30 protein-coding genes (1 of these 30 running past the window's edge) are annotated in these 57,671 nt (G+C 70.1%); 22 read left to right on the forward strand and 8 right to left on the reverse strand.

The annotated features are described in order from the left end of the window. Positions 1-29: 29 nt before the first annotated feature. The 5 genes from R5W23_RS16695 to R5W23_RS16715 all read right to left on the reverse strand — a co-directional run bounded on the left by R5W23_RS16695 (position 30) and on the right by R5W23_RS16715 (position 15,608). Positions 30-1,892 carry an ABC transporter ATP-binding protein gene (locus tag R5W23_RS16695; RefSeq protein ID WP_320687276.1) on the reverse strand — a complete coding sequence of 621 codons (1,863 nt, stop codon included), beginning with the start codon at positions 1,890-1,892 and terminating at the stop codon, positions 30-32. Between the two features lie 127 nt (positions 1,893-2,019). Then, positions 2,020-2,217 carry a hypothetical protein gene (locus R5W23_RS16700; protein ID WP_320687277.1) on the reverse strand — a complete coding sequence of 66 codons (198 nt, stop codon included), beginning with the start codon at positions 2,215-2,217 and terminating at the stop codon, positions 2,020-2,022. A 106-nt stretch (positions 2,218-2,323) separates the two neighbouring features. Further along, positions 2,324-10,828 (reverse strand): GH36-type glycosyl hydrolase domain-containing protein, encoded by an 8,505-nt coding sequence (locus R5W23_RS16705; RefSeq protein ID WP_320687278.1) that lies wholly within the window; start codon positions 10,826-10,828, stop codon positions 2,324-2,326. 132 nt (positions 10,829-10,960) lie between these two features. Then, on the reverse strand, positions 10,961-11,374 hold the full coding sequence (locus R5W23_RS16710) for a cytidine deaminase (protein WP_320687279.1): 414 nt from the start codon (positions 11,372-11,374) through the stop codon (positions 10,961-10,963). A gap of 91 nt (positions 11,375-11,465) precedes the next feature. Beyond that, positions 11,466-15,608, reverse strand: coding sequence for a leucine-rich repeat domain-containing protein (locus R5W23_RS16715; protein ID WP_320687280.1), 4,143 nt, complete (start codon positions 15,606-15,608; stop codon positions 11,466-11,468). Between the two features lie 485 nt (positions 15,609-16,093). Here R5W23_RS16715 and R5W23_RS16720 point away from each other — a divergent pair, with 485 nt between their 5' ends. Together R5W23_RS16720 and R5W23_RS16725 are read left to right on the forward strand one after the other, a co-directional pair. Next, entirely contained in the window at positions 16,094-17,803 is a 1,710-nt protein-coding gene (locus R5W23_RS16720) for a chemotaxis protein CheX (protein ID WP_320687281.1), read from the forward strand. A gap of 277 nt (positions 17,804-18,080) precedes the next feature. After that, positions 18,081-22,142, forward strand: a complete 4,062-nt coding sequence (locus R5W23_RS16725; protein ID WP_320687282.1) for a hybrid sensor histidine kinase/response regulator — start codon at positions 18,081-18,083, stop codon at positions 22,140-22,142. On the opposite strand, the gene R5W23_RS16730 is transcribed toward R5W23_RS16725, so the two are convergent. Then, positions 22,109-23,929, reverse strand: coding sequence for a methyl-accepting chemotaxis protein (locus tag R5W23_RS16730; RefSeq protein ID WP_320687283.1), 1,821 nt, complete (start codon positions 23,927-23,929; stop codon positions 22,109-22,111). The genes R5W23_RS16725 and R5W23_RS16730 overlap by 34 nt on opposite strands. A 301-nt stretch (positions 23,930-24,230) precedes the next feature. Continuing rightward, complete coding sequence (locus tag R5W23_RS16735) at positions 24,231-24,746, reverse strand: hypothetical protein (protein ID WP_320687284.1); 516 nt, start codon at positions 24,744-24,746, stop codon at positions 24,231-24,233. A 505-nt stretch (positions 24,747-25,251) separates the two neighbouring features. Between R5W23_RS16735 and R5W23_RS16740 the strand changes: the two genes are divergently transcribed. The 16 genes from R5W23_RS16740 (at position 25,252) to R5W23_RS16815 (ending at position 52,498) form a co-directional block, all read left to right on the forward strand. Further along, positions 25,252-27,843 (forward strand): tetratricopeptide repeat protein, encoded by a 2,592-nt coding sequence (locus R5W23_RS16740; protein ID WP_320687285.1) that lies wholly within the window; start codon positions 25,252-25,254, stop codon positions 27,841-27,843. Further along, positions 27,840-28,694, forward strand: a complete 855-nt coding sequence (locus tag R5W23_RS16745) for a DUF4159 domain-containing protein (protein ID WP_320687286.1) — start codon at positions 27,840-27,842, stop codon at positions 28,692-28,694. The genes R5W23_RS16740 and R5W23_RS16745 overlap by 4 nt, the downstream gene beginning before the upstream one ends. Before the next feature lie 167 nt (positions 28,695-28,861). Further along, positions 28,862-29,875 carry an AAA family ATPase gene (locus R5W23_RS16750; protein WP_320687287.1) on the forward strand — a complete coding sequence of 338 codons (1,014 nt, stop codon included), beginning with the start codon at positions 28,862-28,864 and terminating at the stop codon, positions 29,873-29,875. Then, positions 29,875-30,852, forward strand: a complete 978-nt coding sequence (locus R5W23_RS16755; RefSeq protein WP_320687288.1) for a DUF58 domain-containing protein — start codon at positions 29,875-29,877, stop codon at positions 30,850-30,852. Before R5W23_RS16750 ends, R5W23_RS16755 begins: the two co-directional genes overlap by 1 nt. Then, entirely contained in the window at positions 30,849-32,918 is a 2,070-nt protein-coding gene (locus R5W23_RS16760; protein WP_320687289.1) for a BatA domain-containing protein, read from the forward strand. Before R5W23_RS16755 ends, R5W23_RS16760 begins: the two co-directional genes overlap by 4 nt. Positions 32,919-32,941: 23 nt before the next feature. Beyond that, complete coding sequence (locus tag R5W23_RS16765; protein ID WP_320687290.1) at positions 32,942-36,778, forward strand: DUF4175 family protein; 3,837 nt, start codon at positions 32,942-32,944, stop codon at positions 36,776-36,778. Further along, a complete protein-coding gene (locus R5W23_RS16770) occupies positions 36,775-39,114 on the forward strand; it encodes a glutamine amidotransferase (protein ID WP_320687291.1) in 2,340 nt (779 codons plus the stop codon). Before R5W23_RS16765 ends, R5W23_RS16770 begins: the two co-directional genes overlap by 4 nt. A 366-nt stretch (positions 39,115-39,480) precedes the next feature. Further along, on the forward strand, positions 39,481-40,446 hold the full coding sequence (locus R5W23_RS16775; RefSeq protein ID WP_320687292.1) for a hypothetical protein: 966 nt from the start codon (positions 39,481-39,483) through the stop codon (positions 40,444-40,446). A gap of 104 nt (positions 40,447-40,550) precedes the next feature. After that, a complete protein-coding gene (locus tag R5W23_RS16780; protein ID WP_320687293.1) occupies positions 40,551-41,390 on the forward strand; it encodes a vWA domain-containing protein in 840 nt (279 codons plus the stop codon). A gap of 2 nt (positions 41,391-41,392) precedes the next feature. Beyond that, the gene (locus R5W23_RS16785) at positions 41,393-42,136 is read left to right on the forward strand and encodes a PP2C family serine/threonine-protein phosphatase (RefSeq protein ID WP_320687294.1); all 744 of its coding nucleotides are present in this window, start codon (positions 41,393-41,395) and stop codon (positions 42,134-42,136) included. Further along, positions 42,133-46,566: a hypothetical protein gene (locus R5W23_RS16790; RefSeq protein WP_320687295.1), complete on the forward strand. Its 4,434-nt coding sequence runs from the start codon at positions 42,133-42,135 to the stop codon at positions 46,564-46,566. The genes R5W23_RS16785 and R5W23_RS16790 overlap by 4 nt, the downstream gene beginning before the upstream one ends. 204 nt (positions 46,567-46,770) lie before the next feature. Beyond that, positions 46,771-47,505 carry an RNA polymerase sigma factor gene (locus tag R5W23_RS16795; protein WP_320687296.1) on the forward strand — a complete coding sequence of 245 codons (735 nt, stop codon included), beginning with the start codon at positions 46,771-46,773 and terminating at the stop codon, positions 47,503-47,505. Between the two features lie 921 nt (positions 47,506-48,426). Beyond that, positions 48,427-49,008, forward strand: coding sequence for an RNA polymerase sigma factor (locus tag R5W23_RS16800; protein WP_320687297.1), 582 nt, complete (start codon positions 48,427-48,429; stop codon positions 49,006-49,008). Beyond that, positions 49,005-51,056 (forward strand): protein kinase domain-containing protein, encoded by a 2,052-nt coding sequence (locus R5W23_RS16805; protein ID WP_320687298.1) that lies wholly within the window; start codon positions 49,005-49,007, stop codon positions 51,054-51,056. The genes R5W23_RS16800 and R5W23_RS16805 overlap by 4 nt, the downstream gene beginning before the upstream one ends. A 139-nt stretch (positions 51,057-51,195) precedes the next feature. Then, positions 51,196-52,089, forward strand: a complete 894-nt coding sequence (locus tag R5W23_RS16810; protein WP_261188919.1) for a DUF1559 domain-containing protein — start codon at positions 51,196-51,198, stop codon at positions 52,087-52,089. 13 nt (positions 52,090-52,102) lie between these two features. Next, positions 52,103-52,498, forward strand: a complete 396-nt coding sequence (locus tag R5W23_RS16815; protein ID WP_320687299.1) for a peptidase associated/transthyretin-like domain-containing protein — start codon at positions 52,103-52,105, stop codon at positions 52,496-52,498. Positions 52,499-52,602: 104 nt separating this feature from the next. On the opposite strand, the gene R5W23_RS16820 is transcribed toward R5W23_RS16815, so the two are convergent. Beyond that, entirely contained in the window at positions 52,603-53,457 is an 855-nt protein-coding gene (locus tag R5W23_RS16820; protein WP_320687300.1) for a leucine-rich repeat domain-containing protein, read from the reverse strand. Between the two features lie 242 nt (positions 53,458-53,699). On the opposite strand from R5W23_RS16820, the gene R5W23_RS16825 reads away from it, so the two are divergent. The 4 genes in view from R5W23_RS16825 to R5W23_RS16840 are tightly spaced (each overlapping or abutting the next) and all read left to right on the forward strand, a layout consistent with a single transcriptional unit that may run on beyond the window. Further along, positions 53,700-54,779, forward strand: coding sequence for a GHMP family kinase ATP-binding protein (locus R5W23_RS16825; RefSeq protein WP_320687301.1), 1,080 nt, complete (start codon positions 53,700-53,702; stop codon positions 54,777-54,779). Beyond that, entirely contained in the window at positions 54,776-55,738 is a 963-nt protein-coding gene (locus tag R5W23_RS16830; RefSeq protein WP_320687302.1) for a GDP-L-fucose synthase family protein, read from the forward strand. Before R5W23_RS16825 ends, R5W23_RS16830 begins: the two co-directional genes overlap by 4 nt. Further along, positions 55,719-56,684, forward strand: coding sequence for a thiamine pyrophosphate-dependent dehydrogenase E1 component subunit alpha (locus tag R5W23_RS16835; protein ID WP_261188911.1), 966 nt, complete (start codon positions 55,719-55,721; stop codon positions 56,682-56,684). The genes R5W23_RS16830 and R5W23_RS16835 overlap by 20 nt, the downstream gene beginning before the upstream one ends. Beyond that, positions 56,659-57,671: the 5' portion of an alpha-ketoacid dehydrogenase subunit beta gene (locus tag R5W23_RS16840; protein ID WP_320687303.1), read on the forward strand. Its footprint extends 91 nt past the window's final position; the window shows 1,013 of its 1,104 coding nt (coding positions 1-1,013); its start codon is at positions 56,659-56,661; its stop codon lies off the right edge, out of view. The genes R5W23_RS16835 and R5W23_RS16840 overlap by 26 nt, the downstream gene beginning before the upstream one ends.

The raw sequence follows: 57,671 nt of genomic DNA on the forward strand, positions 1-57,671 counted from the left end.
CTGCATGAACCGTCGGTGGTGCGGCGGAATCACGCCCCGGCGGGCACCGGTGAGTGCATCTCCGTCTTCCCGGATTGCGCCGCGCGGACTAGTTCGGCGAACATGCCGTCCCGTGCGATCAGCTCGTTGTAGGCCCCGGTTTCGACGAGTTGACCGTCGTCGAACACGAAGATGCGGTCGGCGTCCGCGAACGTGCTGAGCCGGTGCGCGACCATAATCACCGTCCGGTCGCGGGTCGCGGTGCCGATCGCCTGCTGGACCCGGCGCTCGGAAATCGTGTCCAGGGCGCTGGTCGCCTCGTCGAGGACGAGGATCGGCGGGTTCTGGAGGAACACGCGGGCCAGCGCGATCCGCTGCCGCTGCCCGCCCGAGAGGTTCGCGCCCCGCTCCGCCACGGCCGACTTGTACCCGTCGGGCATCGCCGCGATCTCGTCGTGGATGCAGGCCATCTTCGCGGCCCGCACGATGTCCTCCGGCAGGCATCGCTGGCACCCGTAGGTGATGTTCTCCTCGATCGTGCCGCTGAAGATGAACGGGTTCTGGCCGACGTACCCGATCAGGTGGCTGATGGTCTCGCGCGACACCTCTTCGAGCGGGACGCCCATCAGTGACACGCGCCCCTCACGCGGGTGCAGGAGCCGCATCAGCACCTTCAGCCACGTCGATTTCCCGCACCCCGATTTGCCCGCAACCCCGATCGTCTCGCCCGGGCTGATGGTGAGGTCGATGCCGCGCAGCGCCGGTGCCGGGCGGCCGTCCGGGAGCGTGTAATCGACGCGCAGGTTCTCGACCCGCACCACCGCGACCGTGTCGTTCAGTCGCGGCTCGGTGTGCGTCGGCGTCCGGAACGAGGCGTCCACCGGCAGCGACAGCAGCTCCTGCAAGTCGAGCACGCGCAGGCTCGCCTCGTGCCCCTCGTCGAGCACGCGGTGGATCTCGTTGAGCGGGGCCATCGCGCTCAGGTAGAGCATCGAGAACGTGAGGATGTCGCCGAAGCTGATGTGCCTGTTGATCGCCAGGTAAGCGGCGAGCGCCAACACCCCGACGTGGAACAGCCCTTCCACCATCGCCTTGCCCGCGCCGAAGAACGACATCGCGACGTGGTGCCTCAGCTCCTTGGACCGCTTCTGCTCGGCGGCCTTCGCGACCCGCCGCAGCTCGTGCGCGTGCGCGTTCGCCACCCGCACGTAATCCAGGCCCCCGAGCAGTTCCACCACCGTGCCGTCCATCTCCTCGTTGACGCGCAGCAGCTTCAGGCGGACCCGCTTCTGCGACATCAGTTGCCACACGGTGAGGCTCATCGAAACCGGTATCACGCCGAGCATCGCCAGCCCGAGCCACGGCTGCTTCCAGATCGCCGTGCCGATCGCGAACACGCCCACCACCACCGCCGGAAAGAAATCCAGGAACGAGAGCCGCAAGAGGCGCATGAACCCGCCGACCGACCGGAAGATTTTACCGTGCAGGGCACCAACCTTTTCGTGCGTCAGGCCCGACAGGTCCGCCTGCATCAGGTGCGAAATCACCTTCACGCTCGTGTGCCGCTCGATCCGGGTGCAGGTGTTCTCCACCAGAAAGCGCCGCAGCACCTGGAGCAGTTCCCGCAGGAACACGAGGATGGCGATCCCGCCCAGCAGGAGCGCGACCGCTTCGAGCACCGCGGCCTTCGGCTCGTCGCCCGTGACGCCCTGTGCCACCCGGTCGACGAGCCGCCCCGAGAGGAGCGGCAGCGCCGTGGCGGCAATGCCCCCGATCGCCATCACCGCGACCGCCCCGAGCAGCGCCGCCCGGTGCGACTTCGATAACATCCGCCACGTCTTGCGGGCGGTCTCGAACAGCTCCCGGACCTCGGTACTGAACCGGGCGACGGCAGGGTTCGGTTTGCCAGCCATTGCGATCCTCGATGTGCGTGCCCCGAGCGGCAGGCCCCGGAGGCGCGAGAAAAATCACCGCCCCGTGCGGAAGCGGTGATCAGAGCAACGTTCGGAGAGGTGTCGAACTGGGAACGAAGCCCCGGCCCTAGCGCGGGCCGGGTTTGAGCCGGCGCTGGATCTGACTCACCATCAGCGGCGACGCCTTGAGCCGGCTCATCAACTTCTGCTCGACCATCTGCGACGGTGACAGCTCGGCCCGGTAGTCAAGGATCAGCGTTTCCTCTTCTGCGCGGGCGACCTCGGCTTGGGATTGACGGTCGAAAGTCGGTTTGGCGTTGTTCACAGCGTTCCTCACTAAGGTGACCGGAGAGGTCGCCCTGCGTAAAGCAGATGGCGCGCCAAACAAGTCAAGGAGCGCACGATCCTTCCAACTGTTCACAAGTGCCTAGTTAGTTGGCACTTTTTGCCCCCAGGACAACACGAACGGCGTGCTCTCGGCCGTCGTCGCGCAGCAGAATCGCGAGTTCGGGAAGTTGCGTGCCGTCCAGCCACACCTCGCGAACTCCGGATTCGGCCTTATCAGGATTCTCGATACGGCACCGGTACATCGAGCTGCCGTGTCGGTACTCGATCTCGAACGCACTCCACTCCGACGGAACACGGGGGTTGAATGAGAGCCGGTCGCCGCGTTTGGTGAACCCGAGGATGGTTTCTAGCGCGGCGCGGTAGAGCCACGCCGCAGAACCGGTGTACCACGTCCACCCGCCGCGCCCGACGTGTGGGGGAACGCCGTACACGTCCGCCGCGACCACATACGGCTCCACTTTGTACCGCTCCACGCTCTCGGGGGTCGTGGTGTGCGCGAGCGGGTTCAGCATGTTCCACAGCGCAACCGCTTCGGTCCCGCGCCCGAGACCGGCCAGCGCCTGAACGAGCCAGATGGCCGCGTGCGTGTACTGCCCGCCGTTCTCGCGGATGCCGGGGACGTAGCCCTTGATGTACCCGGGCTCGAGCGCACCGCGGTCGAACGGCGGCGCGAACAGCTTCACCAGCCGCGCGTCACGGTCTACAAGATGCTCCAGCGCGGCGTTCACCCCGCGCCGGGCGCGATCCGGGTCGCCGGCACCGGACAGCACGGCCCACGACTGCCCGAGCGAGTCGATGCGGCACTCGTCGTTCGCGCGTGCCCCGAGCGGGGTGCCGTCGTCGAACCACGCCCGCAAGTACCAGTCGCCGTCCCAGGCGTGCTTCTCCACCGCGCCCCGAAGCTGCTCGGCCTCCGCCGCGAGGCGGCGCGACGTGTCGGGGTCGCCGTGCCCTGCGGCCAGTTCAGCAAACTGCTTCCGCACGAGGATCTGGAACCACGCCACCCACACGCTCTCACCCGTGCCGCCGGCGCCGACAAGGTTCATGCCGTCGTTCCAGTCGCCGCATCCCATCAGTGGGAGCCCGTGCGGGCCGAGCTTCCAGCCGTGCGCCAGCGCCCGCAGGCAGTGCTCGAAAATCGGTGCGGCCTGCTCGGACACGGTCGGCTGGAAGTACTCTTCTTGCTCCTCGGCCTTCAGCGCGGGGCCGCGTAGGAACGGCACCTCTTCGGTCAGCACGGTCGTGTCGTTCGTTACCGCGACGTACTGTGCCACGGCATACGGAAGCCACAGGAAGTCGTCGGAGAAGCGGGTGCGGACGCCGCGCCCGGTCGGCGGGTGCCACCAGTGCAACACGTCGCCTTCCGGGAACTGGTGCGCGGCGGCCCGCAGGATCTGCTCCCGCGCCTGGACGGGTTCGGCGTACAGCAGTGCCATCGCGTCCTGAAGTTGGTCGCGGAACCCGTACGCGCCGCCGGACTGGTACAGCGCGGTTCGCCCCCAGAACCGGCACGCCAACACTTGATACGGCAGCCACCCGTTCACCAGAACGTCGAGCCCGGGTTCGGGCGTGCGCACCCGCACCGTTGAAAGCCGACGCTCCCACGCGGCAACCACCTCGCGCAGCGCCCGCTCCGCCCGCGCCGGATCGCGGTACTCGGTCGCGAGCTTCGCCGCGGTCGCCGCGTCGCCTGCTTGGCCCATAACGAACACGATTTCTGCCGTGCCGTCGGCGGCCAACTCGAACCGCCCCAGGAGGGCGGCGCACGGGTCGAGCGCCGGCCCGGTGAGGTCGCTCAGGCCGACGCGCCGCAGCGCCGCGGGGCTCCCCGGCGAGCGGTTCCGGCCCAGGAACTCGGTCCGGTCGCCGGTCAGCGTGCGGGGCCGCAAGCTCACGTCCGCGAACGCGACCGCTGAACCGAAATCCTCGTTAAAAGCGCACCGAGCCAGGAGGGTGCCGGAGTTCGGATCGACCTCGGTAACGACGTGCGTTGCGGTGTGTTCGCGGTTGGTCCCGAGCACCCAGTCCGCGAACAGTGCGGCCGACAGCCGGCGCGCGCGGCCGGCGCGGTTGGTGACTTTGAGGCGCAACACCTTCACCGGGTCCGCGACCGGCACGAACAGCGTCAGCTCGGTACCGAGCCCGTCGCGGTCGGCGGTGTAGGTCGTGTACCCGTGGCCGTGGCGCGTCTCGGTCGGGCCGCCGCACGGGCGCGCGGTGGCGCTCCAGGAGTGCCCGGTTTCCTCGTCGCGCAGGTAGACCACCTCGACCGGCGGATCGGTGACGGGGTCGTTCGCCCACGGCGTGAGGCGGTTCGACTGGCTGTTACCGGCCCACGTCGCTCCCGGGCCGGCGTCGGTCGCAAGGCACCCCACCACCGGATTCGCGATCACGTTGATCCACGGCGCCGGGGGCGTGCCGATGACGACGTACTCGCGCCCGTCGGGGCTGAACCCGCCCGTACCGTTGAAGAAGCGCAACCCCTCTTCGGCGCTGCACTCGGTCACGTTCGGTTCGCCGGCGCGAGTTGGCACGAGGTCGGCCGGGAGCTTGCTGCCGCGGGCGACGGCGTCGATCTGGTCCGCGAGCGTGCCGCGGTCGCCGTACAGCACCACCCGCGCGGCAGCCAGGATCAGCGTGCGGTCCTCGCTGCCGGGCTGGACCTTGCGAACGAACACCCCGCCCGGGCGGTCGATCACGTCGCGGCTGTCGCTGGCGCGGGCCAGCGCGGCGAGGTCCTGGTACAGCTCCTCGCGGTAGCTCGCAGGGCGGTCGGCGAGCAGCACCAGGTCCACCGCGAACCCGCGCCCGCGCCAGAACGCGTGCGCCTTGAGCGCCTGTCGCGCCAGGGGCATGCCGTCCCCATCGGACACGCACACGGCGACGATCGGCACGTCGCCCGAGATGCCCGACCGCCACAGGCCCGGCTGGCCGAACCGGTTCTCACGTAGCGCGGCGACCGAACGCAGCGCGGCGGGCGGGAACAGGACGTGCCCGGCGAGCCGCTGGAACACGTGCGAATCGGCGGCCGTGATGCCGAGGTGCCGCAGCTCGACCCGGCTGTGCGCCCAGGCGAGATCGAACGCGCGGTCGGCGGCGGGCAGCGCGTGGTAGTGGTCCGCCAGCGCCAGGGCCGCCTCGCGGGTGTCGGCCACCGCGGTGACGAACGCCAGCGTCGCCCGCCCGCCCGCGGGGATGCGAACGGTTTTGCGGAGCGCGAACACCGGGTCGAGTACCGACCCCACGGTGCCCGACAGCCGCTTCGTCAGCGCCTCGGGCTCGCCCGGCCCGCGGCGCCGGCCGAGGAACTTCGCGCGGTCCGTTTCGTGCTCGGTGGCGCGGCCCGCGTGCTCGTCGGCGGCCACCAGGTGAACCGCGAACACCGGCTTCTGGCTCGGCGCTCGCGGGCGCCGGCGGCACACAAGGGCGTCGTACTGCGGCACCCATTCCGTTTCAAGGAACAGCTTCCCGAACGCCGGGTGCGCGAGGTCCGCGCGCTGGTCGTTCAGCACCACCTCCACAAGGCTGGTGACATCGAGCGCGCGGGGCCGGGCGTCGTGGTTGACGAGCGTCACCCGGCGCACCTCGGCGTCGTGGTCGGGCGCCACGACCACTTCCGTCTGCGTTTCGATGAACCCGTCGCGGCGCCGCAGCTCGGCCTTATCCGCCGAGAAAATGACCTCGTAATAATCGGCCGGCGTACACAGCGGCTGGTGCCCCGCGGACCACTCCACGCCCGTCGCCGGGTCGCGCACGTACACGAACGAGCCGTGCGGGTCGCGGGTCGGGTCCGTGCGCCACTTGTTCACCGCCAGCCCGCGCCGGGAGCTGAACCCGCCTCCGGCGTTCGTCACGAGAACCGTGTACTGCCCGTTCGAGAGCAACTGGCACCGCGGCGCCGGGGTGGCGGCCGTCGTGAGCCGGCGGCTCACCTCGGACGCGGCCGTGGCCGGGGTTGCTCCCTCCGTCTCGGTGTCCGGGGCGCGCACCTCGGGGGCGTCGAGCGGCACCCGCTCCTGAAGCAGCAGTTCGACCGCCCGCACCGCCGGTTCGGCGTGAAGCCGGCGGCAGTGAACGTCGCCCAGCAGGCGGTTGGTGATCGCGCACAGCCCCATCCCCTGGTGGTGCGCCATGTACGACTTCACCACCCGCCACCGCTCGCCCTTCTTGAGCCGATCGCGGGTGAAGTCGATCGCCTCGTAAAACCCGTACTCCCCTTCCCCACCCGCCCCGCGGAGCATCGTGAAGTTGCCGATCGCGGCGGTGGCATCGACCATCGTCGCCAGAAGGGTTGCGTACGGCGCGACGACGAGGTCCTTCCCCAGCCCGCGCTTGAGCCCCATCCCGGGCACGCCGAACGACTGATACTGATAGTCGCCCTCCGCGCTGACGACCGCGAACCCGGACTCCGACACCCCCCACGGGGTGCCGGTCTCCACCCCGTACTCAATGTGCCGCGCGACGGTCGCGTGGTGCGCCACGTCGAGCATCGTTCCCCGCGGCGGCGCGAGGAGCAGCCGCGGCATCAGGTACTCGAACATGGTCCCGCCCCACGAGATCAGCCCCGGGGCGCCGCCCGCGGTCGTGACCAGGCGGCCGAGCTGGAACCAGTGTTTCCGCGGCACCACGCCCCGCGCGACCGCGAGGAAGCTCGTGAGCGCGGCCTCCGACGCGAGCAGGTCGTAGTGCGCCGAATCGAGCCGCTCGAGCGGGACGTTGTAACCGATGCTGAAGAGGTGCCGGGAATCGTTGTACAGGAACCCGAAGTCCATCGCGTCCGCGAACCGCTCGGCCCGGGCCGCGGCCTCCTCCAGCCGCGCGATCAGATCGGCCGCGCGTGACTGCCCCAAAGATTCAAACAGCGGTCCCGCAACGGAACGGGACTCCAGTTCGGCCCGCAAAGCGGGGAGCCGTTTCGCCCAGTGCCGCGGGCTGTTCGGGGTGTCGAGTTCGCCGAGTGGAGCCGCGCCCCGTTCGCCGGGCGAAAGTGCCCGGAGCGCCGGCAGCCACGGGCACACCGTCTCCAGTTCCACCCGGAGCGCCTGAATCTGCGCGACCAGTGCCGGCCCCCACGCGCCCGCGCCTTGCAGGCTCGAGAGCGAGCGGGCGAGCTTGTCGGCCCCTTCGAGCCAGTCGGCCCACGCGAGCAAGGAAGCGGGCGCCGTCGCCAGGTGCGTGCGCAACGCGTCGGCCGCACCGGCGGGCAGGTTCTCAGCCGCCAGGTTCAGCGTGTCGAGCAGCCCGCGCGGGGCCGCCGGCGACGGGACCACCTCATCGGCCTTTGCCCACAGCCCGTTCTTCACCGCCAGCAAACAGCCGAGCAGGTTCCCGCTGTCCACGGTGGACACGTAGTCCGGCGGGAGCGGGCGGAGCGTGGTGGTTTCGTACCAGTTCAGGAAGTGGCCGCGGAACCGCTCCATCCGGTCGAGCGTGTCGAAGGTGTTGGACACCCGTGTCACGAGTTCGGTCAGCGTTGCGTACCCGAGATCGTGTGCGGACAGCGTCGATAGGAGCAAGAGCCCCTTGTTGGTGGGGGACGTGCGGTGGGCCACTACCCCGCGCGGGTCCTCCTGGTAGTTGTCGGGCGGGAGCCAGTTGTCCTCGGCGGTGACGAACGTCTCGAAGAACCGCCACGTCTTGCGCGCGGTGCGGCGCAACTCCGCTTCATCCGCCGCCGCCAGCGGCGCCTCGGCGTCCTTCAGCGGCCGGCTCACCAGCCACGCGACCACCGGCGACAGCGCCCACGCGACCAGCCACGGCCCCGCGGCCCACAGCGCCCCCGGACTCGTCCACGCGACCAGTGCGGCAAGTCCCACCGCGAGCGCCAACGCCTGCCACATCGACCGAACGAACTGTTGCAGCCCGCTCCCGAGACGCGCCTCGGCCGCGGCCGCCGTTTCCCACTCGAGCATCTGCCGCCGGGTGACGAACAGCCGCCGCAGCGTCCGCCCCACGGCGTCGAGCGCGAGCGACGCTTGGTTCGGCAGGAACACAGCGGCCAGCACCAGTTGCCAGAACGTCGCGGGCAGGTTCTGTCGCGCGCCGCGGAGCACCGCGCCCGGCGTCCGGCTCGATACGAAATCAAGCCCTTGGAGAACGAGTTGGAGCAGCAGCGGCACCGCGAGCACCGCGAGCACCGCGAGCGACCACGCCCACGCCGCCCCGGGAAGCGCGGTCCACCCCAAAGCGAGGAGCGCCACCAACGCGGCCGACATCAAGCTGCGCCGGAGGTTGTCGAGCACCTTCCAGCGGCCCAGCAGCGTGAGCACGTTCGGTTTGCGCCCGTCGGCGGTCGGAACGGTGAGCCCGAGCCACGGGAGCAGTTGCCAGTCGCCGCGCACCCACCGGTGCTCGCGCTTCGCGTAGGCGTGGTACTTCGCGGGGAAGTCGTCGAACACCTCCACGTCCGTGACCAGCCCGCACCGGGCGTAGTTCGACTCGATCAGGTCGTGGCTCAGAATGCTGTTCTCCGGGAACGCGTGCCCGGCGGTCGCGTGGAACGCGTCCAGGTCGTACAGCCCCTTACCGGTGAACGTGCCCCACCCGAACAGGTCCTGGTACACGTCCGACGACGCACTCGAGTACGGGTCGATGCCCGCCGAGCCGGCGAAGATGCGGGCGAACAGCGAGCGCAGGCCGGTCTTGTAGAGGAAACTGACGCGCGGTTGAAGGATGCCGTACCCCGCGACCACCCGGCGCCCGTCGGCGGACAGCACGGGCCGGTTGAGCGGGTGCGCCAGCGTCGCGACGAGCCGCCGGGCGGCGTCGCGCGGCAGCACCGTGTCCGCGTCCAGCGTAAGTACGAACCGGGCCTCGATCACGGCCGCGTCGCCGGTCTGAACCGTGTAACTGGTGCTCGTGTCCCCCTTCAACAGGCGGTTGAACTCGTCGAGCTTCCCGCGCTTGCGCTCCCACCCCATCCACGCGCCTTCGGACACGTTGAGCTGGCGCTTGCGGTGAAAAAGGTAGAAGACATCGGGCTTCCCGCGGGCGTGCCGCTCGTTCAGCTTCCGAATCCCGTCGGCCGCAACTTTGACCAGCGCGGCGTCGTTCGGAGTCGTTTCCGTGGGGGCGTCGGCCCAGTCGGTGAGCAGTGCGAAGCGGAACTGCGGGTCCGGGTTCGCCAGGTAGTGAAGCTCCAACCGCTCGCAGAGTGCCGCCGCGCTTTCCGGTTTCGTCAGCATCCCCGGGATAACGACGATGGTGCGCCACTCGGCCGGCACGCCGGAATTGAAATCGAGCTTCGGCAGTACCCGCGGCGGGAGCACCCGGCACACCGCCGCGTTCACCACCGCAACCGCGACCTCGCTCGCGGGAAGCAGAACCGCGAGCCCGACCAGCACGAGCAACCACACCGACGACGTAACGAGGGCCGCGAGTCCGATGGCGAGAGCGACCAGCGACACCGTTATCAGCGTCAGCCCGCCGAAATACGTCAGATTCGGACGGTCCGTCAGAAGTGCGCGCCACCGGTCGCGGAACTTGAACCGGCACCCCAGCGTGCGGGCGAACGCGCCGCGTCCCTCCGCAACGAGGTAGTACCCGAGGTGCCGCTCGCGCGGGGAGGCCCCCTGCGCGGCCCGGGCGAGCGCGTGCCGCGCGACGTCCGCCTCGTCGCGCCGGGCCGCCTTGGCGAGTTGCTCCACGGCCTGCCGGTAGCGGTCGCGGGTGGCCGCGTCCTGGTGGCGGTACACGCCCGTCGGCTCGGCGCGGAGCACCTCCTCGACCAGACTCGCGTGCTCGAAGAACTGCCCCCAGTCGATCGCGTTCAGCAGGCGCAGGCTGGTGACGCAGTTCCCGACCGACACCTGGTTCGCCGCCTGCCGCCGGTGCTCGCGGCGCAGCACCTCGCTCAGGTCGCCGGGCACGTCCGAGATTCCCGGGTTCGTTTCGCTGAGGTCGCGCACGGCCTGGTGCCAGCCGACCAGGAACGCATCGGAGCTGCCTTCCGGGAGTGGCCGGTTGGCCCCGGTCTCGGTCCGACCGACCCATTCGACCGCCCGCGCCCGCTCGGTGCGGGTGCGGAGCATCTGGTCGGCGAGCCGGCGCAGGTTCTCGATCAGGGCGAGCCGGAGCATGATCGGCACCGCCCACAACTCGCCGGTGGTGAGCGGAGCGGCCTCCTGGTACGCGCGAACGAACCGGAGGAGTTGGCCGTCGTCGAGGTGGCTGTCGGTGTGCGTGACCAGTTCGACCGCGAGCGCGTAGACCCGTGGATACCCGCGGTGCGGCCCGTCCGCGGCCACGGGCAGTTCGTCGGCGTAGCCGCGCGGGAGGTCGGTGCGCACCTCGCGGAGCACGTCCTCGATCACAAAGAAGTTGTCGAGCAGCCACTCCGCATCCGGCATAAGCGGCTCGGCGCGGGCAGCCTCGGCCGCGGCGTCCCGCGCGGCGCGGAGCACTACGGCGTTGTCGCGAAGCCGGGCCAGCAGCGCGTGCGAACCCGGGTTCACATGCGCCGGTAACGCGGCGAGCGAGCGGGCCAGATCCGCGAGGCGGTCCGGTCCGAGCAGATCGCCGCGAAACGGTTCAGTAGTCGGTACTTGAGGAGAGGGGTCGTGTCGTTTGCTCGATAATGACCGTTCCATGCGCGCGCGATTCTCCCCGTGTCGAGAACTGACCGGGAAGCAAATCGGGTGCCGTGTGCTCCATGTGCGAAAGCACTGCGCCGGCACCGGGCATGAACGGGCTGAACAACGTGATCAGGTAAACGTGCGTGACTACGAGCCGAGGTTCTCCGGGCCGAATGCACCGGGAAGCAGTTCGGCCAGCCGCCGCGTGATGACGCCGGGGCCGTCGCACACGCTCACGACGAGCGCGTTCGGCCCGAACTCGTTAATCACTTGCCGGCACGCCCCGCAAGGGGCCGTGGGTTCAGGCGTGGGGGTGTAGATCACGACCGCCGCAACGTCTGTCCGCCCGCTCCCGACCATCTGAAACAGGGCGTTTCGCTCGGCACAGATCGTGAGCCCGTAGGACGCGTTCTCGACGTTACACCCGTCAAAGACGGTCCCGTCGCCGGTGAGAACCGCTGCCCCCACCCGGAACCGGCTGTACGGGGCGTAGGCACGCGCCGCAACGGCCCGGGCGCACCGAACCAGTTCCGCGAGCGTCGAATCGTTCAGAGGGGTCATACGTTCTCTCGCGTTGTGTTAGCGGCTTGGATGGGCCCCCCCCACTGCGCAGGGTGTGGCCCATCCAAGCCGCCCGCTCACCCCGACGGGCCTACTCACCCACCTGGACGCGGGCGTTCGGAAGCGCCTCGCGCAACTTCGCGGCCCCGGCGGCGGTCACCTGCGTGTTCCAGGCGGACACACTCCCCAGTGACTTCACGTCCGCCAGCGCGCCGAGCCCCTTGTCGGTGATCCGGGTCCCGGCCAAGTTGAGCGACTCCAGCTTCTTGAGCCCTTTGAGACGGGCCACACCCGCGTCCGTCACGAACGTCCCGTCGAGTTGGAGGAACTCCAGGTTCGGGAAGTTCACGAGCGCCTCGAAGCCGTCCCCGGTGGCCCGCGTCTGGCTCAGGTTGATCACCGTGACCTTGTCGAGCTTCTTCACGTCCTTGAGCCCGGCACCTGTAACCGCGGTGCCGTCGAGCACCAAACCGCTCAGCTTGGTCAATCCGCTCAGCGCCGGGAGCCCGGCGTCGGTGATGCGCGTGCGCGACAGGACCAGTTCTCGCAACGCGGCCAGTTCGCCCACTTCCTTCAGCCCGGCGTCGGAGAGGTGCGAACCGGCCAGGACCAGCTCGCTCAGCTCTTCCAGCCCCTTCAGCTTCGCGAACCCGGCGCCCGTAACCGGGGTGCCGGAGAGGTCGAGCACGACGAGCGCCTTCATCCCCGCGAGGTGCTCGAGCCCGGCATCGGAAAAGGTGCTGTCGGTCAGGACCAGGGATTCCAGTTTGGGCAACTCCCCCGCGGCACCGAACCCGGTCCCGCGCACCCGGGAGCGCGCCAGCGACAGCCGGCTCAGCTCGGGCAAGCCCTTCAGGTGCTCCAGACCGGTGTCGGTCACGTCGGTGCGGTCCAGTTCGAGCACGCGCAGCTTCGGGAACGCGGCCAGTGCCTTCATTCCATCGTCGGTGAACGGCGTGTTGGCCGCGGCCAGTGAGCCGAGCTTCGGCATCTGGGGGAGCTTCGCGAACCCGGCCCCGGTGACGCGGGTGTCGCTCACGTTCAGGTGGCCCAAGTTGGTGAGCCCGCCGAGGTGCTCGAGCCCGGCGTCGGTGACGTTGGTGCCCGCCAGCGTCAGGGTCCGCAGCCCGGCGAGGGACTTGACCTGCGCGAGGCCCTCGTCCCCGAACGCGCTGCCGTCAAGGAACAGCGATTCGAGCTTGGCCAGCCCGGCGATGTGCTTGAACCCGGGGCCGGTCGCGGCGGCCCCGCGGAGGGACAGCGCGCGGAGGTTCTTCAGATCTTTGAGCGCGGCGAGCGCGGCGTCGCCGGCGCGCCACGCCCCGGAGTTCGGGACCGTGAGCGTTTCCAGCCCCGTCATTTTGCCGACGTGCGCCAGCCCGGTGTCCGTCAGGCCGCGCTCGGGCAGCGCCAGCGTCCGCAACTTCGTCATCCCCGAAAGCGTCTGGAGCTTCTGCTCGGTTTCACCGCTCAGGTCGCACTGGAACTCTTCCAGTTCCGTCAGCGCGGCGAGCGGGGCGAGGTCCTTCGCGGTGAAGGACGTGCCGGGGAGCGTGAGCCGGCGCAGCTTCTTCAACCCCGCGAGGTGTACCAGCCCCTCCCCCTGCACCCGCGTGCCCCCGAGGTGCAGTTCCTCCAGCGCGGTCAGGTTCCGGATGTAGAACAGCCCCGCGTCGGTCACCTCGCTGCCGTAACCCAGGTTCAGCACCTTGAGGGTTTTCAGCTCGCGCAGGTCGGCGAGGTCCGCGTCCGTCGGGCGCGCCTTGTCGAACACCAGCGACACGATCAGCTGGCCGTCGCCGTCGCCGTTCGCGACCCGGGCCTCGAGCCGCTTCGCCAGCGCCGCCGGGTCCGCCGGCTTGAGTTTCCCGACCACCGGCGGCTTCACCTTCCGCGGCCGGTTCGTGTCGGTCACCTTCGTGCCCCACAGGACCAGCTCGTCGAGTTCGTCGAGCCCGTCGAGCTGCTTCAAACCGGCGTCGGTGAGGCCCGTCCCGCCGAGGTTCAGCTTCCGAAGGTTCTTCAGCCCCTTGAGGTGGGCGACACCCGCGTCGGTCAGGGGCACGCCGTTCAGGTTCAGCTCTTCGAGGCTCGTGAGCCCCGCGAGGTGCGCGGCGCCCGCGTCCGGGATCTTGGTGGAGTCGAGCTTCAGCACCCGCAGCTTTGTCATGCCGGTCAGCGCCTTGAGGCCCTGGCCGCTCAACTGCGTGTCCCGCAGCTCCAGCTCCTCAAGTTGCACCAGCCCGGCCACGCTCCCCAGCCCCGAGTCGTTGATCTTGGTGCCCGCCAGCGACAGCCGCGTCAGGTTCGGCAGGGCGCGCAAGTCGGCCAGCCCCGGCCCGAGCACCTTCGTCGATCCCAGGTCCAGTTCCACCAACGTGGTGGCGCCCTTCAGGTTCGCCAGGGCCGCATCGTCAATGTCCTGCCCGCGGAGCCGGAGCACCTTGAGGTGCTTTGCGGCGGCCAGGTGCGCGAGCGCCGAGCCTTTGAAGCCGGAGGACCAGCTCGAGCTGAGGTCGAGCACCTCGAGCGCGGGCAGCGCCGCGAGCGCCTTCACCCCCACGTCGGTCAGCGAATTCCGCCCGAAGTCGAGTTCCTTGAGCGTGCCCAGCTTGGCGACGTGCGCGGCCCCGGCGTCGGTGAGGGACCGGCCGCCCAGGTTGAGCTTCTCCAGCTTCGTGAGTACCGACAGGTGGACGAGGCCGTCGTCGCTTACCTTTGTGTTGCTCAGGTCGAGCGACACCGTCTCCGGTTGAGCCGAGAGGAGCGCGAGCGTCGCGTCAGTGGCCTTGTCGTTTAACCGCAACTCGCCCGGTTTCTCCTTCTCGTCGCTGCGCGGAGCCTTGTACGGCGCCAGCGCCGCCGCCGGGTCGGCCGGAGGCGGGCTCTTGAGTACCAGCGACTGAGCGCAGCGGATCATCAGGACGCAGTCGGCCCGGCCGTGCTCGACCGATTTGCCGTTCGCCCAGGAGTAGTTCTTGACGGTCACGTCCTGGTGCCCGAGCACCTTCACGGCGGTAAAGTTGTGACCACTGCCCCATTTATTCTTGGCGAACACCAGTTCGGCGTCGTTCACGATCGTGTCGCTGCCGAAGTTGAGCGCGTCGCGGGCGGGCCGCAGGCCCCCGCGGCCCAGGTCAATGGTGAGCCCGAAGCGCTCGTCCTTCGTCACCTGGATCGTGCCGTAGGACTCCTTGATCTGGCACCCCTCGGGGGCGTCGAGCGTGGCCTCCAGGCCCGCCGGGCCGAGGTCGAGTTTTACCAGCTTGGTACGTGCGCCGGCGGCGGCGATCTCTTCGCGCGCGTTGCCCAGGGGCACCTCCTTCGCCTCTGGCGGCTTGGCGTCGCCGCCGCCGGGGTTCCCGTTACCGCCCCCGGGGTTCAAGCCCCCTGGAGCGAGGCCGGCGGGCTTTTTGAGTTTGGCAACGGCTTCCTCTTGCCTGTCCACGGCGGCCGCCAGGGCGATCGCCATGACCGCGGCGTGCCCACAGAAGAACAGCAGCCCGAGGATCGAGCACAGGAGCACGAGCACGTTGACCCGCGGGCGCCGCCGTTCGGCAGCGGCCTGCTCGGCCCGGCGCCGGGCGTACGCCGACGACACGATCATCACGGCGAGGACGCCCGCCACAATCAGCCCGCAGGTGAAGATCAGGGTGGGCGGGCAAAGGAGGGCCGGCGGGATCACCGCGGCGAGCATCAGCAGCCCGCCGGCGGGGCCGGTCCGGGCCAGCCCGAGGAGCCCCCCGACCAGACCCGCGACGGCCGCAACCAACATGTACGGGTACGCCCGCCGGTGCGCCTCGAGCTGGGCGAGGTTCCTGGCCACGTCCGGCTGGTTGCCCCCCTGCATCAGCCCGGCAAGCATCGCCGCCGGGCCGGCGATCTCGGCCTGCTCGCGCTGCCACAGCCAGAAAACGACACCGCACGCGACCGCCGCGGTCAGCCCGCCGAACAGCACCGTGAGGCGCAGGAAGCCCTGCGACGCCGGCCGCACCGGGAACGGCTTCTTGGCCCGTTTCGGGCGCGGGTCCCGCGGCTCTTCCGCCGGCTCCGCGGCGGCGCCGGGAGGGGCGTTCGCGGCTGGTTCGGCCTCGGGCCGTTCGTCCGGCCCGGGGGCCGCGCGGGGTGCGACGAAGGTTTCCTTGCAACGCGGGCACCGGCACCGTTTGCCGACCGCGGTTCCGGGAATCTTGAGCTCCTGTTGGCAGCTCGGGCAGCGGATCGAGACGCTCATCGCGCGGACTCCCAGCGGGCGGGCGGGCGAGCACGGTGTCGCCGCGGTCGTGTCAATGTGTGAATTTAGTAGCCGTGGTCAATGAAAATCTCCTTCACACGCAACCGCGACCGGTGCTGCCCTCCACGGCCGCACCGGTCGCAGCAGAATTTTGTTCTCTCTGGCTCGGCGGGAACCCGGTACACGAGTGCCGAATTCGCGCCGGCGCACGAGCGTTCGATCTCATCTCACGCCCCGCCTACGCCTGAGACGGAAACTGTCGCGCCGGGGGCGAGGAGCCCCGGCGCGTGGCACCAGTTTGTTGTGCGAGCGGAGGTTGTGAGGCCGCGCCGCAAACCGCAGCAATTTGTTAACCCGCGATTCGCATTTTATGCTCTTAACACCTGCACGCGCCGACGGGACACGGGCGAACGAGCGCGGCTCGCCGCACAGAACCGAAGCGCCACTTAGACGCACCGCTCCTGACATCGACCGAGTACAGACCGATGGTCGCAACACTACCCACAGCCAACACGTTCCCGCCCGCCGTGAGCGAGGCCGTCGAGGGCGCCGCGGCCACCTTCTTCGGCGGCTCGTGCGGGCTCACGCACGTCCCGGACGCGCAGATTGATGACGCCATCGACCAGGCGGGCATCATGAGCACCATCTCGTTCGTGGGCGACATCCAGTGGGCGTTCGCGCTGGCGTTCCCCGAGGAGGCCGCGGTCGCGATCGCCCGTACGTTCGCCGGGTTCGACATCCCGTTCAACAGCGCGGACATGGGCGACGTGATCGGCGAGATCGTGAACGTGATCGCCGGGGATGTCGTCGGCCGGCTGGCGAAACAGAAGATCGAGGCCCGGATGTCGCTCCCCACGACGGTTCACGGGAGCAACGTGTCCATGATGATGCCCACGGACGCGGCAGCCACGCGGTTCGTGTTCTCGGGCCCGGCGGGCCGGTGCTGGTTCGACCTGGTCTCAACGCCCAAGCCCCTGACGCCGCCGGGCCAAGAGGAGAGCCCGGAGGCGGCCACACGGTGGGGCGGTTCGGACCCGCCCGTAACGCCCCCGCCGGTGGGCACGCTGGCTCCCGTCCCGGCGCCCGCGGCCGCGCCGGCACCTCACGCCGCGCCGGACCCGTCACAAGACGCCTGGGCCGCGGCGATGGCCGAGGCCGAGCGGCAGATGGCCGAGCAGGACGCCCTCGACGCCGCCGCCCGGGCCGCCGGCCTCCCGGTCGGGCCGGCGGCGGAACCGGTCGTCGTGCGCGGCGGCTCCCGGATGATGCCGCTCGTACTGGTGCTGGCTTGCGCCGGGTGGGGCGGGCTGGTCAGCCTCATTGCGGCCGGCGGCCCGCACCGCCCGGCCCCCGAAGCCGCCCCCCCAGAGCACGCCGAAGCCGCGTCCGCGCCGAAAGCCCCGACCGCGGAGGTCGACGAGCTGATCCGGAGCGACCAGTTCGACGACGCGCTGAAAGCGTGCTTCAAGGCCGCGAAGAAGGACCCCAAGCCGAGCGAGACGGCGCTCACGCTCCGCGAGGCCCTGTGCCTCGAGGGGCAGGGCCGCTGGGGCGAGGCCGTCGGGGTCTACCAGCGCGCCGAGGCGGACCCGGACACGGTCACGTCGGTGGTCGCGCTGCTCGGCCAGGCCCGGTGCGCCACGCAGGACGGGTCGTACGTGATCGCCCGCGCGCTGACGAACCGCGCGCTGCTGCGGTCCGGCGCCCCCGGCTTCCGCGGCACGACGGTGCGCAAGGACATCCAGCACCTGCAAGCGCGGATCGCGCTACAGGCGGCCGGGGCGAAACCGCTGCCCCGGGACGCGAGCGCCCGCCCCCTGCTCTCCGCCAGCCCGACCAACGGGCTCGAATGGCTGCCGGCGACCCCGCCCCCGCCGCCCCCGGCCGGGGACACGTTCGAGGTGCACCGCACCCTCGGCGCGCCGAAGGTGCTCCAGGTGAGCGGAACCCTCTCCCGGCGCCCGGTCCTTGAGGTGCTCAACGCCCTGGCCGCCACCGCCGGCTGGAAGGTACAGGTGAGCGGCGAGGTGGCCGCACAACTGAAGTGGGCGGTCGGGCCGATCGAGATCGACCACCTCACGCTGCCCGAGTTCCTCAACGTCCTCATGGACGGAACGAGCGTCACCTGGGCGGTTGATGCCGACACGCTGCGCCTGGCACTGCCGGCACGCAAAGAAGCGGCGCCGAAGAAGTAGTCACGCGCTAGCGGCGGGGCCGGGCGCGCACCTTAAAACGGTGCGCGCCCGGCCCCGCCGCTGCGCATGTGGCGGTCAGCCCCCGAAGCGCCACTCGCCCGGCGAACCGACGGACAGAACACGGCACCGCCGACCGATTCCCACACGTCACCCTGGCGGCACCTGCGGGCAGTCCCTCTTTTGGCTCTTGAGGCGAACCGGGACGGTCGCGTACCCTCAACAAAAGGTGGGGGTGCAACTCGCGCCCCCGCACCTAACGCCTCATTGACGACCTCAGATGACCAAACGGCGAGCGCGCGGCGAGCGCGGGACCACGCCCCCGGCGGCACCGCTCGGGGCCGCGAACCGGTCGGTCGTGCGCGCCACCCTCCAACTATGCCCGGTTCTGATCCTGCTCGGGCTGTTGTGCGCGTCGGACGACGCGGGCCGGCTCCCGCCGGCGGAGTGGGCCGCCGGGGGACTCGTCCTCGGGGGCACGGCCGCGGCGTTAGGGTTCGAGTTGCTCCGGCGGCAGGCGCGAGACGCCGCACGCGCGGCGGCGTACTTGCGCGGGGCCATCGACGCGGCCGCCGAAGCGGTGTTCGTCCTGGATCACCGGGAGCGGGTGCTCTTCGCGAACGCCGAGGCCGCGGCGCTCGCCGGCCGCGCCCCGGGCGAGTTGGTGGGGCGTGAGGCGGACGCGTGCCTGCCCGCCGGGCTCGCGGACTGGCTGCGCCGGCGCGGTCCCGCGGGCCAATCGGTCGATGTGCCGGGGGGCGCGGGGCGGGTTTACGCCGCGCGCCGGGTGGCCTGGCCCGCCGCGCCCGAACCGCCGGGCGCGATCGTACTCGTGCGCGACCTCACCGAGCAAAAGCGAGCGCAACAGGCGGCCGAACGCAACGCGGCGTACCTGCGCGCCGCGCTGGACCACCTCGCCGACGGGGTCGTGGTGTCCGACGGGGCCGGGAACCTGCTCGACTTCAACCCCGCCGCGGTGCGGATGCACGGGTACGAGCAGGTCGAACAGGCACGGCAGAACGTCGCCGCGCTCCGGGACACGTTCGTCCTGTCGCCGGTCGGCGGCGCGCCGCTGCGGTTCGACGAATGGCCCCTCGCCCGGCTGTTGCGGGGCGAAGATGTGGGCGTGTGCGAGCTGTCGGTGCGGCGCACGGACGTGCCGTTCGAGCGGGTGATGCAGTACAGCGGGGCGCGCGTGCCCGGCCCCGCGGGCGACACGGAGCTGGTGGTGGTCACGAGCCACGACGTGACGGACCGGCGCCGCGCCGAGGACGAGTTGCGGGCCAGCGAGCAGCGGTTCCGCGCGTTCGCCGACCACGCCGCCGACGCGTTCTTCCTGCACGACGACCGCGGCACGGTCCTGGACGTCAACCGCCAGGCACTCGCGTCCCTCGGGTACGAGCGGGCGGAGCTGGTCGGCCGCTCCCCGCTCGCGTTCGACCCGGACCTCACGCCGCAGCAGCTCGCGAGCAACGTCGAGCGGTTAGACGCCGGGGAAACGATCGTGTTCGAGAGCCGGCACCGGCACAAGTCCGGCCGGGAGTTCCCCGTCGAGTTGCGGGTCCGCCCGTTCGCCGCCGGCGGGCGGCGCCTGGCCGTCGCGCTCGCCCGGGACATCACCGCGCAGGTCGCGGCCCAGGAAGCGCTCCGGGCGAGCGAGCAGAGTTACCGGCTGCTGTTCGAGTGCAACCCGCTGCCGATGTGGGTGTACCACACGGAGACGCTGGCGTTCCTGGCGGTCAACCCGGCCGCGGTGGCGAAGTACGGCTACACGGCGGACGAGTTCCTGACGATGACCCTTCGGGACATCCGCCCCGCCGAGGACGCGGCACGGCTCGCCCGCGCGATCGCCGCCACGGGCGGGAAGCTGGCCGACTCGGGCGTGTGGCGCCACCGGCTCAAGAGCGGGGAACTGATCCGGGCCCACATTTACTCCCACCCGCTCGAGTTCCGCGGCCGGCCCGCGCGCCTCGTCATGGCCCAGGACGTGACCGCGCAGCTCGCGGCGGAGCACGCGCTGCGGGAGAGCGAGGAGCAACTGCGGCGCACGCTGGACGCATCGGCGACGGGGCTCTGGAACTGGGACCTAGTCGGCGGCACCGTCGCGTGGCAATCGGATCAGGTCCCCGTGCCGCAGCACCTGGGCGCGGGATTCGACGGCACCGCGAGCGGCGTGAACCGGGTGCTCCACGCCGAGGACCGCGAGCGGGTGTGGGGGGCGGCCCGCCGGGCGCTCGCCACCCGCGCCCTGTTCGAGTGCGAGTTCCGGGTGGTGTTCCCGAACGGGGGCGGGCGCTGGGTCGCAGCCCGGGGCCGCGCCGCGTACGCCGACGACGGGCGCCCGGTGCGGATGCTCGGCACCATCACCGACGTGACGGCGCGCAAAACCGCCGAGCTGGAGCTCCAGCGGACGCGGGCGGTCCTCCAGAAGCTGGTCGATCACAGCCCGGCGCTGATCTTCATGACCGGGGTGGACGGGCGGTACCTGCTGTTCAACCCGCGGTGCGAAGCGGCCCTCGGGGCGCGCGCCGCGGACGTGCTCGGGCGGACGCCGGCCGAAGCGTTCCCGGCCCCCCTCGCGCGCCACATCGCCGAACGGGACGGCCGCACCCTCAGCGCCGGCGCCCCCCAGGTGTCGGAGGAGACGGTGCGGACCCCGGACGGGCCGACCCACTTCTCGACCGTGCGGTTCCCCGTCGCCGGCCCCGACGGGCGCGTCATCGCCCTCGGCGGGGTCGCGATCGACATCACCGCCCGGCGGCGCGCCGAGGACGACCTCCGCGCCCGCAAGGAGCTGTTCCGGCTCCTCGCCGACGAGTCCCCGCACGTCGTCTGGGTGAGCGACGACGACGGGCGCCCCGAGTACGTCAACGCCCGGTGGCGCGAGTACTCCGGACGAACGGCCGACCAGACGCGGGACCGGAGCTGGGCGGAAGTCATCCACCCGGACGACCGGGACCACTATCTCCGGTCCTGGCACGGCGCGCGGGCGCGGGGCGAAGAGTACGAGGTCCAGGTGCGGCTGCGGCGCGCGGACGGGGCGTACCGCTGGTTCCTGTCGCGCGCCAAGCCGGTGGGCACCCCGGCCGGGGTCCGGCGCTGGTTCGGGGCCAGCACCGACATTGAGGAGCAGAAGCGGCGCGAGGACACGCTGCTCCGGGCCGACGTCCAGAAGGATGCGTTCCTGGCGACCCTGGCGCACGAGCTGCGGAACCCGCTGGCCCCGGTCGCCGACGTGGCCCAGCTCCTCGGCTCCGGCGGGCTCGACGGCCCGCGGCTCCGGGAGGCCGGCGCGCTGCTCGCGGGACAGGTGCGGCTGCTCGCCCGGCTGGTGGACGACCTGACCGACCTGAGCCGGGTGCGGCGCGGCGCGGTCGAGCTGCGGTGCGAGGCGGTCGCGCTCGGGGGCGTGATCCGGACGGCGGTCGAGACCAGCGCCCCGCACATCCGCGCCGCGGGGCACCGGCTGTCCTCGGAGCTCTGCGCTGAGCCGGTGTTCGTGCGCGGGGACGCAGCCCGGCTCGCGCAAGTCGTATCGAACCTCCTGACGAACGCGGCGAAGTACACCCCGCCCGGCGGGAACGTGTGGCTCACGCTGGACCGGGACGGGACCGAGGCGGTGATCCGGGTGCGCGACAACGGCGCCGGCATCGACCCGGCCGTGCTGCCCCGGGTGTTCGACATGTTCGTCCAGGAGCGGCGGCTCCAGGAACAAGCCCCGGGGGGGCTGGGCATCGGGCTGGCGCTGGCGCGGCAGGTCGTGGAGTTGCACGGTGGGACAATCGACGCGCACAGCGCGGGGCCGGGCGGTGGGGCCGAGTTCGTCGTGCGGCTCCCGCTCGCGGCGGCGAGCGCGCCGGCCCCCGCCGCACCGCCCCCGCGGCCCGCCGGACCGCTGCGGGTCCTCGTCGTGGACGACAACGAAGCGGTCACGCGGAGCTTCTCGTGGGTCCTGTCGGGTGACGGGCACACCGTCGCCGCGGCCCACGACGGCCCGTGCGCGCTCGCCCAGGTGCGCGCGTTCCGCCCCGACGCGGTGCTCCTCGACATCGGGCTGCCGGGGATGAACGGCTGCGGCGTGGCGCGCGCGATCCGGGAGCTGCCCGAGGGGCGCGGGGCGCTGCTCGTGGCCGTCACCGGTTGGGGAACGGAGGCCGACCGCCGGCAGACGCGCGCGGCCGGCTTCGACCACCACCTGACAAAACCGGTGGACCACCAGGAGCTGACGGCCCTCCTGGCGACCGTCGCCGCGCGGCGACACGCGGACCCCGCCCCCGGGGCCGACGAGGCGGGCCGGACGGCAACCGCTCAGAACTCGGTGAACCCCTCGCCGTCCGGTTGATCCCGCTCGTGCCCCCGCGCCCGGCCGCGCCCGCTACCGGCCCCGCGGCTCACGGCGCGGGCCGGTGCGGGCCGCGGCTTGGGGGCCGGCTTCCGCGCCGGGCGGCTCGGCGCGTGGCCCGCGGGTGCGCTCAGTTTGAACCGCGCAACCAGATCCCGGAGTTGAGCCGCCTGGTCCGTCAGCGCCTGGGCCGTCGCGGACAGCTCCTCGGTCTGGCCCGCGTTCTGTTGAATGACGGTGTCCATCTGCGAGACGGCCTTGTTGACCTGCTCGATGCCGGCCGACTGCTCCCGGCTGGCGGCGGCCATCTCGGTGACGATGTCGGTGACCCGCTTGACGCTGGTGACGATCTCGGCCAGCGTGTCGCCCGACTTGTTCACCAGTTCGGTGCCGGCGTCCACTTTTTTCACCGAGTCCTGAATCAGGGCTTTGATTTCTTTGGCCGCGGTGGCAGCCCGCTGGGCCAGGTTGCGGACCTCGGACGCAACCACGGCGAACCCGCGCCCCTGCTCGCCGGCCCGGGCCGCCTCCACCGCCGCGTTCAGGGCCAGCAGGTTGGTCTGGAACGCGATCTCGTCGATTGTCGTAATGATGTCAGCGATCTTCTTCGACGACCCGTTGATCTCGCCCATCGCCCCCACGGCGCCGCTCACCACCTGACCACCCTTCTCGGCCACCTCTTTGGACCCGCCCGCCAGTTGTCGGGCCTGCTGCGCGTTGTCGGCGCTCTGGCGCACGGTCGAGGTGATCTGCTGCAAGGTACTGGCCGTCTCCTCCAAACTGGACGCCTGCTCCTGGGCGCCAGCGGAAATCTCCTGGCTGGCGTGGGCCAACTGCCCGGACGCATCGGCCAACTGCTCGGACACCTCCCGCACGCCGTCCAGTGCGGACCGGACCGACACGATCGCCTCGTTGATGGCCCCGCCCACCTGTCCGAGGTCGTCGGTGCCGAGGGGTGGGATGGTTTGGGCGAAGTCCCCGTCAGCCATCCGGCTGACTGCCCCCAGAATCACCCCCACCTTGCGCTTCTGGTCGGTGATGTCGGTGGCGAACTTGATCACCTTGTACGGCTTGCCGTCGGCGCCCAGGATCGGGTTGTATGACGCCTGAATCCACACCTCTTTGCCACCTTTACCGAGCCGCTTGAACTCGCTCGCCACGTACTCCCCGCGGTTCAGCTTGGCCCAGAACTCCCGGTACTCGGCCCCCGCCGCGCACGCCGGCTCCACGAACATGCGGTGGTGCCGCCCCTGGATCTCGGGCGCCGCGTACCCGAGCGCGCCCAGGAAGTTGTCGTTGGCCGAAACGATGGTCCCGTCGAGTTTGAACTCGATCACCGCCATCGCCTTCCGAATGGCCGCGATCTGCCCCAGGTAGTCGGCGTTCGCTGTTTCCAGCGCGACACGCTCGGTCACCACCTCCCAGTTCACCACCGTGCCCAACAGGCCGCGCGACTCGTCGTACAGGGGGGCGGTCCGGAGCTCGATCGTCTCGGGTCCGAGTTGGGCGCGTGTGACGCCGACCGCGCCCGCATCGGCCGCGCGGCGCGGGTGGAGGACATCGATCGACTGGCCGACGATGTCGTCGGCGCGGACCGACAGGTACTGTTCGAGGCGCCGGAGGGTCTGGGTGGTGGCCGCGTTGGCGTACCGGATCACGGACTGCGGGTCGCAGAACATGACGTTGAACTTGACGGCGGCCAAGAGGCGCCGCGGCAACTCGGCGGGCAACCCGCGGGCTGCTGGTGCGGGCCGGTCCCATCCGAACAAACGGCTGAAGAACCCCATGCCAACCTCGCGAGTCAGGTCCACCGGTCCTGTTGTGTATCGACCGCGCGCGTCAGGATTTGCCCGCTGTGCGCGGTTCGTAGTCGCACAGGCCTTCGGTGCATGCCCGAGCGCCGGATCGGCTCGCGCGGTCCACGGTGAGCCGGTTTAAGCTCGCAAAGAGCAAGGGGTTTCAATCGGCGGACCGATAACGCACCGGTTGCGGCGGTGCGAATGGTCCGTGCGGACGAGGCTCGCTCTGACCGCGTCTCGGTGCCATCAGCGCGGGGCTCTGCCCGACCGGACAGGCACAAAGCGCGAGTCAGCCGGAACATTCCGGAGAACGACACGCCCCGCCGGCGGGCACCAACGCGGGCCGCTCGGCGGAGGAAGGGGTCGGCACGCCGGCCTCGCTCGGAGCGCCCGCGCCCAACCACGCCCGCTTGAGCGCACTCACGCTGGCGGTCAGGCGCCCGAGGGCGCGTGTCAGCTCCTCGTCTCGGGCGACCGGGCTGAGACGGCCGACGCTCCTTGAGACGGTGAGCACCAACCCGTCCAGCACGTGCGACACGACCAGTTTGGACGCACAGACGTTCATAACGGCCGGCGCGTTCCGCAGGCGCACGCGTCCCGGGTCGGAGCGGAGCAAAGTGCCGATCGCCAAGAACACGTCCGGCGCGATCCCCGCCACCCGCCCGCAGTCCAGAGTGACGCGTGCGTCCGGGTGCGCTTGCAGCCGGCGCCGGACGACGACGGCGAGCGCAGACCATTCAGAAAGACCAACGAAGCCCGGCAGCGTGAACTCGGCGTCCGCGTCTCTCAGTTCGATTGGGGCCACACATGTTCTCCACGGGGAAGCACCGCACAGAAGATCGATGCATTGCGTGACCGTTTACCTGAGGTGATACCCGGAGCCGAGCGGCGGTTCCGGAGCACTGGACACAGCGACAACCCCAGCCCAACCTGGGGTTAACCCCAGGCACAATCACGCGAAACGGGCCAGCGCCGGCGGCCGGAGTGCGGCCCGGCGGGCGCGCGAGCCGTCACCACGCAGGCATCAGGAGATCCCAACATGCGGATGTCGGCTCGTGTAGATGTGTGCCGTTTTTCGGGGACGCAGTAGCGCGAGCCACGGCAGCGCGGAAACCGGCGGGCGTGCCGCGACGCAAATGTGAAGCCGAACGCGGACTCATCGATTTTACAGAACCGATCGGGTATGATCGTCGCGACCGCGGTCTTGCGATCCCCGTTCATTGCGCACCCGCGCGGCCGAACGGCTTCTGATCGATCGACCCGAGCCGTCGAACTCGCCTGGCAACTGGTCCGCGAGAGCCGGTGCAACTATGCTCGGATCACCACACCCGCGCCGCCGGTCCGTCGGCCCGTTCGTTCGGTTCGCCTTCGGGGTCGCGTTTTCGTTGATAGGTTCCCCGCACGTCCGCGGGGCCGATCTCGGTGAAGCGGAGAAGCTGTTCCGCACCGGCAAGTACGCCGAATGTGAGAAACTAACCGCTGGCGAAATCGCAAAGGGAGCGGACGCCGCATCGTGGTGGGTGCTCAAAGTCCGGGCCGAAACCGCACGCGGCGAGTACACCGCGGCCGGTAAGACCATTGAAGACGCTCGAACGCGGTTCCCGGACGACCTCGTCCTTCCCCTCCTGGCCCACGAAGTCTACCGCACAAGCGGAAGGGAGAAAGAAGCCGCTGCGGCCCTGGCGGCCGTTCAGCGGCAGATCGACAATCGCGCCGCGAGTACGCCGGCCGAACGGGTCGCGCTCGGTCGCCACCTCCTGTCCACCGGTGCCGACGCGAAAGAGGTGCTCGACCGGTACTTCAACCCGGTCGTGAAGAACACGCCCGCCTACCTCGACGCGCACCTCGCCGTGGCCGAACTGGCGCTGACGAAACACGACCGGGCGTTCGCCGCCGAAACGCTTCAGAAAGCGCCAAAGGAGGCCGCCGGTCAAGATCCCCGGTACCACCATCTTTTGGCCCGCGCGTTCGCCGAGGACGACCGGGCGCGGGCGATGAAGGCCATTGCGGAAGCGCTCGCGATCAACCCCCGCCACGCCGACAGCCTCCTCTTCCGGGCCGACCACCTGATCGACGCCGAAGACTTCGCCGGCGCGGAGGACGTGCTGAAAACCGTCCTGGCCACGGACCCCGGAGAGCCGCGGACGTGGGCGTACCGAGCCGCTATCGCGCACCTCCGCGAGGACGGCGCTGGGGAAAAAGCCGCCCGAGAAAAAGCCCTCGCGCGCTGGCCCGGGAACCCGCACGTGGAACACCTCATCGGACGGAAGTTGTCCCAGGACTACCGCTTCAAAGAAGGCGCCGCCTACCAGCGGAAGGCGCTGGATAAGGACAAGCAGTACCTGCCGGCCAAGGCGCAACTGTGCCTCGACCTGCTCCGGCTCGGGGACGAAACAGAGGGATGGAAGCTGGCGGCCGAGGTGTTCGCGGCCGACGGCTACAACGTCGTTGCACACAACCTCGTCGCCCTTCGGGATCAGCTCTCGAAGTTCCGCACCATCACCGCCGACGGGTTCGTCGTGCGGATGGAGGAGAAAGAAGCCGACCTGTACGGCCGGCAGGCGCTGGCGGTGCTCCAGCGGGCCAAAAAGGTGTTGTGCGAGAAGTACGGCGTCCGCCTCGACAAGACGATCACAGTCGAGATCTTCCCGCGCGGCCAGGACTTCGCGGTCCGCACGTTCGGTATGCCGGGATCAGAGGGCGTTCTGGGCGTCTGCTTCGGGCCGGTCATCACCGTGAACGGCCCGGCCGCACAGGGGCAATCCCCGTCGAGCTGGGAGGCGATTGTGTGGCACGAGTTTTGCCACACGGTTACTCTCCACAAGACCCGCAACAAGATGCCCCGCTGGCTCAGCGAGGGAATTTCCGTTTACGAGGAGTCGCTCGAGAACCCCGGGTGGGGCCGCTGGATGACCCCGAGGTATCGCGAAATGACCTTGGGCGACGACCTGATTCCCCTCAGCCGGTTGAGTTCCGCGTTCCTGAGCCCGAAAAGCGCGCTCCACGTTCAGTTCGCCTACTTCGAGTCGGCGCTGGCCGTCGAGTTCCTCGTGAGCCGGTACGGGCTCGATGCCCTCAAGACGGCGCTGGACGATCTGGGAGCAGGGCTATCTGTAAATGAGGCACTCGAACGGCGGACCGGCCGCCCGCTCGCCAAGCTCGACAGCGAGTTCACCGACTTCGCTCGGGCGCGGGCCAAATCAGTGGCCCCCGACGCGACCTGGGAAGAGCCCGACCTGAAAGACGAGGCGGATTCGGCCGCGGTGCGGGTCTGGCTTCAGAAGCACCCGCAGAGCTTTTGGGGGCGGCAGCGGCTGTGCCGGGGACTGGTGCGGGAGCAGAAATGGGCGGAGGCCGAGAAGGAGTTGAACGGGCTCCGCGGGGTGTACCCGGAGTACGCCGGACCGAACAACGCTTACGAACTGCTCGCCGTGCTGTACCGGCAAACCGCGCGACCGAAGGAGGAAGGGGCCGCGCTCGAGGAGTGGGCCAAACGGGACGGTGACGCGACCGCCGCCCACCAGCGGTTGATCGAACTGGGCGCCGCCGCGGGCGACTGGACGGCCGCCGCCCGAAACGCTCGCCGCTGGCTGGCCGTCAACCCGCTCGCGCCCGCCCCGCACCGGGCACTGGCCCAGGCCGCCGAGCACCTGAACGAGCGTAACGAGGCCACGACGGCTTACCGCGCCGTGCTCCGGTTCGGCGTTCCGGACGCCGCAAGCGTGCGATACCGCCTCGCGGTGCTTCTGGAACAGAGCGGCGAGCGCGGCGCGGCGCGGCGCGAGGTGCTGAAGGCGCTCGAAGAGGCCCCGCGGTTCCGCGAAGCGCACGAACTGCTGTTGAAGCTGGTCGCTGCCGCCGAGAAGTCCCCTGCCCCGCCCCGACCGGAGAAGAACCCGTGACCCGAACGCGTCGGTTCGTTGTGGCGGCGGTGGTCTTCGCGTCCGTGGCCGGCGGGCTCGTTTCCGCGGCGCGCCAGCCCCGGTACCGTGCGCCGAGCGAGCTGCCCGCGAACCGGGCCGGCGTGCCCGACTGGAAAGTGGACCCGAACTTCAAGAACGACGTGTTCACGTTCGTGCGGATCGAGTACGACTCGCTCCGCCGCGGGTTCGGCCGCGGCGGCGGGGGCGGCTGGCGGACCGACTGGCCCGACGCCGAACTCAACCTGTCGTTCCGCCTCCAGCAATTGACCTCGCTGCGCGTGAACCCGAACCCGATCGTTCTGCGGCTCACCGACCCGCGCCTGTTCGACCACCCGTTCATTTACATCGTCGAGCCCGGGGGGCTGGTCTTCTCGGAGGACGAGGTGCTCGCGCTGCGGAAGTACCTGACCAACGGCGGCTTCCTGATGGTCGACGACTTCTGGGGCGACGCCCAGTGGGAGAACTTCCTCCGCGAGATCAAGCGGGTGTTCCCCGACCGCGAGCCCCAAGAGCTGCCGGCGGACCACGAGATCTTCCGGTGCGTGTACCACCTGAAGGAGAAGCCGCAGATCCCGAGCATCGGCGCGGCCTACGCCGGCAAGGCCGAGGGCATCACCTGGGAGCGCGGGCACGGCGGGAACACGCAGACGGTCCACTACAAGGGGCTCTTCGACGACAAGGGGCGGATGATGGCGTTCATCGGCCACAACACCGACCTCGGCGACGGGTGGGAGCGCGAGGGCGAGGACCCGTGGTACTTCCGCGAGTTCTCCGAGAAGAAGGCGTACCCGCTCGGCATCAACGTCATCGTGTACGCGATGACCCACTGAGTTGGAATCCGGTTGGAGAGTAAGTAATTTCTGTAGCCGGCCTCTGTGAGGCCGGTGCGACAGAAGTGGTATCGCACCGGCCTCACAGAGGCCGGCTACAGAAATCAATCAACGCGATCCGTTACGAGCCGCCCCCATTCGCACACCGCGTAACGAAAGGACCGCCCGTGACCGCAGCCGGGACCGAATTCGAGCAGGACAAGCAGGCGGTCGAGAAGATCCGCGCCGCCCGCGGCGCGATCGAGCGCGAGCTCGGCAAGGTGATCGTCGGCCAGAAGGACGCCACCGCGCAGTTGCTCACCGCGCTGCTCGCGGGCGGGCACTGCCTGATCACCGGGGCGCCGGGGCTGGCCAAGACGCTCCTCGTCCGGTCGCTCGCGCAGCTCTTCCGCCTGAAGTTCGCCCGCATCCAGTTCACCCCGGACCTGATGCCGGCGGACATCACCGGCACCGACATCCTGGAGGACACCGGCGACGGGCGCCGGCGGATGCAGTTCGTGAAGGGGCCGATCTTCGCGAACGTGATCCTGGCCGACGAGATCAACCGCACCCCGCCGAAGACCCAGGCCGCGCTGCTCGAAGCGATGCAGGAGCACCAGGTGACGGCCGGCGGGGTCCGCTACCCGCTGGACGAGCCGTTCTTCGTGCTCGCCACGCAGAACCCGGTGGAGATGGAGGGCACGTACCCGCTGCCCGAGGCCCAGCTCGACCGGTTCCTCTTCAACGTGGTGGTCGACTACCTGCCGGAAGAGGACGAGGTCGCGGTGGTGCGCCAGACCACCTCCCGGCGGCCGGCGCCCATCGAGCCGCTGTTCGACGCGGCCGACGTGCTGCGGTTCCACGAGGTAGTGAAGAAGGTGCCGGTGGCGGACGACCTGATCCGGTACGCCGTGCGGCTGGCCGCCGCCACGCGGCCCGGCCGGGCCGGCGCGCCGGACTTCGTGAACCAGTGGGTGAGCTGGGGGGCCGGGCTGCGGGCGGGCCAGTCGCTCGTGCTCGGGGCCAAAGCGCGGGCGCTGCTGGAGGGGCGGGCGCACGCCACCCCCGCCGACATCCGCGCGCTGGTCCACCCCACCCTGCGGCACCGCGTGCTGCTGAGCTACCGCGCGGCCGCCGACGGGGTCTCCGTCGATACGGTGATCGACCGCCTCCTCGAACACGTTAAGGACGCGCCCCGCTGATGCCCGCACCCGCGCCAACGCCGACCGCCGCGAACCGCCCGCCGTCGGGCGGGCCGGCACTCATCGACCCCGCGGCCCTGATGCGGATCAAGAGCCTCCAGCTCCGGGCGCGGGTGATCGTCGAGGGGTTCGAGAAGGGGCTCCACCGCAGCCCGTACCACGGGTTCTCGGCCGAGTTCAGCGAGTACCGCCAGTACACCCCCGGCGACGACCCCCGGTACCTCGACTGGCGCCTCTTCGCCCGCTCGGACCGTTACTACATCAAGAAGTTCGAGGACGAAACGAACCTCCGCTGCCACCTGATCGCGGACGGCAGCCGGTCGATGGGCTACGGCTCCGGGCCGGTCACCAAGTGGGACTACGCCCGCACCGCGGCGGCCACGGTCGCCTACTTCCTGTCGCGCCAGCGGGACGCGGTCGGGCTGGTGACGTTCGCCGACCGCGTCGTCGAGTACATCCCGCCCCGCGCCCGCCCGGGCCAGCTCGCGCACCTCACCGCGGCGCTACACCGCGACCCCGGTGGCACTGCTACCGACCTGGTCGGACCGCTCGGCGAAGCCGGTGCCGTCACCCGCCGGCGCGGTCTGTTCGTCCTGTTCTCCGACCTGCTCGTGCCCGCGAGCGCGGTCCGGACGGCGATCGGCGGCCTGCGCGCCGCCGGGCACGACGTGATCGTGTTCCGCGTGCTGGACCCGCAAGAGGTCCACTTCCGGTTCGACGCGCCGGGACTGTTCCGCGACGCGGAGACGGGCCGGGAGGTGTTCGTTGACCCGCGAACGGCGGCCGACGAGTACCGCGCCCGGTTCGCGGCGCACGCCGCCGAGGTGCGGCAGGAGTGTACCTCGGCCGGGGCCGATTTCGAACAGATCACGACCGACCGCCCGCTCGAGTTGGTGCTGTTCGATCTGCTCCGGGCGCGCGCCCGGCGGGGCCGCGCCCCGGTCCGCAGCGCCCAGAACCGGGGGGGCGGCCGATGAGCTTCCTGGCGCCGCTGTACGCGCTCGGCCTCCTTGCCGTCGCCGCCCCGATCATTTTTCACCTGATCCGCCGCCGCCCGAAGGGCGAAGTGCCGTTCAGTTCGGTGATGTTCCTGACCCCGTCGCCGCCGCCCCCCGCGAGCCGGCGACGGTTCGACCAGCTCTTGCTGCTCTTGCTGCGGGCCGCCGCCCTGATCCTGCTCGGGCTGGCGTTCATGCGCCCGTTCTTCCGCCAGGACGCCGCGGCCGACGCCGGCGAGCCGGGGGGCCGCGTGGTCGTGCTGATCGACACCAGCGCGAGCATGCGCCGCGGCGACGTGTGGAAGCGGGCCGTCGCGAGCGCCGACGCCGCGCTGGCCGAGTGCCGGCCGACCGACCGCGTGGCCGTGTACGCGTTCGACCGCACGGTTCGCCCCGTTCTGGGGTTCGCCGAGGCCGACCGGCTCGAACCGCACCAGCGGGTTGCCGTCGCCCGGGACCGGTTGACCCAACTGACCCCGACCTGGGGCGGCACCGAACTCGGGCGGGCGCTCGTGGACAGCGCCGGCGCGATCCTCGAAGCCGGTGCGCGCGGGGCGCCGGCGCGCGGGAAGGTGGTGCTGGTCAGCGACGTGCAACAAGGGGCGCGGCTCACCGAACTGGCGGGTTTCGAATGGCCGGCCGAGGTCACTTTGGACCTGCGCGCGGTAGGGGACGACGGCGGTAACGCCGGTCTGACCTTGTTGGCCGACCGCGCCGACCCGGAACCGGGCGGCACCGCGGCACCGTTCCGCGTGCGCGTCACCAACACCGCGGGCGCGAACCAGGAGCAGTTCCGTCTCGTCTGGGACGGGGTGAACGGGCCTGCGGTTGAGGCGTACGTTCCGCCGGGCGAAAGCCGGGTCGTGAAGGTCCCGCGCCCGCCCGCGGGCGGCCCGACGCCGACGCTCCGACTCACCGGCGACGCACACGCCTTCGACAACGCGCTGTACTTCGCTGGGGCACGGCGGCAGGAACTGACCGCGCTGTTCCTGGGCGCGGACGCGGCCTCCGATCCCGCCGGGCTGCTGTACTTCCTCGAGCGCGCGTGGGGCGAAACGCCCGAACGGATCGTCCGCGTGGTCGCCCGCAAGCCCGGCGACCCGCTGACGTGGGACGACGTGCGTGCCGCGCCGCTCGTGGTTCTGGCCGGCTCTCCATCCACCGAAAGCACTCAGGTCCTCGACCGCTACCTCCGCGAAGGCGGGGTCGTGCTGGTCGTCCTGACACCCGCGTCGCCCGCACTACCGGCACTGGCAGGAGCGTCCGACAGTGCCGTCGAGGAGGCGCGGGCGGACCGCTACGTGATGCTGCGGGACATCACGTTCGATCACCCGCTGTTCGCACCGCTGTCCGGCCCGCAGTTCAGCGACTTCACCAAAGTCCACTTCTGGAAGCACCGGCGGCTCACAAACCAGCACCTCCCCGGCGCGCGGGTACTGGCCCGCTTCGACGACGGCGCCCCGGCCGTTCTCGAAAAGCCTCACGGCAAGGGGCGGGTCGTGGTGCTGGCCAGCGGCTGGCAGCCGGCTGACAGCCAACTGGCGCGGTCGTCGAAGTTCGTCCCACTGATGACCGCACTGCTCGAGCTGCGCGGCGGCCGAACGGCGACCGGCATCACCTACCGGGTAGGCGACCGCGTGCCCGTGTCCGCCGCGAGCGGCGCGACCACGGTCCGCAAGCCGGACGGAACTGCCGTCGCCCTTGCCGCAGACGCCAACGCGTTCGCGGACACCGACCAGCCCGGCGCGTACGTGATCGACACCCCGACGGGTCCCCAGTCGTTTGCCGTCAACCTGGACCCGACCGAAAGTTTGACCGCGGTCGCGCCAATGGAAACACTGGAACAGTTAGGTTGCCGGCTGGTGAATCGGGAAGCCGAGCGGCGGCGGACGGAAGCCGAGCGGCAACAACAGAACACGGAACTGGAACGGAACCAAGCGGTCTGGCGGGTGCTGATTCTGGTGACGATTGTCGTGTTACTCGTCGAAACCGGACTGGCCGGGTGGCGCACCCGATCGGGCCGGCGGGAGGTTGCGACGCCGTGAATGCCAACACAGAACTTTGGGCGGTGTTGGACCGCATCGGCGCGCGGTTCCGCCGCGTCCGACTGCTCGGCGGGCTCGCCGCGTGCTGGGCGGTGCTCGCCCTGCTCGGGCTCGCAGCAGGCGCTCGACTCGCCGCGGACGGGTCCGCCGCGGGAACGGGCCGGCTTCTGGCGCTCTCACTCGCGACCGCGGCCGTTGTCGTCGGGGCGGCGTGGTGGGCGGCTTCGCGCCGGGCGGCGCCCGATCGGCTCTGGGTGGCCCGCCGGATCGAGGCGCAGCACCCGGACCTCTCCGCCCTGCTGTTGGCCGCGGTCGACCAGCACCCGGGACCGGACGGACGGTTCAGCTTCCTTCAGGCGACCGTGGTGGAGTCGGCCGTCGAGCACAGCCGGGCACACGACTGGGACGAGGCCGTTCCGCCCCGCCGGTTGACGCTCACACGTCTCGCGCACGGGCTGGCGCTCGCCGGGCTCGTGGTGGTCGTGGGGTGGCTCGGGTTCCAAACCGCCGCGACGGCCGGTGACAACTCCGGAGCACCGGTTGCGGGCGAGACGTTCGGGGCGGGCGCGAAGGTCGAAGTGGAACCGGGGCACACCGAGATCGAGCGCGGGTCGGCGCTGGTGGTGACGGCCCGTTTCCGCGGTCCGGTCCCGGCGGACGTGACGTTCGTGACCGAAGGCGCGACGCCGGCTCTTGCACCGCGGGCGATGCAGCGCCAACTGGACGACCCGACCTTCGCGGCGTACATCCCCTCCGTTACCACCGACCTGACCTACCGGGTCGAGTTCACCGGGGGGCGGAGCGAAGACTTTCGCGTCAAGGTGTTCGAGCACCCCGAGCTGCGGAAGGTGAACGCGGGTCTGGTGTTCCCGAACTATACCGCCCTGGAGCCGAAGACGATCGACGATGTCCGCCACGTTACCGCGGTGGAAGGCACCGAGGTCACACTGTACTGCCACCTCAGCAAAGCGGTCACCCGGGCGGTACTTGTTGACAGGCAGAAGCAGGAGCAGCCGCTCGTGCCGCACGACATCGAGCGGCACGTTTACAAGATCACCCTGACCCCGACCGCTTCCGAGCGGTATCAGGTGCAACTCGCGGACGCCGACGGCCGCGGCAACAAGCTGCCGGCCGACATCACGATCAACGTGACCCGGAACATGCCGCCCGTTGTGACGGTGCCGCAGCCCGGCCGCGACGCCCGCGTCTCGCCGCTGGAAGAGCTGCCGCTCAAAGCCGACTTGCGGGACGATTTCGGGGTGGTGCGGCACGGCGTCATGGTCACGGCGGTCGGTCAATCTCCCCAGGAGGTCGTGCTCGGGGAGGGCGCCGGAAAATCGGCCCCGAAGCGGGTGCAGCCCGCACACCTGATCGACTTCGAGAAGCTGAAGGCGCAACCGGATCAGGTGGTGTCGTACTACTTCTGGGCCGAGGACATCGGTCCGGACGGCAAGCCGCGCCGCACCTCCGGGGACATGTACTTCGCGGAGGTCCGCCACTTCGAAGAGATCTTCCGCCAGGGCGAGCAGCAGACCGCCGAGCAGCAAGAGCGGGAGCGCCAGGAGCGCGAGCAGCAGGGTCAACAAGGCGGTAACGCCGAAGCCGCCGACCAGCTCGCGGAGATGCAAAAGCAGATCGTGAACGCCACGTGGCGCCTGATCCGCCGCGAGGTCTCGATCACCCCGACCGACAAGTTCGCCCCGGATGTCAAGCTGCTCGGCGAGTCGCAGCAGGCGGTCATCGATCGGGCCGGCGCGCTGTCCGAGCGCCTCCAGGGCGAGTCCGCCGAGCACCTCAGCCGGGCGGTCAAGTTGATGGAAGAGGCGAAGAAGCGGCTCGGCGAATCGGCGGACCAGAACGCACCCGGGACGCTGCCCGCTGCGCTGGCGTCGGAACAGGCCGCGTACCAGGCGCTGCTGAAGCTCCGCGCCCGCGAGTTCGACGTGACGCGGAACAACTCCCGCCAGCAGCGGCAGAGCAGTTCGTCGGCGAACAGCAGCCGCAGCCCTTCCCAGCGGCAGCTTCAACAACTCGATTTGGCCGACGAGCGGCAGCGGTACGAGACCCAGAGCGCCGCCCGCGAGCAGCGCAACCAGCAGGCGCAGCGGGACCGCGAGCAGCGTGAGAACCAGGAGCTGGCCGACCGGCTCAAAGAACTGGCCCGCCGCCAGACCGACCTGACCGACCGGGTGAAGGAGCTTCAATCGGCGCTCGAGCAGGCCCGGGACCAGAAGCAGAAAGAGGAGCTGCAACAGCAGTTGAAGAAGCTCCGCGACCAGCAGCAGCAGGTGCTCCGCGACACCGACCAGCTTCAGGAGCGGTTGGAGCAGGAGCAGAACCGCGACCGGCTGGCCGGCGCGCGGGAGCAGGTCGAGCAGAGCCGCGAGGCCGTCCGGCAGGCGTCCGAGGCGCTCGAGCGCGGCCAGTTGGGGCAGGCGGTCAACGAGGGCACGCGGGCGCAGCGGCAGCTCGACGCCACGCGCGAGCAACTCCGCCGCGAAACGGCCGCCCGGTTCGGCGAGGAGATGCGCGACCTGCGCCAGCAGGCCCGGAAGCTGGACGACGAACAGCAGAAGCTCACCAAGCAGCTCGACGAGCTGAAGCAGAGCCCGAAGCCGGGGCTGAACTCCGGCACGGATCGCGAGCAGGTGCAAAAGGGGCTGGAAGAGCAGAAGAAGCAGCTCGACCAGATCACGGAGCGGGTGCAGAAGGTGGTTCAGGAGGCGGAGAAGTCGGAGCCGCAACTGGCCCAGGAACTGTACAACACCGCCCGCACCGCGGCCGAACAGAAAGTCGGGGATTCACTGGATCTGGCCCGCCGGCTCGCCGCGGGCGGGCTCCCGGAGGCCGCCGACGCGTCGCGCAAAGGGGCCGAGGGCACCGCACAGCTCCGCAAGGGGATCGAGAAGGCGTCCGAGGCCGTTGTGGGCGACCAGACCGACGCGCTGCGGCGCGCCCAGCGCGAGCTGAACGACTTGTCCGATCAAGTCAATCGCGAAGTCGCGCAGGCGACCGGCCGCCCACAGCCCGGACAGAACCCGAACCAAACGGGGCAGAACCAACCCGGACAGAATCAACCGGCGGCTGCCGGAAAAGAGCCTGGACAGAATCAGCCCGGACAGGGGCAACCGGCCCAGGGCCAACAGGGGCAGAACCAACCCGCGCCCGGACAGGGGCAACCCGCGCAGGGGCAGCCGGGTCGCAACCAGCCCGGTCAGGGCAACCAACCAGACCAAAATCAGCCCGGGCAGGGGCAACCGGGACAGGGACAGCAGGGACAAGGGAACGCGCCCGGTCGGAACCAACCGGGGCAGAACCAAACCGGCCAAGGACAGCCGGGGCAGGCGCAACCGGGACAGGGACAGAATCAGCCGGGACAAGGGACCCAACCGGGGCAGAACCAGCCCGGCACCTCGAACCCGCGGCGGCTGAACGATCCGTCCGGCCAGCCCGGCGGCCGTCCGCAGTTGGGCGGGCGTGAGCAGGGCCAACCCGGCGGGCCGGGGGGCGGTGCGGTCGGTGGGCCGATCCGGGAAGAAGGCTTCCGCGAGTGGTACGACCGGATGCGGGCGACCGAAGAGCTGATCGACGACCCGCAGTTGCGCGCCGAGGCGGCGCGGATTCGCGAGCGCGTCCGCTCCGCCCGCGAGGAGTTCAAGCGGCACTCCAAGGAACCCGACTGGGGCCTGTTCCAGAAAACGGTCGCGCAGCCGCTGAACGAGCTGCGCGACCGGGTGGCCGAGGAGCTGCGCCGCCGCGAGTCGCCGAACGCCCTGGTGCCGATCGACCGCGACCCGGTGCCGCCGGAATTCGCCGACGGCGTGCGGCGGTACTACGAGCGCCTGGGGAGCGGCAAATGACGGCACCGTCCGTTGTACTCGGGTCCCCGCAGTGGCTGGTCCCGGCCGCGGCACTGGTCGCGGTCGGGGCGGTCATGATTATTTGGAGCGCCGCCCGCTGGCGCGGGCGCCGGTCGGTGGCCGTTGCGGCGGCGGCCCTCAAATTGGCCGGTGTCGCGGCGCTCGCGCTGTGTCTGGTCGAACCGCTCCTGACCGGGTCGCGCGCCCAGCCGGGCGCGAACGTGTTCGTGGTGCTCGTCGACAACAGCCAAAGCCTGCGGGTCCGGGACGGCGACGCCGCGCGCACCGGCGGGGACCGGGTGCGCGCGCTGCTCGAAACCGACGCACGCTGGCGGAACCGGCTGGGCCAGGACTTCGACGTGCGGAACTTCGTGTTCGACACGCACCTCCGCGCGGCCGACGGGTTCGACGGCCTCGCGTTCGACGGCACGGCCACCTCGCTCCACACCGCCCTCGCCGCCGTCGCCCAGCGGTACCAGGGCCGCCCCCTCGCCGGCGTGATCCTCGTCAGCGACGGCAACGCCACCGACGCGCCGGACATCGACTGGTCCGCGCTGCCGCCCGTGTACCCGGTCCTCCCGCCCGAGTACGCCGCCCCGAAGGACGTTGCCGTCCGGCGGGTGACGCTCAACCAAACCAACTTCGAGGCCGCGCCGGTCGCGCTTCAGGCGGATGTCGCTACTCACGGGTTCCCCGGGCAAGCCGTGGTCGCGATCGTGACCGACGAAGCGGGTAAAGAAATCGCCCGGCAAGAAACGACGCCGGCGGGTGCCGACGAGACGCTGACGTTCCGGTTCCAGTTGCGGCCGGAGCGCGCGGGGGTCGGGTTTTACCGCGTGCAGGCGCGGCTGGCCGCCGAAGCCGCGCTCGCGGACGGCGCACCGTCCGCCGAGGCGACGCTGGCGAACAACAGCCGGCTCGTGACGGTGGACCGCGGCGGCGGGCCGTACCGGGTGCTGTACGTGTGCGGCCGCCCGAACTGGGAGTTCAAGTACCTGCGGCGCGCGGTGGACGAAGACCCCGAGGTGCAACTGGTCGGTCTGGTGCGGGTGGCGCGGCGGGAGCCGAAGTTCGACTTCCGCGCCCCCCGCGGGCAGAACAACCCGCTGTTCCAGGGGTTCGAGCACCCGGACGCCGAGACCGCCGAGCGGCGGGACCAGCCGGTGCTGATCCGGCTCGGCACCCAGGACGCGGTCGAACTTCGCGGCGGGTTCCCGCAAACCGCGGCGGACCTGTACCGCTACCACGCGGTCATCCTCGACGACATCGAGTCCGCGTTCTTCACACCGGATCAACAGTTACTGCTGCGGAACTTCGTCGCCAAGCGCGGGGGCGGGTTCCTGATGCTCGGCGGGCCGGACTCGTTCGCGTCCGGCCGGTACGACCGCACCCCGGTCGGCGACCTGCTCCCGGTCTACCTCGACGGCGCGGCCCCGCCCACCGGGGGCGAACACCAGTTGGTCCTGAGCCGCGAGGGGTGGCTCCAGCCGTGGGTGCGGACCCAGAGGACGGAGGGCGAGGAAACCGCCCGGCTCGGCGCCATGCCACCGTTCCACACGCTGAACGCGACGGGGGCGGCCAAGCCCGGCGCGGCCGTACTGGCCCACGCCCGCGACACGTCCGGCAACACGCTCCCGGCGCTCGTCGTGCAACCGTTCGGCAAGGGCCGGTCGGCCGCGGTGCTGGTCGGCGACCTGTGGCGCTGGGGGCTGCGGCGGGCCGACCCGGCGCGGGACGATTTCGAGCGCTCGTGGCGCCAAACGGTGCGCTGGCTGGTGGGGGACGTTCCCGGGCGGGTGGAGGTCCGGGCGGCGCCGACGGCCGGCACGGCGTCGCCCGCCGTCGAACTGACCATCAAGGCAACGGACGCCGCGTACCTGCCGCTGGACAACGCGGGCGTATCGGTTCGCGTGACGAAACCGAACCGGGAAGAACTCACGCTGACCGCCGAGTCCGACGCGCGCGAAGCCGGCGTTTACGGGGTGAAGTTCGTGCCGCGGGAGCCGGGCGCGTACCGGGCGGTCGCGACCGTCACCGGGCCGGACGGTGCGCCCGTCGGACGCCGCGAGGTCGGGTGGTGCGTGCAGCCCGAGGCGGACGAGTTCGCCCGGCTGGAACCGAACCGGGAGCTGCTCGCGACGGTGGCGAGCCGGACGCGCGGCGAAACGGTCCCCGCCGACGGACTAACCGAGTTCGTCGCCGGTTTGCCGACCCGCCAGGCGCCGAACATGGAAGCCTGGGTGTCCCCGCTGTGGCACCGCGGAGCGTACTTCCTCGTCGCCGTACTCTGTCTAATCGCCGAATGGGGCCTCCGGCGCCGGTACGGCTTGGCCTGATACATGAACCAGCCGTGGATGTCGCTGTTCTAACGAGCCGCGACCGCCAGAGAGTGGAATACGTGGCACCGCTCCCTGGCCAGTAGTTTCAATTTGGTGTGGCGTACTCGTGTGGTGGTTCGGAGTGTGGTCCGCTCACTCCGTGAGCGGTTGCTCCGGGTACCGGCTCCGTCGTTGCGCACAACGACGGAGCCGGTCCGCCCGCGAAGCGAGTCGAATGCGCGGAGCGCCCGCTCACGGAGTGAGCGGACCACACTCAAAGGCCAGAACCGACGCGCGGAGCGAACTTGAAACTGCTGTGGCGGTCGCGGCTCGCCAAGAGCAGCGACCTGAATCAGGCACGTGTGTGATGCGAAGGAGCAACCCGTGAGCGTGCTGGTCGCTTTAACGGCCGTATTGATAGGCCTCGCGCCGGGCGACCGTCCGCACGTGCTGGTCGTGGTCGGGGCGGCGGGAACGCCGGAATACGGAGCGGCGTTCCAGAAGTGGGCCGACCGGTGGCAGACCGCCGCGCAGAAGGGCAGCTCCGAGTTCGTGTGCATCGGCCAAGAGCCGGAAGGAAAAGAGTCGGACCGGGACAAGCTTCAGGCGCTCCTGGCCCGGCTCCCACGCGCGAGCGCGGCCCCGCTCTGGGTTGTCCTCATCGGTCACGGCACCGACGACGGCCGGGAGGCGCGCTTCAACCTGCGCGGGCCGGATGTCACCGCCCGCGAACTCGCCGACTGGCTCGGCCCGGTGAAGCGGCCGGTCGCGGTGGTGAACTGCACCTCGGCCAGCGGGTCGTTCGTCACCCACCTTTCCGGTCCGGACCGGGTCGTCGTCACCGCCACACGCAGCGGCAGCGAGTCGAACTACGCCCGGTTCGGCGAGCACATCGCGAACGCCATCGGGGACCCGACCGCGGACCTCGACAAGGACGGCCAAGTGTCGCTCCTGGAGGCGTTCTTGACCGCCTCCGACCGGGTGCGCGAGTTCTACCGGAGTGAAGGTCGGCTCGCCACCGAGCACGCCCTGCTCGACGACAACGGGGACAAGCTCGGCTCGGCGGCGGACTGGTTCCAGGGCGTCCGGGCCGTGAAGCGGGCCAAAGACGGCGCGCCCGTTGACGGCACCCGCGCCCACCAGTGGCACCTGATTCCGAGCGCGCGCGAGCGGGCGCTCCCAGCGGAGGTCCGCAAGCGCCGCGACGAGTTGGAACTCGCCCTCGCCGGCCTCCGCGACCAGAAAAGTCGTATCGGCGAGGACGAATATTACGCCCGCGTCGAAAAGCTCATGGTCGAACTCGCCCGTCTGTACGCCACGGCGTCCCCCGCCCCGGTGCCGAAGCCCTGAACGCGACGGGGCGGGCCGGAAACTCAAGTCGTGATCTCTGGAGTGCCGGCCGGCGGGCGATAGAATGAGATGCTGATTGAACCCCGCCCGAAACCGATGGCCCGATGCCCTACTCCGCCCAGATCAGCCGGACGAACCCGGCGTGTCTGCTGTTCCTGATCGACCAATCCGGCTCGATGGCCGACCCGTTCGTCGGTACCGGCGGAACGTCCAAGGCGGCCACCGTGGCGGACGCCGTTAACCGGCTGCTCCAGAACGTGGTGCTCCGCTCGGCCAAGGCGGACGGGGTCCGCGACTACTTCCGGGTCGGCGTCATCGGGTACGGCACCACCGTCAAAGCCGGTCTCGGCGGCACCGCACCCTTCAACGTGCTCGTCCCGATCAGCAAGGTCGGCGATCAGCCACTACGGGTCGAGACACGCACCAAGCTCATCCCTGACGGAGCCGGCGGGGTGCTGGAACAGAAGATCAAGTTCCCGGTCTGGTTCGACCCCGAGGCGGGGGGCAAAACCCCGATGTGCGAGGCGATGGCCGCGGCCGGGCTGGCGGTGAAGGGGTTCGTGGACGAGTTCCCGAACGCGTACCCGCCGATCGTCCTGAACCTCACCGACGGGCTCCCCTCCGACGGCAACCCGCAGGATCACGCCAAAGCGCTCCGCAAGCTGGGGACCAGCGACGGCACGGCCCTGCTGTTCAACCTGCTGATCTCCGCTACGCCCGTGGCCCCGGAGTTCTTCCCGTCCGGGGAGGATCACCTCACCGACAAGTGCTGCAAGCTCCTGTTCCGGATGTCGAGCGTGCTCCCGCCGCAACTGTCGGAGGCGGCGCGGGCCGAGGGCCACAACCTGAAGCCGGGCGCGCGGGGAGTGGTGCTCAACGCGGACCCCACCGCCATCGTCCGGTTCCTCGACATCGGCACCCGCGTCACGCCCTCCGGGAAGTGAACATGCCCGCCATTCGGCCCCCGGAGTGGGTCTGCGTAACCGCTCCCAAGCGCGGTAACCGTGAGGACGAGAACGAGGACGCCGCCCGCGGGACCGCGGACGGGCTCCGGTTCGTCGTGTCCGACGGCGCCAGCGAGGGCTGGGAGTCGCGCCCGTGGGCGGCGCGTCTGGCCGAGGCGTTCCTGGCCCGCCCCCCCGGCCCCACCGACTTCGCGGAGTGGCTGCGCGGGATTCGCGCGAGCTGGGCCGCGCCCGAGCCGGCCGGGCCGGTGCCGTGGTACGCATCGGTGAAGCAGGAACAGGGTTCGTTCGCCACGCTCGCGGGGCTGGAGCTGCGCCGGTCGCAGAACCCGGCCGGCTGGGCGTGGCGGGCGGTCGCGATAGGCGACAGTTGCCTGTTCCATGTCCGCGGCGACGAGGTGCGGGCCGCGTTCCCGATCGACACACCGGCCGGCTTCGGGAACCGGCCGGTGCTGGTGCCCAGCACCGGCCCCGCGTGCCCGGAGCCCGAGTGGCTCGCCGGCCGCGCCGAGCCCGGGGACCTGTTCCTGCTTGCCACCGACGCGGTGGCCGCGCGGCTCCTCGACCCCGCCGCGCGCGACGTTGGCCTGGCCGCCGCCCGCGCGGCCCTCGCCGCCCGGGCGCCGGATCTCGTACTGAGCTGGTTCCGTGCGATCCAGGACGCGCACAACGACGACGTGTCCCTGATCGCGGTCCGACTGCCCGAAGCCCCGGAGGTCGCGTGAGCTGGCCCCTGTCGCACGAGTTCAACGAGGCGATCCAGAACCCGAAGGTGGCGTTCGCCGACCCCGAGCTGCGGGACGGGGAGCCGGTGGTCGGGGCGACCGGCCTGCCGCTGCCGCGGTCCGGCAACTTCGCGGACGTGTACCAGGTGCGCGGGGCCGGCGGGCGCCACTGGGCGGTGAAGTGCTTCACCCGGCCGGTCACGGGGCTGGCCGAGCGGTACGCCCGGGTGAGCGAGGCGCTGGAGCGGGCGAACCTGCCGTTCAACGTCGGGTTCAAGTTCCTGGCCGAGGGCATCCGGGTGGGCGGGGCGTGGCGCCCGGTCGTGATGATGGAGTGGGTCGAGGGGCTGCTGCTCAACCAAGTGGCGCGCGAAGCGGCCGGGAAGCCGCAGACGCTCGGCGCGCTGGGCCAGATGTGGGCGAAGCTGTGCCGGCGGCTGCGCAAGGCCGGGATCGCGCACGCGGACCTGCAACACGGCAACGTGCTCATGGTGCCCGGGAACCGGACCGGGGCCTACGGGCTGAAGCTGATCGACTACGACGGCGTGTGGGTGCCGGCCCTGGCCAACGTCCCGAGCGGCGAGTCCGGGCACCCGTCGTTCCAGCACCCGGCGCGGGCCGCCACCCGCACCTACTCGCCGGACGTGGACCGGTTCCCGCACCTGGTGGTCGCCGCCGCGCTGCGCGGGCTGGCGGTCGGCGGCGCGGCGCTGTGGGAGCGGTACGACAACGGCGACAACCTGCTGTTCACCGAGGACGACTACAAAAACCCGGCCGCGTCGGAGCTGATGCGGGAACTGTGGGGGCTGCACGACCCCGCGGTTCAGGCCCTGGTGGGGCGGCTGGCGATCGCGTGCGGCCAGCCGATCCCGCAGACGCCGTGGCTGGACCGGATCGCCCCGGAGGGGGAACCGGTGCCGCTCGACGAGCCCACCCGGCTCGAAGCCGCCGCGGCTCTCGGAATCGCCCTGCCGGTGCCCGTCGCGCTGCCGCCCGAACCGGGCGCGGAGTCCATGCCCGAACTCGTACCGCTGCCCGTACCGGAAGAGCCCCCCTTTACGGTCGTGGACGAAGCGGACGAGTACGACGATCAGGATGACGAGTACGACGATGAGGATGACGCCGAGCCGCAGAGGAGAACCCGCTCGGCCTTCGAGCGGCCGGGGACGCGCGGGAGCAGAGCGTACCCGAAGGCAAAGGCCGGCGGCGGAAAGGTCCTCGTGTTCGCGGCGGTCGGGGCCGCGGCGGTCGTGCTGGTCGGCGCCCTCGCCGCGGCGGTGATGCTCGGCGGGGGCCGATCCAAGCCCGACGGCACTGCTCAGAACGTGCCCCAAGACGGCCCACCAAGGGCGGAACAGGGGACCCCCAAAGCCCCCAACGCGGTGCCCCAAACGGACGCCGAGCCCGAAATCCCCGTCACCGTACCGCACAGTGTCCCGTACCCGCCTGCCGGCGGACGACACGCGCTCCGGTTGGTGTGGGCCACCGCGGAAGATCTCGGGGACGGGCTGTCCCCCGTTTGTACCATGAACTCCAAACTGGTCGCGTTTCCCGGGGTGATGGGCGGCGACCCGCGCGGAACGGTGCTCGACGCCGCGACCGGGAAGCGGGTCGCGCAGAGCCAGGCGCGGCCCAAGGCCGGTTTGTTCGACCGGCTCCAGCCGCTCAACGACGAGCGGTTCGCGGTTACGGCCCAGCACTCACTGGCACCGATCCCGCTCGTCGATGCCCGCACCGGGCAAGCGACCGAACTCCCGTTCATCCCCGGGCCGCGGCGCATGACCTTCGAGCAGGTCTCGCCGGGCGCGCAGTTCGTCGCGCTGTGTGTGCCGCCCCTGGCGCCCGACGTCGGCTCGTTCAAACTGATGCGCACCGCCGACGAGCGGGTGCTCCTGAACGTCCCGTGCCCGGCCGTCCGAGCGCACTTCACCGCGGACGGAAGCCGGGTGCTCCTGGTGGAGAAAACCGGCGCGTGCCGGTGGTTCAAGCTGCCGTCCGGCCGGCCCGACGGACAGTTCGACCTGCCGGTCGCGGCCGACACGTGGCAAGGGAGCGGGCTGTCGGCCGTGTCCGCCGACGGGTCCGTGCTGGTTTTCTCCGGGTCACTTCACGGGCACACCGGCGACGGCCACATCATCGACGGCCGGACCGGGCGGGTCCGCGTGTCGATCACCCAGCCCCATGTCACCACGCACCCGTCGTTGTCCGCCGACGGCGCGCTCCTGGTGGTGACCAGTTTGTCCCAGGGGAAAACAACCGTGTCGGTGCTGCGTACCGACACGGCGGCGGTGGTCGCCGAGCTGGACGCCCGCCCGGGAACCACGTACTTCCCCACCATCCTGCCCGACGGGCGCGGCTTTGTTGTAAGGGCACACGTGCCGGGCGAGCGGCGATCGTACGCGCAGCGGTACGACTTCGCCCCGGCCGGCGCCTCGCCCTCACCCCCGGAGGCGACCGCCGGGCGCGAGCGGCTCAAGGTCGATCTCAACTTCCAACCGGAGTTCGCCCGGTTCAGCGGGGACGGGCAGGCGCTAACGGCTCACACCGACAAGAGCAAACTGTTCGCGCTGATCGACGCGCGGGCCGGCAAGGTTCAAACCATCCCGACCACCGGCGGCCTTCGCGCGTACAGCCTTGTTCCGCTGGCGCGCGGCCGGGTCGGCGTGTTCGACGAGGGCACCAACGTCCTCCGCGTCCTCAGCGCGGAAACCGGCGCCCAAACCGGCACGATCAATCTGCCCCAGTTCCCCGCCGGGTACGCATCGTCCTTCCGCACGATCCGGCCCTCGCCGGGCGAGCGGTTCGTCGCGGTCGGTTGTTTGGGCGGGGTGCGTTTCAACCCGGAGACCAAGCGCGCGGACGAGATCCCGGGGCCGGTACAGGTGTTCGACACGCGGACCGGTAAAACCGTCGTCTCGACCGAGTGGTACGGGGACGTGATGCACACCGGGTTCGCGTTCAGCCCGGACTCGTCGCGCGTGCTGGTGATCGACCGGCGGCTCCGCGGGCGGTGGTACAAGCTGCCGTCGGGTGAACCGGACAACGAGTGGGTGTACGGCGGGGGGACCGGGGCGCCGGCGGGAGCGGCCGTGTCTGTCGCCCGGCTGTCTCAAGACGGCCGGGTCGTCCTCTGCAACGGGTTCGCGGCCGGGCGGCCCAGCGCGTTCACCCTCGACGCGGCCACCGGCGGGCTGGGTACCGTATTTGAAGGGGCTTACGGGATCGGCGAACTGTCCGCGGACGGCACACGGGCGCGGCTGGCGGCGAACAAGCCGGGGCGCCACACCTCGGTCGTCGTGAACACGGCCACCGGGGCGGAAGTCGGCCGCGTCGAGATCGCCACCGGTCCCGACAGCGCGCCGAACGTCGAACTGGCGCCGGACGGCCGGGCGCTGCTCCATTTCGACGGCCGTAAGCGCGGCCCGCTAGTGGTGTACGACTTGGCCGCCGCAGCCGACGCCCCGCCCGCACCGGCCGTCGGCACGGGACCGAAGCCGCGCTGGACCGGCACCACACAGGTCACCGGCCAAGCGGTCCGACTGCACGCGGACGCGGAATCGGACCTGCTGCTCGTGGCCGGTTCCGTCGGCGGCCTGAATGCGTTCAAACTGCGCACCGGGGCCGCGGTCAAAATCGACACGGGCCGCGCGGTCGGCGAGTTCTACGAGATGACCGACGGGCGGGTCGGCATCCGGCCGCGCACCGCGACCGGCGAGGTGCTCGTTCTGGAAGCGGCCACCGGGCGGGAAATCAAGAAGGTGCCGGTACCCGCACCGCCGCCCGAGAGCGGGTCGCCGAGGCCCATCCCGGCACTGTCGCCGACCGGTACGCACATCGCCCTCACCCACGCGAACCTGAACGCACCCGGCCCAATGCGGGTGATCGATCTGGCGACCGGCAAACCGGTGGTCCAACTCGACTGGACCGGCGGGACGGCACACTTCACCGCGGACGGGCGCCGGGTTCTGTTGGCCGAACGGACCGGACGGTGCCGGTGGTACAAGCTGCCGTCCGGCGCCGCGGACGGCGAATGGGCCGGCCCGCCCGACGCCGACAGCACCCGGTATCAGGTGACGTCTATATCCGCGGACGGCGCACTGGTGGGGTTCACCGTTCGGAGCGGGTCGTCCGGCCCGAACCGCGGGCCGATGGTGCTGGACGGGCGCACCGGCAAGCCCGTCCACCGGTTCGGCGCCGACTACCGGCTCACCTCACCGGTGCAGCTCTCGGCCGACGGCCGCCGCGCGGCCGTGGCCCGGAGGCTCGACGGCGTGGACGTGATCGACCTCCGAACCGGCGCGGTACTGGTGCGCGCGCCGATACAAGCACAGGCCAGCGCCGCGCCGTTCGCGCTGAGCCGGGACGGGGCGGTGCTGGTCACGGTGCCCGAAGCGAGGGCGATCAACGTGTTCGAGGTGGACGCGGGGTAGGCGGGCGTGCCAGCGGCCGACGAGAACAACAGCTTGGCCGAGGCCGCTCCGCCCGGCCCGCCGCGAAAGCCCGCGAACGGTTCGGGCGCACGTTGACCGGGGCCAACATCGGGATTAGTCTTTCTGATATTGTTTTGTTACTCGTGCCCCCCCCCCGCGGAGAGAGTACCGGCGGCCGACTCGCCCCGCCGACGGAGAAGCGACGTGTCCGAACCAAACGAGCAGGTCACCGGGTTGCGGCTCGATCAGATCTCAACGCACGTCGCCACACTCGGCGACGCCGAGAAGTTCTTCGTCCGGTACGGCCGGGCCGTCGGCGGTTACCTCCGGGCCATCCTGCAAGACCCGGGGGCGACCGACGAAGTGATGCAGGAGTTGGTGCTCGCGCTGCTGCGGCGCGGGGGCGTCGCGAAGTGGCCCGGGAAGGGCCGGTTCCGGGACTACCTGAAGGCGGCGGCCCGGAACGCGGCGGTCACCCACCTCCGCAGAACCGGCCGCCAGCCGGCGGCGGCAGACTTGGGTGAGGTCGCCGACCCGCACAGCGCCGGTAGCGCGGCAGATCGCGCCCTCCTGAGCGAGTGGCAGCGCTGCCTGTTGGACCGGGTTTGGCGGTCGCTGGAGGGGCACGAGCGCCGCACCCCGGGGAACATCTGCTATACCGCCCTCAAGGTGTTTACCGAGTTCCCGCACGAGCCGTCGCCGCGCCTGGCCGCGATCGCGACCCAGCGCACCGGGCACACGGTCGGGGCGGAGGCGTTCCGGAAACAGGTGAGCCGGGCGCGGTGTCTGATGGCCGAGTTGATCCTTACCGAGGCCGCCCGCGGGGTGATCCCGCCGACCGCGGACGGGGTGGAAGCCGAACTGCACGAACTCGGGCTCTGGCCCTACGTCGAGGACCACCTCCCGGACGACTGGCGCACCCGTTTCTTCAGCGCCTGACGCCTGATGGTCAATCCGGTCGAATCGGTAACCGCAGATGCAGACGGCGCGACCGCGTGCAACTCCGTCCGTGCCATCTGTAATGTGGTGGCTCGTCGTCTCCAACAAAATGACCCGCACCGGGCAGGGAGTCTTGAAGGGTAGACAACCTACCCCCCGGCCCCCTCCCTGAAGGGAGGGGGTGGCGCCTGGAGTGCTGGTCCCGGTGCGGCCCACACACGCGAAGCGAGGCCCCATCCCCAGCCCCTCTCATAGGGAGGGGAGGAAAACACGGGCGAACTCGAAGCGTCGCGCGCTCCTTTAGCGCCGGGACCAGCGCTCCAGGCGCCACCCCCTCCCTTCAGGGAGGGGGCCGGGGGGTAGGTTGCCTTCCCTTCAAGGAGGGGCCGGGGGCGAGGCGCATGCGAACACACGTGCCAAACGACGGCCTCTCCCCTGCAACCCACGGGCCGGGGGCACCGACGGGTCAACAACGGGACATCCGCTGGGGCTCACGCGGGCGTCGGACTGGCGGTTCGCTGGCACATCGCTACCACGAATCACGTGCCGCAGCGCCTCAGTACGGGTGCCGGGCGGCGTGCCGTGATGCAAACGTCCGAGGGCCGCGCGGAGAAAAGGTGGTCGAACATGCCCAATATGCGGGTTGCTTCGGCTCAGGGCGCGAATCAACGTTTCGCTTGAGGCGACCCGGGAGTGTTAACGAATGACTTCATGGTAAAAGCGGTGCGGCGCGCCCCTCACCCGCCACGGTCGGAGGGCCTACAATGGCGGGTAGCCACGCCCCACCCGATCTGTTAGCCTAGCGGGTGGAAATTATCCGATCGCGCCGCCGAACCCTCCCAGGCGCGGAACTCGCGTCCACACAACCGGTAACTCCGGGTCTGTCGCGTTCTGATGTGGCGACCGGGTTGAGGGAGCGTCATGCACACCACGTCCGTAACCCTACTGGCCCGGCTCCGCCAGACCGGGGACGGAGACGCCTGGGCGCGGTTCGTCCGGACGTACTCGCCCCTCCTCTACGGATGGGCCAGACGGATGGCGCTCGCGCACGACGACGCGGTCGACTTGGTGCAGGACGTGTTCGCCGTTCTCGTCCAGCAAATCCCCCGGTTCGACTACGACGGGCAGCAGCGGTTCCGCGGCTGGCTGTGGACGATCACCCGCCGGCGGTGGGCGGACCGCAAACGGAAGGCGAGCCTCCCGATCGACCCCGGCCGCGACCCGTCCGAACTGCCGGCGGCCAGCGCTGACATCGGACTGGAAGAGGCCGAGTTTCGCGCGCACCTGATCCGGCACGTGGTTCCGACCCTTCGCGGAAATTTCCATGAGACCACTTGGCGGTCGTTCTGGAAGCACGTTGTTGACGGCCGGCCCGTGACCGAGGTGGCGGCCGAGGAAGGGGTCACCGTGGCGGCGGTCTACAAAGCCAAGCTGCGGGTGACCGCCCACCTCCAAAAGGAACTGGCCGACCTGATGACCGATTCACCCGGCGACCTGTTATGACCCCGACCGACCCGTGCCCGCCGGCCGCCGACTTCGAGGCCTTCCTGCGCGGCCGGCTCGACGACGCCCGGTCCGACGCCGTGGAGCGGCACGTCGAACGGTGCGCCCGCTGTCAGCGGACGATCGACGGGTTGACTGTGGACACACGGCTGACGGACGCCCTCCGCGGCGACGACGGTCCGGTTAACGGCCCCTCGGACCCCGTCGCCGACCCGCGGGTCGGGGCAATGGTGGCCCGGATCGAGGAGATGGCCAGCCAGTTCACCCCGGCCGGTTTCGACCTTCACCCCTCGGCCCCCGGGTCCGTGGGCGAGTGCCCGCCGTTCGATCCGCCGCACGCCCCAGAGGACCTCGGGCGTATGAGCGGGTACCGCGTGGTCCGGTTGCTCGGCGGCGGGGGGATGGGGCTGGTGTACTTGGCCGAGGACGAGGCGCTGCGCCGGCCGGTGGCGGTAAAGATCCTCCGCCCGCGGCTCGCCCGCCACTCCCGCGCCCGGGACGGGTTCCTCCGAGAAGCCCGGGCGGTCGCGGCGCTCAAGCACGACAACGTGGTGACCGTTTTTCAGGTCGGCGAGGCGGTCGGCCCGGACGGCACCCCGGTGCCGTTCCTGGCGATGGAACTGCTTGAAGGTGAGAGCTTGGCGGACTGGTTGCGGCGCGGCGAGCGGATCCCGGCCGGATGGGCGGCCCGGCTCGGCCGCCAAGCGGCCGAGGGGTTGGCCGCGGCCCACGCCCGCGGGGTCGTTCACCGCGACATCAAACCGGGCAACCTGTGGCTCGAGGAGCCGGCCGGGTGGGCCGACCTGCCGCCGGACGCCCGGCCGCCGCTGCCGGCCGTCGCCCGGGTCAAAGTGCTCGACTTCGGACTGGCCCAGCCGGCCGGGATCGGGGACCGCGCGTCGGCGGCGTTCGGCACGCCGGCCTACATGCCACCGGAGCAAGCGGCCGGGCAAGAAGTCGATCACCGCGCCGACCTGTTCAGCCTCGGGGTGGTGCTGTACGAACTCGTGGTCGGCCGGTTGCCGTTCGCGCGCACCGAATCGGACGAGCGCAGCTACGCAACACCAGAACCGGTCGAGCGCCTCGCCCCGGACGTGCCGCCGGCTCTCGCCGATCTGATCGGCAGGCTCCTGTCGCCCGCGCCCGCCGACCGCCCGACCACCGCCCGACAGGTCGCCGCCGAACTCCTCGCGCTGACCACGGAGGAGGCGGGCACGGGCGGGCGTGGCCTTCCCGCACGCCGCCCGTTGCGTCGCGTCGCGCTGGTCGTCGGGCTGGCCGCCTTCGGGGTACTCCTCGCCGGCATGTGGCTGGCGGGTAACAAGTTCCGTCAGCCCGGTGGGCAGGTGGAGTCGGGACCGCTCACCCGCCCCGGCCCGCCGGACGACGAGTGGGTCGCCGCCGTCACCGCGCTGCCGGTCGATCGCCAACCGGGCGCGGTGATCGACAAACTCTGCGAGTTCAACCCGGGGTACGACGGGCAGGTGGCCAAGCTCGGGTTCGAGAACGGAATGGTGACGGAATTCGCAATCAAAACGGACGACGTGTCGGACATCCGCCCGCTCCGGGCGCTGACCGGCCTCAAATCCCTCTACGTCACCGGTAGCGCCCCCGGGCTGGGGCGGTTGGCGGATCTGTCCCCGGTTCGCGGCCTACCGCTCACCGTCTTGAACATCTGGCAGAACCCCGCACTGACCGACCTGTCAGCGACCCGCGGGATGCAACTCACGGTGATGCAAGCCGGTGACACCGCCGTCGCGGACCTGTCGCCGCTTGAAGGAATGCCGATCAGCATTCTGGCGGTGAACAACTGCCGGGTGCGAGACGTGTCGCCGGTGCGGACGCTTGCCAAGGTCCGGCTGTTCCGCTGCGACGGCTGTCCGATCGACACACTCGAACCGCTCGCCGGATCGAAGGTGCGGGAACTGATCTGCGATTTCCGACCGACCCGCGGTGACGCAGCCATACTGGCGCGGATGCCGCAACTCGAATCGATCAACCGTCTTACCACCGCCGACTTCCTCCGCCGCCACGCCGCGGCTCGGTGAAATCGCAGAAAAAGTTCCGCGCGGTGTCCAATCCGGCCGGCTTCACACGAAGCTCTCATTCGAGGGCAGACCGGCCCTCCATTCATTCCTCTCCACATCCGAACTCGCCCACATCCGACACCCACCCAAAGGAGTGTTCATGGTCGGGGTACGCACACGGCCGCGGCGCGGCTTCACGCTGATCGAGCTGCTCGTCGTCATCGCCATCATCGCCATTCTCATCGGGCTGCTGCTGCCGGCCGTTCAGAAGGTCCGCGAGGCCGCCGCCCGCACCACCTGCTCGAACAACCTGAAGCAACTGTCGCTGGCCCTCCACAACTACGCCAGCGGCACCACCGACAACAAGCTGCCGCCGCTCCGGATCACGCTGACCTCGGGCGGAACGAATAAGGCGAGCGCGATGGTCGCGCTGCTGCCATATGTCGAACAAGAGAACCTGTACCGCGCGCACACGACGGCCGGGGACGTGGCCGTGAACAAGGGGGTCGTGGTCAAGACGTTCCTGTGCCCCGCCGACGACACCGCCGGAACCGGCGTCGGGCCGAACGGCTGGGCGGGCAGCTCGTACGCGGTGAACTCCCAACTGCTGGCCGCCAAAGCGTGGTTCGATGTCACCAACGTGGACCAGCCCCGCTACTCGATCGGGAACGTCCCGGACGGCACGTCGAACACGGTCGCGTTCGCCGAGCGGAAGGTGCTGACCGAGGGCACGCCGTACACGTGCAGCCGGGACATGCCGTACGGCTGGAACAGCCAGGACAAGTACTACACGGCCGCGTTCGCGATGTACCAGACCACCTACCCGTCGTACTGGGCCACCACGAACTGGTGGTACAACGACCAGAGCATCCAGCCGGGGGTAACCGGGACCAAGGGCACGCGGTGGGGGGCGAACTCGTCGCACCCGGCGACCGTGCAGCTCGGCATGGCCGACGGAAGCGTCCGCGGGGTGAACCGCAGCACCAACATCCTGACCTTCTGGACGGCGGTGATGCCGGACGACAGCCTGGTCCTGCCGGCCGACTGGAACTAACCGGAGAACGCGCGTGACGCAGCTTTTTCGAGCGCTGGCTCTGGCGATCGGTGCCGGACTGGTGGGCGGGTGCGGGTCGTCCACTGGAGACGTGGACCAGCTCACCGGCCGGGTCACAATCGGCGGCCAACCGGCGAAGGACGTAACGGTCGTGGCGATCGGACCCGATCGGACCGAGGCGAGTGCCCTGACCGGTTCGAACGGGGAGTACGCGCTAACGAAACCGCCACGAGGTGCGTTGCGGTTCCGGGTAACAGCCCTGGTCCCGCCGCCCCCGGCCGGGGTTCAAGCCCCGCCGCCGCCACCGGGAACCGTGGCCGTGCCCGCGAAGTACGCCAAACCGGACAACGAACTGGCGTTCACGTTTGACGGCGGCCACCAGACCTACGACCTGGAGTTGAAGCGGTAAAGGTGTAAGCTCGAACACGGCTGACCGGTGCTAGACCGGTCAGCCGTGATATTGCAGTTATTACGGATCGTCCGGTCATTTACAGATCGTGTTCGTCCATATTTCTACTTGAACACAAGGCATTTCGGCAATGCGTTGCGAATAGTTTTAACGCCCACGTCCGTCACCTGCGTGGACGTCAGATGCAACACTTTCAACTTCTTCAGCGAGGCGAGGCTTTTTACGCCCGCATCTGTCACCTGTGTTTTCTCGAGATGAAGCGTCCTGAGCTTATCAAGCGCGGCGAGCTCTTTTAAACCGCCGTCCGTGATTTTGCATTCCGACAATTGAAGAACCCTCAGCGACTTGAACGCCGCAATGTCCTTGAGACCAGCCTCGGAGATATCTGTCCCACTCAAATAAAGGCTGTGAAAGCCGTCAATGGCCGCGACCTGCTTCAAACCGACGCCAGTGATCTTGGCCCCATCCAAGCGGAGAGTCGTCAGCCCCTTTAACTTGGCCACGTTCTTGAATGCGGCGTCAGTGATTTTTGTGCCCATCAACCATAGTTCCGAGAGGCGCTTCAAAGGCACGAGTTCTCCGATGCCCGCGTCCGTCACAGCGGTCTCGTCGAGGGCGAGCTTTTCAAGGCGTGTGAGCTTCGCAACATCCTTCAGTCCAGCGTCTGTCACTTTAGTGCGGCTGAGGAGAAGCTCTGTAAGGCCCTTTGATGAGGTTAGTTCTTTGAGGCCCGCATCGGACACCTGCGTGTCGCACAGGGAAAGGACGGCGAGATGCTTAAAAGCGGCCAGTTCCTTCAGGTCGGCGTCGGCAATCTTCGTCCCCTCCAACCAGAGTTCTATTACCGATCCGTCCGAATTCCGCGTGATTTTACCTCCGAGTTTTTCAACGAACGCGACCGCCTTGCTCTCGGCACCATCAGCCCCTACCGGTGCAGACGAACAGAGAACCGACAGCACGACCAACAGCTTCTGCGTGACACACGGCATAATCGCTCCTCAAGGGATACATCCGGCGTCATTCTATCCCAAGCTGGACTTACGAGACTATTTGCGCCCAGCCAATTTTCCCCCGCGCGCTGGGCTTGACACCGGCAGGGCCGTTGTGGGAACCTCTACCCCCGTCAACACTGTCACGACTGGCGCAGGTTACCGGGACGACGGCCCCTCACGGATCGAGGGGCGCTGCGAAGGATCACGGAATGATCATCTGCCGGACCCCTTATCGCATCTCGTTCTTCGGCGGCGGCACCGACTACCCCGCGTGGTACCGGCAGCACGGCGGCACCGTCCTCGCCACCGGCATCGACAAATACTGTTACCTCACCTGCCGGTACCTGCCGCCGTTCTTTGAGCACCGCATCCGGGTCGTGTACCGACAGATCGAGACGTGTCTGACGGCCGACGAGGTCGAGCACCCGGTGGTCCGGGCGGCGCTCCAGCACCTGAACATCGACCGCGGCGTGGAGATCCATCACGACGGCGACCTGCCGGCGCGCAGCGGGATGGGGTCGAGTTCCGCGTTCACGGTGGGCCTGCTCCACGCCCTGCACGCACTCAAGGGCGAGATGCCCACGAAGCACCAGCTCGCGAAAGAGGCGATCCACCTAGAACAGAACGTTCTGGGCGAAACGGTCGGCTCGCAGGACCAGACGGTCGCGGCGCACGGCGGCTTCAAGCACGTCAAGTTCCACAGCGACGGCGAAATCGAGGTCTCGCCGCTGGTGCTCCCGGCGGGGCGCATCGCCGAGTTAAAGTCGCACCTGATGCTCGTGTACACGGGCATCGTGCGGACCGCGGCGGACGTGGCGCAGAGCTACGTTCCCGGGCTCGAAACCCGGCGCCGGCAGCTCCGCATCATGAAGGAAATGGTGGATGAGGCGATCGAGATCCTGACCGGCGGGGTGAACCTCGTCGCGTTCGGTGAGCTGCTCCACGAAGCGTGGCTCGCAAAGCGAAGCCTGAGCGCCGCGGTGTCGAACCCCGAGGTGGACGCCCTCTACCACACCGCCCTTGAAGCCGGCGCGATCGGCGGGAAGCTCACCGGCGCCGGCGGCGGCGGGTTCCTGCTCCTGTTCGTCCCGCCCGAGAGGCGAAACGACGTTCTGGAAGCACTGGACGGCTGCATTCACGTTCCGTTCGAATTCGAGAACGGCGGCAGCCAGATCATCTTCTACGAGCCGGGAACCGACTACGAGGCCGTCGACCGCGCCCGCGGGTCACGCCGCCGCACGTTCAAGGAGCTGCCCCGCCCGGCCCTCCACCCGACGGAGGCCGTATGACCCCGCACACGCGCGTTTTCGTGGCCGGCGGGAATACGCTGTACGGTCACGCGCTCACCACCCTCCTGCGCACCGAAGGGTTTGAGAGCCTCGTCGGCGTCGGCACGACCGAACCGGACCTGACCGACGCAGCGGCAACCGACGCCTTCTTCGCACAGGAACGCCCCGAATGCGTCTTCCTGTGCGCCGGGCGGTCAGGCGGGATCGGGCTGAACCGCGCCGCACCGGTCGAGCTGATGCGCGACAACCTGCTCACGACGCTCAACGTGCTGGCGGCCGCGCACCGGCACGGAATGGCGAAGCTACTGTACCTTGCGAGTTCGTGCGCGTACCCCAAGCACGCCGCTCAGCCGCTGAAAGTCGAGTCGCTCGGCACCGGCCCGATGGAACCGACCAGCGAGGCGTACTCGACCGCAAAGTTCGCCGGGTGGAAGCTGTGCGACGCGTACCGGCGCGAGTACGGGTGCCGATTCGTCACGGGCTTCCCGGCGAACGCGTTCGGCCCGCACGACGACTTCACGCCCGAGGGCGGGCACGTGATCCCCGCCCTGCTCCGCCGCGCTCACGACGCCAAGTCGCGTGGCGATGCGGAACTCGTGGTGTGGGGCACCGGCGCCCCGCGCCGGGAGTTCGTGTACTCGCGCGACCTAGCCCGCGCGTGCCTCTTCGTGGCCCGCAACTACGAGGGCGAGGCCCCGATCAACCTCGGCGGCGGCACCGACCTGAGCATTGCCGACGTGGCCCACGCGGTCGCGGAAGTTGTGGGCTTCAAGGGCCGGTTGGTCTTCGACACGACCAAGCCGGACGGCGCCCCGCTGAAGGCGCTGGATTCGGCACCGCTGCTGGACATGGGCTGGCGGCCGGAGTCGGACTTCCGCGCCGCACTGAACGAGACGTACCACTGGTTCCTGCACCACCGCGCCACGGAGGGCCGCACGCATGCACGCCGGGCTGTATAGGTCGCTGTACCGCATTCGCCGCGTCGAGGAAGAGATCGCGCGGGTGTACGCGACCGACAAGATCAAGAGTCCGGTCCACCTGTCAATCGGGCAGGAGGCAGTGTCGGTCGGCGTGTGCGACGTGCTGCGCCCCGACGATGTCGTGTTCGGCACCTACCGCGGGCACGCCATGTACCTCGCCAAGGGCGGGGACATGAGCGCGATGGTGGCCGAGTTGTACGGGAAGGTCACGGGCTGCACCCGGGGCAAGGGCGGGTCGATGCACCTCATCGACACCGAGTGCGGGGTGATGGGCACGTCGGCGGTGGTGGGCACGACGATCGCCAACGCCGCCGGCTACGCTTACGCGCTGAAAGTGCGACGCTCCGACGCGGTGGTGGTGTGCTTCTTCGGCGACGGCGCCACGGAAGAGGGCGTGTTCGCCGAAACGCTCAACTTCGCGGTGCTGAAGAAGCTGCCCGTGCTGTTCGTGTGCGAGAACAACGGGTACGCGATCCACACCGCGCAATCGAAGCGCCAGGGTCTGCCGGACATCTGCGCCCGCGCCCGCGCCTACGGGATGCCGGCCGAGCGGCTCGACGGCAACGACGTCCTCACCCTCCGCGACAAGGCCGCGGACCTGGTCGCACAACTGCGGGCCGGTGCCGGGCCGCAGTTCCTCGAAGCCACCACTTACCGCTGGCGCGAGCACGTCGGCCCGGGGCAGGACTTCAAGCTCGGGTACCGGACCCAAGCCGAGTGCGAGCCCTGGTACGAGAGCGACCCGGTGAGCACGCTGGCGCGGCAACTGCCGACGGACGTCCGCACCAAGATCGAGGCCGCGGTGGAGCGAGAGGTGGCCGCGGCGTTCGAGTTCGCCGAGAGCAGCCCTCTCCCGCACCCGTCCGAACTCATGACCGACATCTTCACGGAGGACAGCAATGAGTTTGCCGCTTGCGGGCGCTAAGACGGCGCCGCGTGTCGCCCCCAAAGTCGCGACCGAGCGAACGAAGTCCTTCGTCGAGGCCGTGCGCGAGGCCACCGAACTGGAAATGGCGCGCGACCCGAATGTCGTGCTGTTCGGGCTCGACGTGGACGACCCCAAGGCGATCCAGGGCACCACGCTGGGGCTGCCGGAGCAGTTCGGCGCGGAGCGGGTGTTCGGCACGCCGCTGTCCGAGGACGCGATGACCGGCGCGGCGATCGGCATGGCCCTCGCCGGACTGCGCCCGATCCACGTCCACATCCGCATGGATTTTCTGCTGCTCGCGGTGAACCAGTTGCTGAACGTGGCGGCCAAGAGCCGGTACATGTACGGCGGGCGTGTGAATGTGCCGATGGTCGCGCGGGCGATGATCGGCAAGAGCTGGGGCCAGGGCGCGCAGCACTCGCAGGGCTTGCACTCGTTCTTCATGCACGTGCCGGGCATCAAGGTGGTCGCGCCTTCGACGCCCTACGACGCGAAGGGCACGCTGGCCGCCGCGGTCCGCGACGACGACCCCGTGCTATACGTCGAGCACCGGCTGCTTCACTTCCAAAAGGGGCCGGTCCCGGCGGAAGCGTACACGGTCGAGCCCGGCAAGGCGCGCGTCGCGGTTGCGGGGGACGACGTGACCGTGGTGGGCATCTCGTACATGCAGGTCGAGGCGCTCCGGGCCGCGAAGTACTTGGAAGACGTTGGCGTGAAGGCCGAAGTGATCGACCCGATCTGGCTCAACCCGCTGGACACCGACACCATCGCGGAATCGGTGCGGAAGACAGGCCGGCTTCTGGTGGTTGATACCGCGTGGACCAACTGCGGCGCCGCGGCCGAAATCGTGTCGCGCGTAGCGGAGAAGCTCCAGGGCGAATGCGCGTTCCGGTTCAAGCGGATGGGCTTCGCGCCGACCACGTGCCCCACAACCCCGGTGCTGGAAGACGCGTTCTACCCGAACGCCCAGAAGATCGCGGCGGC

The organism is Gemmata algarum, from assembly GCF_034097035.1.
Taxonomy (GTDB): Bacteria; Planctomycetota; Planctomycetia; order Gemmatales; family Gemmataceae; genus Gemmata; species Gemmata algarum.

What these genes read in the sequence shown, in the direction of transcription:
- R5W23_RS16825 (WP_320687301.1), top strand. Translation starts at nt 53,700, where the DNA reads ATGATCATCTGCCGGACCCCTTATCGCATCTCGTTCTTCGGCGGCGGC.
- R5W23_RS16785 (WP_320687294.1), top strand. Translation starts at nt 41,393, where the DNA reads ATGCCCGCCATTCGGCCCCCGGAGTGGGTCTGCGTAACCGCTCCCAAG.
- R5W23_RS16740 (WP_320687285.1), top strand. Translation starts at nt 25,252, where the DNA reads ATGCTCGGATCACCACACCCGCGCCGCCGGTCCGTCGGCCCGTTCGTT.
- R5W23_RS16755 (WP_320687288.1), top strand. Translation starts at nt 29,875, where the DNA reads ATGCCCGCACCCGCGCCAACGCCGACCGCCGCGAACCGCCCGCCGTCG.
- R5W23_RS16720 (WP_320687281.1), top strand. Translation starts at nt 16,094, where the DNA reads ATGGTCGCAACACTACCCACAGCCAACACGTTCCCGCCCGCCGTGAGC.
- R5W23_RS16710 (WP_320687279.1), bottom strand. Translation starts at nt 11,374, where the DNA reads ATGACCCCTCTGAACGATTCGACGCTCGCGGAACTGGTTCGGTGCGCC.
- R5W23_RS16810 (WP_261188919.1), top strand. Translation starts at nt 51,196, where the DNA reads ATGGTCGGGGTACGCACACGGCCGCGGCGCGGCTTCACGCTGATCGAG.
- R5W23_RS16760 (WP_320687289.1), top strand. Translation starts at nt 30,849, where the DNA reads ATGAGCTTCCTGGCGCCGCTGTACGCGCTCGGCCTCCTTGCCGTCGCC.
- R5W23_RS16805 (WP_320687298.1), top strand. Translation starts at nt 49,005, where the DNA reads ATGACCCCGACCGACCCGTGCCCGCCGGCCGCCGACTTCGAGGCCTTC.
- R5W23_RS16800 (WP_320687297.1), top strand. Translation starts at nt 48,427, where the DNA reads ATGCACACCACGTCCGTAACCCTACTGGCCCGGCTCCGCCAGACCGGG.
- R5W23_RS16780 (WP_320687293.1), top strand. Translation starts at nt 40,551, where the DNA reads ATGCCCTACTCCGCCCAGATCAGCCGGACGAACCCGGCGTGTCTGCTG.
- R5W23_RS16770 (WP_320687291.1), top strand. Translation starts at nt 36,775, where the DNA reads ATGACGGCACCGTCCGTTGTACTCGGGTCCCCGCAGTGGCTGGTCCCG.
- R5W23_RS16725 (WP_320687282.1), top strand. Translation starts at nt 18,081, where the DNA reads ATGACCAAACGGCGAGCGCGCGGCGAGCGCGGGACCACGCCCCCGGCG.
- R5W23_RS16730 (WP_320687283.1), bottom strand. Translation starts at nt 23,929, where the DNA reads ATGGGGTTCTTCAGCCGTTTGTTCGGATGGGACCGGCCCGCACCAGCA.
- R5W23_RS16705 (WP_320687278.1), bottom strand. Translation starts at nt 10,828, where the DNA reads ATGGAACGGTCATTATCGAGCAAACGACACGACCCCTCTCCTCAAGTA.
- R5W23_RS16715 (WP_320687280.1), bottom strand. Translation starts at nt 15,608, where the DNA reads ATGAGCGTCTCGATCCGCTGCCCGAGCTGCCAACAGGAGCTCAAGATT.
- R5W23_RS16695 (WP_320687276.1), bottom strand. Translation starts at nt 1,892, where the DNA reads ATGGCTGGCAAACCGAACCCTGCCGTCGCCCGGTTCAGTACCGAGGTC.
- R5W23_RS16830 (WP_320687302.1), top strand. Translation starts at nt 54,776, where the DNA reads ATGACCCCGCACACGCGCGTTTTCGTGGCCGGCGGGAATACGCTGTAC.
- R5W23_RS16835 (WP_261188911.1), top strand. Translation starts at nt 55,719, where the DNA reads ATGCACGCCGGGCTGTATAGGTCGCTGTACCGCATTCGCCGCGTCGAG.